Genomic DNA, 57671 nt, shown 5'->3' with positions numbered 1-57671 from the left:
CCGGTGCCGACATCGAGTACCTCGGCATTGCGGCTTGAGAGTTTATAGCGGGCGCCTTCTACATCGTTGCCGATAAGGGCCGGCTCTTCTTGTAATTCAAAGCGGTTAACCAGCTCCTTGCTTTCACCTGGGGCAAATTCGATATATACGCCGGAAAGCAGGGTGCTAAAACCGCTGACGCCGGTTTCATCGATGCGGGGCTTCACCACCCACATTTTTGCGTCTTCGCTGAGCAAGGAATCATAGTGCTTATCGATTTGGGCGCGCACTATGACATGATCGCGCTCATTGGCCAGGCGAATAGCATCAACCGTGCCTATTTTCACACTTCGTACCTTGATCTCCGTTTTACCGGCGATGATACCCTCGGCCTGAGCCATTTTAATATAGATGGTCTGCCCTTTATCTAATTGATATTCGAGCAGCATCCATGCACCGACAAACAGCGCCAGCAAGGGGATCAACCAAATGGGTGAAATTCTCGCTGCGGCTTGTATGTATGCAGGTTTAGTCATTAACCACTTCCTTTACCTGTTCAGGGGGATCCCAAATTAATCTTGGGTCGAATGAATGAGCGGCGAGCATTTGACAGATCACCATAGCTCCAAAACACATGGCGCCGAATCCCGGCTCCACAGACATAAGATTGCCCAGCTGCACTAAGGCCACTAACAGGGCGACCACAAAAACATCTATCATCGACCACTTGCCTATAAACTCAGTCACCTGGTACAGGCGGGTATAGGTGCCTGAGCGGCTGCCAACCTGGCGATAGACCAGTACGCACAAGGTGGCCAGCACCATGGCCTTAGCGAAAGGCACCACCACACTGGCTAAAAATATAATGGTCGCTATGGGGTAAGAGCCCACTTCCCATAATAAAATAACACCGCCGATCAGCGTCGATGGCTCCCGAGAGCCCAAACTGGTGGTATACATAATAGGCAAGACATTGGCGGGTATATAGAGCAGCACCGAAGTGATAAGCCAGGCCGCCGCTTTTTGCAGCCCTTTCATATTGCGAAAATGGGTGGCAGTGTGACACCTGGGGCATCGTTTATCTGTGGTTAACTGGTGACAGGTATGGCAGGCGCGTAGTTGCGCATCTATGGCACGAATACCACTGCTGACCGGCACGTCCTGATAGGGGCTGATCTGCTGCCATAAACGCTCATTATTAACCCGGCTTATGGTGGCGATATAACAGATCACAAAACCGGCATAGGCCCAAAAACTTTGCCCGAAGGACACATCGGCCAGGCTCATGATCTTAACCATGCTGATCAACACGCCGACCAGGAAAATCTCCGACATCACCCAGAGCTCCAGCGCCAAAGTGAACTTTAAAACGCGCCGTCCCCACTGTTTAGGCAGGCTGCGCAGTAAGCCCATATGCAAGGGCACCAGCAAGATCAGCATCAGCAGCGGCAGGATAATAATACTGGTATCGATAAACACCCCAAGCAAGGTGCTGTCGTAGTTAAACAGCATGCGTCCGGCATCGGGCAGGGTGATGGTTTGCGTCAGCCCATTGCTGGAAAAAGAAATAAAGGGATAAAACACCGAGCTGAGCAAAAGTATGATGGCGCTCAGGCTGAGGGCGACAACCTGGGTATCGTTATTTTCGGTGCGCAGATTAATTTGGCTGCGACAATGAGGACATTTGGCGACTTGCCTGGCTGCTAAGTCTGGAACTTCAACAATGAAATCACAATGTGAGCAGGCTAGATGCATGATTTCCCGAAAATGATAAATTACCACATATCCGTTAAGAATAGCCGTTTTAGCCGCTTAATCCTAGGGTCTGTTTATCTTTGCGGTTTACTTTATGTTCAATCTAAACGCATTCTGATGAATATAATCACTGATTTATGTGGTCAAATTCATCCATGAAGCTTGGTTACATCGCGCATCCATGCGCTCACCTCGCTAAGCTGCGAAGCATTGCTTCGGTCTTGCTCGCCTATGTTCATAGCGAGTAACACAGAGCAGGATGCGTTTAGATGAACCCGTAGGGCAGCGCTTGTAGCGCATTTCTACTGTGTTGTTACATGTTTATGTAGAATAACTACACCACACATGTGCCGCCTTGTATAAATACACTACAAACTGCTGCAGAAACGAACAACAAAGGTCAACAGACCCTAGTAACTTATTGTTACACAAATGCAGCTAAGTGGTGACTGGCAATGATAAAAATGCTGCTTTCGGGAGACGTTACAGGCAGTAAAGACCGAGGCGAGAGGCCGTCCCAGTTATTGATGACTCGAATGGACGGTCGGTGCCCAGGGCACCGACGGGATAATGATAGGTTTTGCGCTACGCAAACAAGGCAACGGTTTGTTTACTCTGGGCTATCACCTCGCCGCTCTCTGTGTATAAGGTGGCGTCTTCATAGGCATAGCCGTTGTGGGCAGCCGTGGTGGTGATATCTACACCCACCCAGTCGCCGGCATCGAGCTCGGGTAAATGTAAGCACTCCACATGCCAGCTCATGCTGCTGGCCGGAGCGGGCGCCTCAAATGCCTGCAATTGCGACGGCGGCCAGCTGTCAATCAGGGCGATTAAGTGCGTCCAATCGTAATTTTGCGTTTGCTCTTTAAAACGCATCCAGCCACTTAAATCTGTACGGGCGCTGCCGCTGTAGGGCATGCCACCTGCAACTAAATTTAAATCCACATACTGGAAGAAATTGGGCATCATCCCCTGCACAAAGGGTAAGCATTGATCGGCGTTAGGTGCCTGTTTCCCCTGCAATTGGGCGTAGGGTACTTCAACGATGGACGCTCGGTCTTTAGCAAATAAGCCCTGTACAGTTAGGCAGACTTGATCATCTTGGCTGATAGTGGCCGCATATTGACTTGAATTCTTGCCTTCGCGTAGCAAATTAAAGGACAAGGTAAAAGGCTTATCTGGGGCGATGGGACCGACAAATTGGGCGCTAAAGGAGCGTAGGGTGCGCTCGTCATGGCAATGCAGCAACATGGATTGCAGGGCAAAGGCGCAGGAAAGCCCGCCAAAGGCGGTGCGTCCTTGAGTCCATGACTCGGGGAATTGCAGGGTTTGGGTGTCACTTTCACTGACCAAGGCCATAAGCTGATCAAAAGTCATAATCTGATTCCTATTTGTTCATGTCCGACCAGTTTAACGCCTAAACCTTGTTTGTAGAGTGGTCAATTTAAAAAAATTTCAAAAAAACGAATTTTTTTTAGTTATCGCGCTTGAATTAGCAAAACTGACCCCTATTTAGTAAAGCATCAAACAGTTAAACAGATTTTTGAAGTTGGAGAAGATTCATGGGTAAAATTATTGGAATCGACTTAGGTACTACTAACTCTTGTGTGGCAGTACTAGATGGCGACAAGCCACGCGTAATTGAAAACGCCGAGGGCGATCGCACTACCCCTTCAATCATTGCGTTTACCGAAGACGGTGAAACGCTAGTAGGGCAGCCGGCGAAACGTCAGGCGGTAACAAACCCTACAAATACAGTATTTGCGATCAAACGTCTTATCGGTCGTCGCTTTGAAGACGAAGAAGTACAACGCGATATCGGCATCATGCCGTTCAAAATTGTTAAAGCAGACAATGGCGATGCATGGGTAGAAGTGAAGGGCGAAAAACGCGCTGCACCTCAGATTTCAGCCGAAGTACTTAAAAAGATGAAAAAGACCGCCGAGGATTACCTTGGTGAAGAAGTAACGGGTGCGGTAATCACGGTTCCTGCCTACTTCAACGACTCACAGCGTCAAGCGACTAAAGACGCCGGTCGTATTGCTGGTCTTGATGTTAAGCGTATCATCAACGAACCAACGGCGGCGGCACTTGCTTACGGTATGGACCGCAAACAAGGCGACAACGTAGTTGCAGTATATGACTTAGGTGGTGGTACTTTCGATATCTCAATCATCGAGATTGACGAAGTTGAAGGCGAGCACACCTTTGAAGTACTAGCGACCAATGGTGATACACACCTAGGTGGTGAAGACTTCGATAACCGCGTTATCAACTACCTGGTTGACGAGTTCAAAAAAGAGCAAGGTATCGACCTGCGCAACGACCCGCTAGCCATGCAGCGTGTTAAAGAAGCGGCTGAAAAAGCGAAAATTGAGCTTTCAAGTGCACAGCAAACCGAAGTGAACCTGCCGTACGTTACAGCAGACGCTTCAGGTCCTAAGCACATGAACGTGAAACTGACTCGTGCGAAACTTGAGTCACTGGTAGAAGACCTGGTTACTAAGTCTATCGAGCCACTTAAGAAAGCATTGGCCGATGCAGACCTATCTGTAGGTGACGTAAACGACATCATCCTAGTGGGTGGTCAAACACGTATGCCACTGGTACAGAAGACGGTTGCTGAGTTCTTCGGTAAAGAGCCACGTAAAGACGTGAACCCTGACGAAGCGGTTGCTGTAGGTGCTGCGGTACAAGGTGGCGTACTAGCCGGTGACGTTAAAGACGTACTACTACTGGACGTTATCCCACTGTCTCTAGGTATCGAGACCATGGGTCAGGTTATGACTACGCTAATCGAGAAAAACACGACTATTCCAACGAAGAAGTCGCAAACATTCTCGACTGCTGAAGATAACCAAAATGCAGTAACTATCCACGTGTTACAGGGTGAGCGTAAGCGTTCAGCCGACAACAAGTCGCTGGGTCAGTTCAACCTTGAAGGTATTCGTGCGGCGCGCCGTGGTGAGCCACAAATCGAAGTAACTTTCGATGTTGACGCCGATGGTATCCTACACGTGTCTGCAAAAGATAAAGACACAGGTAAAGAGCAGAAGATCACTATCCAGGCTTCTTCAGGTCTAAGCGATGAAGAAGTAGAAAAAATGGTACGTGACGCCGAAGCGAATGCCGAAGCGGATAAGAAGTTCGAAGAGCTTGTAACAGCTCGTAACCAGGCCGATGCCATGGTTCACGGTACGCGCAAGCAAATCGAAGAAGCCGGTGACGCATTACCTGCAGAAGATAAAGAAGCTATCGAAGCGGCAGTAGCCGAGCTAGAAACGGCTATTAAGGGTGAAAGCAAAGAAGAAATCGATGCTAAAACTCAAGCGCTTATCGAGAAGTCACAAAAGCTAATGGAAATCGCACAAGCGAAAGCCCAGCAGCAAGGCGGCGCCGATGCGGGCAGCCAGCAACAAGCTAAGCAAGACGACGACGTTGTTGATGCTGAGTTTGAAGAAGTGAAAGACGACAAGTAATTCACTTGTTGCACACGGGGCGCGCTGGCGGAAATCGCTTGACGCGCCCTTAGTGTATGTAGAATTTTAAAAATAGTGGTAGATATGTCAAAACGCGATTATTACGAGGTGCTGGGTGTAGCCAAAGACGCCAGTGACCGCGACATTAAAAAGGCTTATAAGCGCCTGGCGATGAAATATCACCCGGATCGTACTGCCGGCGACAAGGAACTTGAAAGCAAGTTCAAAGAGGTGAAAGAAGCCTACGAAATTCTTGGCGATGCGCAGAAACGACAAACCTATGATCAGTTTGGTCATGCTGCATTTGAACAAGGCGGTGGCGGTGGTCATGGCGGCTTTGGTGGCGGCGGTGACTTCGGTGATATTTTTGGCGACGTATTCGGCGACATCTTCGGTGGTGGCCGTCGTCAGTCGCGTCAACAACGTGGCGCCGATTTACGTTACAACATGGAACTGAGCTTGGAAGAGGCGGTCCGTGGTAAAGAAGTCGAAATCAAGGTTCCAACCTGGGTAAGCTGTGAGCCTTGTGATGGTTCCGGTGCCAAAGCTGGCTCAACACCAAAAACCTGTCACACCTGTCACGGTGCAGGCCAGGTGCAAATGCGCCAGGGTTTCTTTGCGGTGCAGCAAACCTGTCCAACCTGTCAGGGCACAGGTCAGGTTATCTCCGACCCTTGTAACAGCTGTCATGGCCAAGGCCGCGTAGAAAAGACCAAGACTCTGTCGGTGAAGATCCCGGCGGGTGTTGATACCGGTGACCGTATTCGCCTGGCTGGCGAAGGGGAAGCGGGGGCTCATGGGGCACCAGCGGGTGACCTTTATGTGCAGGTAAATGTGCGTGAGCACCCAATTTTTGTGCGTGATGGCAATAACCTGTATTGCGAAGTGCCAATTGGCTTCACCACGGCGGCTCTAGGCGGCGAGATTGAAGTGCCAACCTTAGACGGTCGCGCTAAACTGAAAATACCAGCCGAGTCGCAAACGGGCAAAATGTTCCGTATGCGTGGCAAAGGCGTGAAGTCGGTTCGCTCAGGCTCAGTGGGGGATCTGATCTGTAAAGTGGTGATTGAAACCCCGGTTAACTTGAACAGCGAACAACGCGAGCTGCTGGAGCAGTTGGAAAAGAGCATGGGCAAAGATAGCTCAAAGTATCGTCCTAAGGAGAAAGGTTTCTTCGATGGCGTGAAAAAGTTCTTTGACGACCTGACCAAGTGAACAGAGTGATAGTTAAAAAGCGCCGAAAGGCGCTTTTTTATGTCCGCGTAAATCGCTTTAGTCCCTGGTGGCTTAATTGCTGGTTTAGTTAAGCAAAATGGCCTGTTCACCGTCCCAACTGCAACGGCGCAGCTCGGCGCTATCGCTGTAGTGAATATCATGGATGGCTGATTTCACCTGAGTTAATTGCTCACAGCGCAGTACACATTGGCGCAGCTGTTGCCAGAAACTGTATTCGGCCTGTACCAAGCAGATCAGCAGCAGGCAGACTAAAACCAGAGTAAATACTCTGAGCCTTTTTAAAAGCATATTCGCCTCCGCACACTAAAATCCGATACTTTAACTCTAGTGTAATAATACCAATTCAGTTAAATAGCTAATCATTCTAGCGAGCTAAATATCATGCTCACTGTGTTGGAATTTTTCCATGTAAAATAATTACATAGAAAAATTCCGCCTTGTTATCATCTCATTTATCCAGCGCTATATCTGATCACATACTCAACAGAATTGGTATAAATGAGCCGGATTCATGCTCAATTCCAGGTCGAGGTTGTGGGCGTTTAGTGCTTATGTTGACATCACTCCACCCGGCAATAATACTCTTTAAATTGCCATTTGCTTGAGCGTACATAGTAGCAATCGCCTTCAAAGGTGAGGATCTGAACGATATCCGCTCTGTGGGGGCGACTAAAATAGGTGGTTCTAATGGTAGTGTCACCGAGGATCTCTACCTTATGGGGAGTAAACTTGAGCTGCTCGGGCATGCGGTTGGCGGGGTAGGTGGTAAAGACATGCTGATGTAGGACATGGACAATATCTGAGTTGATATTATCCCTCAGCATAAGTCGTTCTTCGGCGGGGATCTCATGTTGCGAGAGTAGGCTAGCAAGGGTTTTGTTCTCATCAAGTTGCCAGGCACCCACATAAAAAGGGGTCTGCCCTGCCTGATAAACAAGGTAAGTCAGAAACATTCCTAAACCAAGAGGCACCTTCATAGTTTCCTCTATTCAACCCTTGCGCCCATTGTTGAGCGTCCATATGGTGAATATTCGTTTGGCCACAAACTTCTAACTACTTTGTTCCTTGCCTATCGGCTTTCCCCAGCAGGTATGTAATACCCCTATCGGAACAAGCAATTTGTAACCAAACCCGCTAGATAGATCAGTATAGTGCCTAATTTAAGCTGTGTTACTGAGGTACAAAAATTGATAATTAAGCCTCTGAACTTGGGCGTAATTTTATTAGCGGGTTAGATAAAAGTGGTTTTGCTGGGTTTGTGGGGAGAGCCTGGATCGGGGCTTGAGTTAGATATTAAAAGTTAAAAATGTTTTGGATAAACAAGATATAAGCTGTTTAAGCGTAAGCGGCACTAACCCCAAAGTCGACGACACCGAGCTGCAAGGTAGCGGCAAATAGGCAGGCTAAAAATCCGCCGAATATCTTGCTGCCTTGTTCAAATCCGAATTTACTGTAGCCATAGGCGGGAATGCCGATAAAACCGATTAGGGCACAAAACAAGGGAAAATAACCAAGGTGGGTTATTGCGTTTTCCTTGCCATGAGATTTACACCAGGCAAAACAGCAAAAGGAAATAAACAGGGTATGAGGCAAAAAGGTAATGTTTACCTTGCCGTGGGTAAACAGAAAATAGCTGTCAATAAAGGCCGCAATGATCTAAGAAAACAGCGCTAAGAGAATTATTATATTGGATTTTTCATACTAACTTAAACTGGATTTAAAAGTGTGGGAACCTCGCGCCGCAGGCTCCCAGTGAGGTTTTTATGATTGATGCCTTTGATACACCGCCAAAGGATGGGAGGTACTGAGCGAGACATGCACTTTATCGCCGGGACGTACCATTACCTCATGGCTGACTCGGCTGGTGACCAGGGTATTGCATTGCAGCTCGACGGCGCACAGGCGACTGCCGCCTTCAAAGCGCACCCAGGTTACAGTGCCGTTACTGTTATCGCCATTTTGTGCCAGTAATACGTCATCTGGGCGCAGTAATACATCCACGGCGCCCGAGTCACAATCTATGCCTTGCGCCGGTGCTATACCTATGGCAGTGCTGGCCTGTCCGTGTTGATAGTCGCCGGCAATAAAGCTGGCTTCGCCTAAAAAACGCGCCACAAAGCGATTGCTGGGCAGGCTAAAACAGTGCTCTGGCGTATCGATTTGCTGAATGCTTCCCTCTTTTAGCACTCCAACTCTATCGCCTACCGACAGGGCTTCTTCTTGGTCGTGAGTCACCCAAATGGCCGGAACGCCGGCTGCTTTTAAGGCATTGCGAATATCCCAGCGCAAGGTGTCTTTAAGCGCCGCATCCAGATTCGATAGAGGCTCGTCTAAAAGCACAAAGTCTGGCTGGTGAGCGAGAGTTCTAGCTAATGCCACTCGTTGTTTTTGGCCGCCTGACAGTGTGGCGGGTTTTTTATCGACAAAGGCACCAAGGCCAAGGAGTTCAATCCAGTGCTCCGCTAAGGAGGTATCCTTTAAGCGAAAGCAGATATTTTGCTGTACGGTGAGATGGGGGAACAGGGCAAAGTCTTGAAACACCATGCCGACGCGGCGTTTTTCCGGGGGCACATGTAATTTTGGTGTGGCGCGCCAAGTGCCAAGATTGATTTCTCCGGCGCTGATCGGAATAAGACCGGCAAGCGCCTGTAAAATGGTGCTTTTACCGCAGCCGGTAGGACCAACCAGCATCAGGATCTCGCTCTCACCCAATGAGAGATCTAAGTCGCTTACGACTCGATTACTACCATAATCGATAGCTAACTTACTAACAGATAACATGTATTTTTGATCCTTAATTACTGCGTTTTTCACCGGAAAGCATAATAGCTAAACCACAGGCGGAAATCACCACAAGCAAGAGCCCGGGGATGGCGGCGCGGCCAAAGTAGCCCGCCTCATAAACGCGCCATAAATAGGTTGAGAGGGTCTCAAAACCTGTGGGCCCGAGCAAGAGTGTGGCCTCTAATTCTCGCATTGATTCTAAAAATACCAGGGCTGCACCTGCGACTATACCGCGGGCGGTCAGCGGCAAGGTGATGCGGGTAAAGGCCTCTCGTGGGCTGGCTCCAAGAACGCGCGCCGATTTAACTAAACTGGCGTCCATATGCTCGGTGCTGGTGCGTACCGAGCCCACCGCCAAGGGTAAAAACCGTAGCACATAGGCGATAACCAGCAGGGCCAGAGTTTGATAAAGCATGGGTAGTTGCAGGCCGGCGTAGACGAGCGCGGTGCCCATAACGACACCGGGTATACCAAAGCCGAAATAGGTAATACGCTCCATAATACGACCAGCCTTACCGCTGAGCGCCGCATGAGCCACGGGAATGGCCACAATCACAGCCACCAGTGCGGCTATGCCCGAGGCATAGGCGGAGTGCCAGGCAATAGAGAAGTCGAACTCGGCCAGACCGTCGCGGGCCAACCACAGTGAGAAAATAGCCAAGGGCAGGCCAATTGCTAAGAGCAGTACTGGGGCGAAGGTGGCGAACAGGGCCGCAACTTGCCAGGGCTTAGGGAATAAGATCAAGGGTCGACCATGGCGCTCGGTGGCGGTTTTGATTTGCGATTCCAAAAACAGCAAAAAGCCAACGATGCACATCAACTGCAACGACAGCATGGCGGCGCGGTTTAAACCAAAGGCGTTGTATTCCACATAGATCACCCGGGTAAAGGTATCCAGGCGCATCATCGCCGGGGTGCCGAAATCGGACAGGGTATACAAGGCCACCAACAAGGCACCGGCGGCAATACCGTTTACCACCCGGGGTAAAATCACCTTAAACACACTCATGGTCATGGACATGCCCAGGGTTCTTGCTGCATTGACCATGCTGGCATCGAGACTCAGCAGCGAAGAGCGGGTGGTCAGCATCACAAAGGGAAAAGTGTACAGGGTCATAACAATGGCGGCGCCGCTGAGGCCGTACATGGGCGGCGTGACTATGCCAAACAGCTGGTTGATCTCGCCCCCAGGGCCAAAGGCTGCATACAGGGTAAAAGCGCCGATATAACTGGGGATGGCCAAAGGCGCGGCAAACACCACTAGCCACATCTTCTTTAGCGGTACATGCACATAGGCGCTGATAAAGGCCAGGGGCACGCCGATAAGGATCGAGCCCAACACGGTGAGTACCATCAGCGACAGGGTATTGCCTAGTATGGCGAGGTTATGGCTGTCGAATACATTGCTGGCATCACTGGCGAGAGTGAGCAGCACATACACAGGTGTTAGGGCCACAAGCGCTGCAAGCAGCGCCATGGGATAGGAAGCAGGCAGGCGCATTAGAGCACACCGTTGTTACGCATTAAATCCAAGGTCGGGCGCAAGTCTGCCAATTGCGTTAAGTCTATTTTAGGCGGCGAAATGCTGGCTATGGAAGGCAGGCCTTCAGGCTGTTTAATGCCTTCTATAAGCGGGATTTCATAGGCCTCACGGGCCAGATAACCTTGTACCTCAGCGCTTAATAGATAACGCATAAAGTTGGTTGCCAGCGGGTCTTTATTCAGCGCTAAAATACCTGAGGCATTAACCAGACAACCGGCATCATTTTGGGTAAAAGCAAGATCTAACTTGGCTTCGGGTTTACCCGCTTTCAGACGCAAACTGTAGTAGTGATTGGCAAAGCCTATGTCAACTTCACCGCGCTCTACGGCCATCACTACGCCTAGTTCACCGGCATAGGATTTGGCTTTCTTTTTCACCTTTTTCAGCCACTTGGCGGTTTTATCATCGCCTTCAAGTAAGCGCATGGCGGTGATAAAGGACTGGAACGAGGCATAGGCCGGAGCCCAGCCAATGCTCAGGTCGCTATCGGCGATAGCCATAATGCTGTCGGGGATCTGCTCCTTAGTTAGGCGCTCTGTGTTATAGGGCAGGGTGCGTATGCGGCCGGTGACCGGCGCCCAGCCCGAGTAGCGAAACTGAGGTTGCAGTTGTGCCGATAAGTCAGCAGGCAGCGGCTGTGCCAGCCCAGCGTCTGTCACCAAGCCTATGGCGCCGGAGTCCACCGCCCAGAATAAATCGGCGCGGCGTACACCCATTTTCGCTTCCGCGACTATGGTGTTGGCCAGAGCAGCAGTAGGGCCGCGACGAATACCCAGTTCTAAATTCGGGTTCTTATCTTGAATGGCTTGCAGGACATTTTCATACAGACCGCCTTCGCCGCGACCTAGATACAAGGTCAACTTACCTTCGAGGGCGGGAAGGGAGTCTACCGACACTGGGTTGGCGGCGGTTGCGGCCCATGTCCGTGATAGAGGCAGCGGCAAGGTGCTGGCTACCCCAAAGGCGGCCAGACCCTGAATAAAGGTTCTGCGTTTCACTTAGAACACGTCCTTACGGGCTTTTTCAGCCTTTTCAATCAGCTTTTTGGCACGATCCAGCTTGCCTTGCATGGCAACAACCACAGCACGTACGTCATCGACGCTCTTGTTATCGGCGATTGCCTTTGGCAAGGTGACATTAAAGTCTTTTTCCAACTCTTCAACCAGGTTGGCATCTTGCTCAATTAAAGTGCCTTCAACGCCTTCGAACAGGTGCAGGTAAGTGTCATGAACTATTTGCGTGGCTTCCTCACCTAGGCGCTCAGCGTACTTGGCAACGACACGGTCAAGCTTGTGGTTGATTTCGTCCATGGTAGCGCTTTGCGTCATGGTTTCTGTGGCCGTGGCCTTAACGCTTTGCAGCAGGCCTTTTTGTTGGAATTGCGCCGCCAGTTTAACTGCGCCCAAGCCTTGCCATAGAGCCGCATTGAGGGCTTGTTGTTGCTTGCGTACTTCGGCCGCTGGCGCTTTGTTGTCTATGGCCATCTTGATGCCATAAAGGCCTTGCCAAATAGAAGCATAAACGGGCACATAGTTAGTTTCTATGGCGCTGTGGAATTTAACCGCTTCCCAGTATTCGACCAGATCGTCGCTGTTTACCGCTTTGGCGCCCTTGGCTTCATAGTCGCCGACCATTGTATCAACCTTGCCAATTATCCATTGTACTTCTTCGGAATAGTCTTTTAGGTTTTCCTGTAAATGATTGACGTGCTCACCGATTGGGCCGTTGGCAAAGGCAGGCTGAAAGCTAAATGCAGAGGCGAATAACAGGCTCACGCCCAAGGTTTTGGCTGATTTAAACAATGAGTTCATAGCGTGGGGATCCAAGTCTAAATGATATTTATTATCATATCTGCGCAACTCGTTTAAATCAATACATTAAATTGTCCTGTTGCGTTACTTTTTGTGCGGCTATCTGTGCCGATATGCTTACGGATTAATATTAGCCTGTGGAGCATAGACAAGAGCCGGCGGCAAACAGTATGCTGTTGATGATAAAGACTTATTACAAAGGATTGGCTATGACTCCTGCGGTAACCTTTTTAACCAAGCATAAGGTGGCATTTGAGCTTATCAGTTTTGAGCATGACACCCAGGTTGATAATTATGGTCAGGAAGTGATAGATAAACTGGCCTTAGACGCCGCCTGTGTATTTAAAACCCTGGTGCTGGAAACTGCAGAGCAAGGGTTTGTGGTCGCCATTACCCCAGTGAGCCAACAGGTTAATACTAAATCCTTGGCTAAACTGGCGGGCAGTAAAAAAGTGGCCATGGCCGCGGGGGCCGATGTGGAGCGGGTAACCGGCTATGTGCTCGGCGGTGTGAGCCCCTTTGCGCAAAAGAAACGGTTGCCCGTGTATGTGCATCAAAGCGCCTTGGCGCAGGAAAGAATTTATGTCAGTGCCGGCAAGCGCGGTGTTGAGCTGGCCTTGGCACCAAAGGATTTAATCACCCTTTTAAATGCCCGCTGCGGAGAGTTTTAGCCGCAGCTGTTTTTTTTGCTTCCATTTTAATGTTATCAGCCACTTTTTGGCCTGTTTATTCATTAGGGTCTGTTGACCTTTGTTGTTTGTTTCTGCAGCAGTTTGTAGTGTCTTTGTACAAGGCGGCACATGTGTGGTGTATTCTACATAAACATGTAACAACACAGTAGAAATGCGCTACAAACGCTGCCCTACGGGTTCACCTAAACGCATCCTGTTCTGTGTTGCTCGCCATGAACATAGGCGAGCAAGACCGAAGCAATGCTTCGCAGCTAAGCGAGGTGAGTGCATGGATGCACGATGTAACCAAGCTTCATGGATGAATTATGCCTTATAGGTTAGTGCTAAATTCACCAGAATGCGTTTAGATTGAACATAAAGTAAACCGCAAAGATAAACAGACCCTAGTCATTTAAGTGATAATTCACTCTAGAGCTATATCAAGAAGTGTTATTTTCATCCGTTTCGGTACAAAACACAGCTTTAAGCGCCATTTTTTACCCTAAGCGCCAAATTATTTTTTGTGTGCAACTGTACGCTCAAATCGCGGTAATTCAGGCGTTTGGGGTGAGTGAGGCAAATAAAGTTTAAAATTTCTGTTAAAAAACTGGTTGGACCAATTGATCTAAGCCGATTTTTATGACGTAATAAGGGAAATTAACTGGTCAGATGAGTTGGTTATGAGCTTACGTACAAAATTAAAAAAAATCCTTCCGAGTATTTCTATCACAGAGCAAGAGGCGCTGGATGCCGGTGATGTCTGGTTAGAAGGTTCTATCTACCGCGGCAAACCGGATTTCGCAGCGCTGCGCGATGTGCCAGCGGCAACCTTGAGCCAAGAAGAGCAAGCCTTCCTTGATGGCCCTGTGGCCGAGCTGTTGGAAATGATCGACGAGTCCGAAATTCAATCGGGCACGCATCTGCCAGAGCATATTCTTGAGTTTTTGAAAAAAGAACGTTTCTTCTCGCTGATTATTCCGAAGAAATTCGGCGGTCTTGAGTTTAGCCCTTATGCTAACTCGACCATAGTGGCCACCATCTCTACTAAGTCATCGGCGGTTGCTGTAACCGTGATGGTGCCAAACTCTTTGGGCCCGGGTGAGTTATTACTGCACTTTGGTACCGAAGAGCAACAAAATCATTATCTGCCGCGCCTGGCCAACGGCCGCGATATTCCTTGTTTCGCCCTGACCAGCCCGGAAGCGGGTTCGGATGCCGGTGGTATTCCGGATATCGGCGTGGTTAAAGAAGGCGAATACCAAGGCGAGAAAGTACTTGGCCTGGAAGTAACCTGGGACAAGCGTTATATCACCCTGGCACCTATCGCCACCGTATTGGGCTTGGCCTTTAAGGTGCAAGACCCAGATCACCTGTTGGGTGATAAAGAAGACTTAGGCATTACCTGTGCACTTATTCCAAATACCCACCCAGGTGTGGAGCTGGGTAATCGCCACGACCCTATGGGCGTGCGTTTTTACAATGGTACGACGCGCGGTGAAAAAGTCTTTATTCCTATGGACTTTATTATCGGCGGACAAAAGAACATCGGCCGCGGTTGGCAGATGCTGGTGAGCTGTTTAGGTGCCGGCCGTGGTATTTCATTGCCAGCTTTAGGTGTGTCGGTATCTCAGGTGTCCTTTAAGGGCGCCGCTGAGTATGCTGCCGTGCGTGAACAGTTTGGTTTGGCTATAGGTCAGTTCGAAGGTATTCAGGAAAAGCTGGCCGATATCGCCGGTAAAACCTACCTGCAAGAAGCCATGCGCGTGCTCACCACAGAAGGTCTGGGCATGGGTCTGAAGCCTTCGGTAGTAACCGCCATTGCCAAGTACCATATGACCGAAATCGGCCGTGACGTGCTGAACTCGGCCATGGATATTCAAGCCGGTAAAGCCATTCAGCGCGGCCCGCAAAACACCTTGGCCAGCGGCTTTGTCGCTCAGCCCATCGCCATTACGGTAGAAGGGGCGAACATCCTGACGCGTAACCTGATGATCTTTGGTCAAGGCGTGATGCGCTGTCATCCATACTTGCAAAGCATGGTGGAGTCTATTCACTCGCAAGAAAAAGATGCCGATGCCACCTTTAATCGCATTTTGCGTAAAACCGTGGGCTACAGCACCGGCAATGCGCTGCGTGCCTTTAAACATGGTTTACTGCCTTTTACCGCGCCAAGCGCATCGTCTTTGCCTGAAGTACGCGAGTATGAAAAGGCGGTTCACAAGTTGTCGTCACGCCTAGCCGTGTATGCGGATTTCTCCTTGTTGGTTTTGGGCGGAAAATTAAAGCAGGCGGAAATGTTGTCGGCGCGACTGGGCGATGTGATGAGCTATATGTATGCGGCCATGGCCTCGATTAAATACTATGAGCAAAAGGTCAGCAGCGCAGATCGCGCGCAAGCGGCGCCATACTTCCACTATGCGACCCGCTGGGCACTGCAACAAGCGGAGCAGGCATTGCATGCCTTCTTGGATAACTTCCCAGCATCGGGCACGCGCAAATTTATGCGCTTCCTAACCTGGCAGTACGGCTACAAGATGCCAACCATAAGTGATGATTTGGTTCGCGAACTGGCCCATCAGGCGCAACTGGATACGGCCATTAAAGCCCAGCTGACACATCTGGTGAAACCAACGCCGGGGGATGGTCACGATATCAACGAGCAGGCCTATAAAGCCAAGCTGGCAAACCTTGAAAGCCTAGCCAAGGTGCGCAAGGCTATTAAGTCGAAGCAGATTCGCTCAGGCGTGCGCTTTGCCGAGACGCTGGATAATGCTCTGACGGCCGGTGTGATCGATGCCAATGAGTATGCGTCTTTGGTTGATTATAACCGCAAGCGTGAGCTGGCTATTCGCGTCGATGAATTTGATTACGATATGAACCTGCTGCGCCCGGACGGCACCCGTGCCGACGGCCAGGACGTGAGCCTGCGCAGCGCCAGCTAATTATTCCTTGTCACATTTGCATTACCACCAAGCCCTTACCTCTGCGTAAGGGCTTTTTTATTGGGTGATCTTAAGGCGGCCTCTGTTCGTAATGAAAGACGGAGGAAATGTATGCTCACTTTATTTTATGACGGCCACTGTCCGATGTGTGCCGCCGAGATCAGAAAATTAAAAGGGTACGCTAACGAGGGTGTTCTTGTACTTATCGATATAAATAACGCTGAAGACTTGTCATATTTCCCCATGATTGACTATCACGCCGCCTTAAAGACCTTGCATGCCCTTGATGACAAAGGGCAGATCTTACTGGGTTTGGATGCCAATGTCGCCGCGTGGCGGGCGGTTGGCAAGTATCCTTGGTTAAGGGTGTTGCGCTGGCCGTTGATCCGTTTTGTCGCAGACTGCTGTTATCGCATTTTTGCTAATAATCGTCATCGAATAACGGGTTGGCTATCGGCAAGCCCATGCAAAGGGCAGTGCGCAATCGGTGAGCGACATGAGTAGGGCCCTGATTATAGGCGCTTCGAGTGCCATCGCACGAGCTCTTATCGATGAGTTGGAGTCACACGGGACGCAGGTGCACAGCGTGAGCAGAGCTAGGCTCGCGCGTGAGCGACACAGTTGTTTGAATTACGGTGAGCAGGCGATTGCCAACTGGTGTCTTGATGCCCAGCAACAGGGGTTGGCCTTTGAACACATTTATATTTGCAACGGTATGCTGCACGCAGAGGAGCTGCAGCCCGAAAAATCGCTTACTGCATTTTCGGAGTCGGCCTTTTTCGAGGTGATGCAGTGCAACACGGTAGTCCCTATGTGGTGGCTGTCGAACCTGAGCAAGATTTTGGCGCCCGAAGCGCAATGCGTGGTCACCATTATAAGTGCCCGCGTGGGCAGCATCACAGATAACCGCCTGGGGGGCTGGTATAGCTACCGCGCCTCAAAGGCGGCCTTGAATATGCTTACCAAAACCGCCGCTATTGAAATCCGGCGCACGCACAAGCAAAGCAAATTTTTGTTGTTTCATCCCGGTACCACGGACAGTGCGCTGTCTAAGCCTTTTCAAAAAAATGTGCCTGCGGGCAAGTTGTTTACCCCTCATTTTGTCGCCCAGCGTTTACGGGAGCTCAGCACAGATTATACCTTTCTTCCGCCCTGCGGCTTCTATGACTGGAATAGACAACCCATTGAATTTTAAAGTTTATAGAGAGGATAATAATGCAATTTAGTAAAGATGACCTCGGGGCAATGCCCTCACGATATAGAGCGCACTTTGTAAACAGCCTGTCGGGGTATAAAAGTGCAAACCTGGTGGGCACCACAGATGGTAAGGGCAACCATAACTTAGCCATTGTCAGCTCTGTGGTACACCTGGGGGCGCATCCTCCTTTGGTTGCCATGATCATGCGCCCGGATGTGGTGGAGCGCCATACCCTCAGTAATATAAGAGCCACGGGTTGGTATACCATTAACCAAGTGAACAGTGGTTTTTGGCAGGCCGCGCATCAGACTTCGGCCAAGTACGCCGTGCATGAAAGTGAATTTGATGCGGTGGGTTTGGAGCCTCAATTTATCGGTGAGTGTCCCGCTCCTTTCGTCAGCCAAAGCCTGTTGAAATATTCGGTCAAATTGGTTGCTGAGCAGGTCATAGAACAAAATGGCACCCTGATCTTGATTGGCGCAATCGAACAGGGGGAGGTCAGTGACAACGCCTTGTGCAGCGATGGCCATATCGATCTTAACAGCATAGATACGGTGGCGATAACGGGATTAGACGGGTACCATGTTGGCAGCCGCCTTGGCCGCCTCAGTTACGCACAACCTCATGTATGGCCAAGCGCCCTGGATGACTAGGGTCTGTTGACCTTTGTTGTTTGTTTCTGCAGCAGTTTGTAGCGCATTTATACAAGGCGGCACATGTGTGGTGTAGTTATTCTACATAAACATGTAACAACACAGTAGAAATGCGCTACAAGCGCTGCCCTACGGGTTCATCTAAACGCATCCTGCTCTGTGTTGCTCGCTATGAACATAGAATGACTATGCATCATAACGAGCGTCGTGATCAGAATGCGTTTAGATTGAACATAAAGTAAACCGCAAAGATAAACAGACCCTAGTGTAAAGGGGATTGACAGCGCCCTTGTGTCGAGACTGTGCTGAGGTACAATGGCGGCAGTTTGAATTAAGAGGTTTCTCCCATGCGTTTAGTCTTATCCCTGTTTCTTGGTGTTTTTATTGGTCTGGCGTCAATGCAGACAACGGCTCAGCAGAGCGTCGATCTTGAAGCCGTGATGAAGAAAATGGGCCACAGCTTTAAAAAAGCGGTTAAAGCTGAGGATAAAGGGCAAATGTTACTTGCCTTAGACGAGCTAGAGACCTTGGTAGAGCAAGCCAAGCAGGCCCGCTTTAATAAGAAGCCGGAACAGTCACAGCAAGGGTTGGACAAGGTACTGGAGCAAATCTCTCTGGTTCGCACCTTGGCGCAAAATAACGAGTTAGCTCAAGCGAGAGTGGCTCTGAAAAGCATTGACTCACTACGCAAAGAGTACCACGAGCTCCATGAGCCGCCTGGCTTTTGGCAATTATTGTTTGGTCAATAATATCTAGTTTTTCAGTGGTTGCGGTGTTAGTCGCCGCCGCCACAGCCTCCACCGCAGCTTGAGTCACCACCGACACTATCGTTCGAGCTCGACGTTGAACCGCTGTCACCTGCACATCCCGATGAACAACCTATATGGGCGGCGCAATAGCCATCACCATACATAGGCGACTTTTTATTCTTGCAATCTAAGGCGTAGACAAAGCCGTCTTCAATTTTTAGCTGACTATCAATTGCGAACAGCAGGGGCAGCTGAGTGGGAGCAGCCGCGGGCAGCTTGCTTTTGGCACAGGCCAGACGCCAGGCGCGTTTGATGCCATCTTGGGCGACCACCTTGGTTCTCATGGCCTCGCTCGGCGTATGGTGCAAAAATCGCCCGAGTGCCTTTTTACAAAATTGCTGATAGTTGCGGGTAAAGAGAATAAATTCGTGCCAAGCCACATCGACCACCTGTGAGGGCATGGCCACCATTTTATTACCGGCCTGATGACAGATATAAAAGTAATCCCGTAACCCCTGAAGTACCAGTGCCACATCCTTGTCATTGAGGTGAGGGTAAGCACTTTTTACTTTGGCGGCAATCGCCGGCGCAAACTGGTATTGCTCTATATACACAAGTTGCGCTTGTTTTTTACGGCGCTGGTATAAATAGACACCCATCCCTAAAATGATGAGCGCTGCGATGGGTGTCATTATCATTTTGCTTTGCCTTTTGGTTTGTTCTTGTTCTTATTAGCTATCTATGGCTTGTATCTTTAGGTAAGTTGTTTTTGGTTAACAGCCTTTTTGTAAACACAGGGCCAGGTTCTGCAGGGTAAAGGGCCAGGGCTCTTGGTGTAAGCTGCTAAAGCGCTTAAAGTTAATATCGCCTAGGGTGCGCTCTTGTATGGCCTTAATCAGTATTTGATATTGCTCGGCATCTGGCTCAAATATGGCCAGATTACTGTTCGAAACAAAAGCATTGCCCTGAATATGGCTATCGTGCAACATGATCAAGGCCGCAGCCCCCAATAAAATATGGCCACCGACGGAAACTTCAAGGTGTTCATCTGTGTCCATCTTATCCCAGTTAATACCGCCGACGACCGGTAACTGCGCCGAGTTTACACTCGTAGCAGCTCTAAGTGCGCCTCCTGCAATGGGGTCGTTGGCCGCCCAAATCATATTGATATTCTTGATATGACTAAGCACGCGAATGCTTTTGCGATAGCCTTGCTCTGCAGACCAATTAGCCACTTCATGGTATACCAGGTCTACTTCCGGGTGCTGGCGTAAAAACAATTCCAGACCACGCTGGCGGCTGAGCGCCGAATCCGTAGTGTGATCCCCATACAGTGCCAGCATATTGAGTTTGGCATCTTCACCAAAACGTTCAATGGCGCGCTCAAACAGACCGCGGGCCAGCTTATAACCAGCCTCGAAATGATTGGGAAGAATATAGCCGAGTAGCCAATCTGGTTTAGTGGTGAGAATGTGCTCCTGCGGAGCATTATAAATAAATAACAGTGGCTTATCTAATTTGGCATCGGCCTTGATCAGTTTGGTTATGGCTTTTTTCTCGTCAACCACTATTACATAGTCGGTATTGCTTCTGAGCGCGTCGTTCAGTTGTGACTTCATCAAGATATGATTGCGGTTTGCGTAGGTGACCGACAGTTGAATATCGAGATCCTCGGCCACAGCTTCCATCGCCAAGGCCACGTTACGCCAAAACAGCCCGGTCGAATTATCGAACTGGTGACCGGGGTTCACAAAGCGTACCTTAAGCGGCTGAGCATCGGGAACGGCTTGAGCTCCTGCACTGGTAAACAGCAAGCTGAGGGTGAACGAAACGAGTAAAAAGCGGAAAATCGTCATTATTTCAACATATAACTGATATAGACCCTAGTGTATGTGGCGTGCGTGCATCAGTAAAGGAAGGGTCGACAATTTCCGCTTTAGTTTAGCGTTTTAGTGATAAATCATACTTGAGCACTAAGGCATCCAGGTATTTGGCGCGCAGCGAATGCTTGTACTCATGGCCGGGCGGTTCAATAATCGCTTTGGAAAATTGTTTCATAATTGGATGTAATTGCTGCCTTTGCTCGGCACTTAAGGCGGTGACCGTCATTCCCTCGGTGAGCGTGTCTATACTGTAGCGCAATGCATCCATATGAATAATTTCTTCAATCTGCCCTTGTCGGGTTTGGGTACCGAATTGGCCGCTTAAAAATTGCTGCCACAGGTGGGTGAGGCGTTCGTCAATATCCTCCAGGTAGTCGTCAACCAGGTAGAGCCCCTCGTTTTGCAAAGAGTGAAGCGCTTGCATCGCCCGCTGGGCAAAGAGGTTAAAGGCAACACTGGCCGACTCTATCTTTGCCTTGGCAATTTGTCGCCCCCAATCTTGCATGGCGATAGGGTAGTACAGCCAAAATACCTGACAGTCATAAATCCCCTGTACCGAGTGGCATTGAATGGTGTTTTCCAAGCTATAGCTGGCTTGAGGAAAAATGCACAGATGTTGCCAGTGCTCAAGTTGCTCACAGTCGACACCCAGGTGTTGGCAAAGCTGATCTTCCCGGTAGAAAAATTGTTCCAAATAATCCAAAAGATGCATAGGTAAATCGATAACTGTATGTTTATACAGTTATCTTGATTCAAACCCGATTAAGTTGCAAGCCTTAAAATGGAGAAATTAGTACGCAATGATGTCGTACCTCTCGGCATAGGCGTTTGAATATGATTAAATTAGGGTCTGTTGACCTTTGTTGTTTGTTTCTGCAGCAGTTTGTAGTGAATTTATACAAGGCGGCACATGTGTAGTGTAGTATTCTACATAAACATGTAACAACACAGTAGAAATGCGCTACAAGCGCTGCCCTACGGGTTCATCTAAACGCATCCTGCTCTGTGTTGCTCGCTATGAACATAGAATGACTATGCATCATAACGAGCGTCGTGATCAGAATGCGTTTAGATTGAACATAAAGTAAACCGCAAAGATAAACAGACCCTAGTTAAAATAGTTAGTGAGAGAAGCCAATAGTATGGGAATTATGGAGCAATTAAGACAGGCACGAGTGATCACGGCGATAAAAACCCCGTATAACGATGATGGCGAAATTTGCCTGGAAACCTTTGATTCCTTGGTTGAGCGCCAGATTGCCGCTGGTGTTGATGGCATAGTTGTTGGCGGTACCACAGGCGAAGGGCAACTGATGAACTGGGAAGAGCATTTAATGCTGATTGCCCATAGCGTCGCCACCTTTGCCGAACGTATCTTGATTATCGGTAACACTGGCAGCAACAACACCCGTGAAGCTATTAAAGCCACTAAATACGGTTTTGCGACCGGCATGCATGCCGCCTTGCAGATCAATCCTTACTATGGCCGTACCTCTGAGCTGGGCTTACAAGCCCATTTTAATGCCGTACTCGATATCGGTCCTGCTTTTATCTATAACGTTCCTGGACGTACATTTCAGGATCTCACCCCTGAATTTATCGGCTCATTGGCACGGCACAAAAACTTTATCGGTATGAAAGAGTGCCAGGGCAACGAGCGCATTGCCGCCTATGAGCGCCAAGGTATCGCCTGTTGGTCAGGTAATGATGATGAAGCCCATGATGCGGTGCATCAGCACGGTGCTCATGGTGTGATCTCTGTGGCCACTAACCTGATCCCTGAGCTGTTTTGTGACTTGTTGAAATCACCTCAACCTGAGCTCAACGCCGAGCTTACGCCGCTGATGAATTGGCTGTTTTGTGAGCCTAACCCCATTGCCATTAACACGGCTTTGGCGATGACAGGCGCGGTAAAACCCGTACTGCGTTTGCCTTATGTGCCATTAACACAAAAACAACAAGAACAGGGGGTTGCACTGATGGCTAAATTGGACAAAAAACACCTAGTTGGTGAGCAAACAGCGGCCATCATCGCTGAAAATGCGTTTAAATTGTACTAATTAGCCAAGCGGTAACATTTAAAGACTTAACAGCCGGTTAATTGTACCGGCTTTTTTGCTATTTTTTTTTCGATCCATTACTATTTGCGCCTTGTAAAAAAACGGACTTTTGGCGATGAAGTGTGCTGTCGAAAAGTTGGCCGTATATGCGGCGCAGCCAGCCTCAACAGAAAATATTGAGCTCAATAAAATCTTAGATGCATTGGCGTCAGAATTTATTGCGCTTGATGTCAGCTGGGTCAAACCTATTCAGCGCCGCCGTTTAAGCGCTTTTGCCAAGATGATCCTCAGTTGTGCCCATAAGGTAAACCCTGATGCGCAGCCGATGCCGATTATTTTCTCCTCCCGCCATGGCGACCTGCATAAAACTTCGGACTTGTTGGCACAACTACAAGCGCAAGAACCCTTATCACCTACTCAATTTGGCTTATCCGTTCACAATGCCGTAGCCGGACTGCTATCAATTCTGACCAATAACAAGGCGCCGATTGTCGCCTTGGCCGGTGGTAATAACAGCATTAACAGCGCCCTGTGCGAGGCCTATATTCAGCTACAGGAGCCGGAGATAGAAAGGGTTGTGGTGATCCATGCTGATCAAACCTTGCCCGAGTTGTATCAGGAGTTTGCCGATGAGCCGCAAGTGGATCATTGCCTTGCCTTAGTACTGAGCACGAACCCAGAGGTTATAAACCAGAGTACCACCTTGCGCCTAGAACAGAGCGATGGCAAAGCCAAGCCTGGTGTGGTGCCAGCGCTGCGTTTAGCACAGGCCCTGCACGAGCAAGAAAGCATTGAACTTAGTGGCTGGCGGTTACACCATGATTAGCAAGCTCAACTATTGTTGGCGGGTGCTTGGCACCGGTTTTTGTTTTGCCCTCTTTGGTCTCGGTGGTATGATCTTAAGCCTGACCATCTTGCCTTTGCAGCGGTTAATTTACCGGCAAACCGAGGTGCGTCAGCGCAAGGCGCGAAAGCTGGTGCATTACACTTTTCGCTTTTTTGTGGCCGTGATGGATACCTTGGGGGTGATAGGTTTTCACGTTCACAACCGCGATGCTTTTAAAAACTTACGTGGACAATTGATCCTTGCCAATCATCCGAGTTTAATCGATGTGGTGGTGCTAATTGCCTCTGTGCCAAGAGCTGATTGCGTGGTTAAGGCGCATTTGTTTAAAAACCCCTTTATGCGCGGCGTTATTCAAAGCACCGGTTATATCAGCAATGATGATCCCGAAGGCTTGCTGGTGGATTGTTGTCGCTCGCTAGCTGCGGGCAATAATTTGATTATTTTCCCCGAGGGAACACGTTCAGACAAAGGCTCACTGCAAAAATTTAAACGCGGGGCTGCCAATATCGCTTTGCGCTGTGGTTTACCCTCGGCCTCGGTGATCACCTCGGTGCTGATCACCATGAAGCCTAGCACCCTGACCAAGGGCACGCCCTGGTATAAGGTGGCACCGAAGAAAGCGCATTTTTCAATGCATATAGCCGCCGAGCAACCGCAGCCCTGGCAGGGCCATGAGCATGAACCCATGAGCATGCAGTCGCGGGGCTTGACCAAACACTTAGAAACTTATTTTCATAATCAAGTAGCGAATTTATGAGTGATTTAAAACTAGAACTAAAACAACTAATTATTACCAGCTTAGATCTGGAAGACATCGAAGTAGCAGACATAGATGACAGTGAGCCGCTGTTCATTGACGGTCTTGGCCTAGATAGTATCGATGCACTGGAATTGGGTCTGGCTATTAAAAAGGCATTCGATGTAAAAATCGACGCTAACTCAGAACAAACGAAGGCTCACTTTGCATCTATCAATGCATTGGCCGAGTTTATTGAACAATCGCGCAACAACGCTTAATAGTGGAATAGAAGATGAAAACTGCTGCTGAAATTTATGACGTATTACGTGGCATTTTAGAGAATGACTTTGAAATTGACGCCGACGACATCAGTATGGAAGCCAACCTTTACGAAGAGCTGGACTTAGACAGTATCGACGCCGTTGATTTGGTTGTGAAACTAAGAGAAATCACCGGCAAGAAAATCGAGCCGGAAGCCTTTAAACAGGTGCGTACCGTAGCGGACGTAGTAAAAGAAGTAGAACAACTCGTTAATTAATCATGCTCAAAGGCATAGTGAATGCACTGATCTCCTTGTGCCTGCTGGCTTATCCAGTCTTGGTTTACTTGGGGTTAAGCCGGGGGTATGAGCAACAGGTAGCCTGGCTGTTGGCGGCCTTATTAACAGGGCGCGTGCTGTTGGCGCTGCGCCACAAGGCTATTGGCAATTGGCTCTTACCTATCTCTGCCGTTGGCTTGCTCTTGGTATTGATGGCGCTGATGCGTGGCTCATCCCTGTGGCTGCAACTTTATCCGGTTATGGTGAACCTGATTATGGCCATCACCTTTGCCCTGAGTTTGCTGCAAAAGCAGAGCATGGTGGAGCGTTTTGCCCGCTTGCAGGAGCCACAGCTCAGTGAGCAAGGCGTTCGCTATACCCGCAAGGTGACCATGATCTGGTGCGCGTTTTTTGTGCTCAATGGTATCGCCGCCACCTACACGGTGTGGCTTGGTGATGTGGCTTTGTGGACCTGGTATAACGGCTTTATTGCCTATGTGCTTATCGGTCTTTTGGCCGCCAGCGAATGGACCTATCGGCTGTGGTTAAAAAGGCAGGGCAAGCTTGTATAACTTAAAACATCTGCTCAGTGAGCACATGGCCAGCCGTGACGGCTGTGCTTTTAGCAGCGCCCAATTTCTGGCTTTAGTCGAGGGTTTTTATCGCCGTTATGCGTCCCTTGAAGCCGGCTCCTCGGTGTTGTTATATCACAGTGATAGCATAGAGTTTGCCGCGCGTTTGCTGGCGTTGGCGCAATTACCGGTGGATATTATTTTACCGCCTAACAACCAACCCCAGACTTTGTGCGACCTGCAAGCGAGCACCCACTTGTATGCAGGAGATCTACAAGGAAATTGCCCACCGGCTTTTACCTCTGTGGACGCTTTAAGCCCAGATCTTGCCTTAGCCGATGATTTACATTGGCCGGGTATGATCAGAGATGCTGGTAGATTGGTGTTTTTCACCTCGGGCTCCAGTGGTCCCGCCAAGGCCATATATAAATCTTGGGATGCCATTAACCTTGAGCTGCAGACCCTAGAGCAGTCTTTCAAAGGTACCGAGCAGCAGTCGCTGTCATTTATTGCCATGGTCTCGCACCAGCATATTTATGGGCTGTTATTTAAACTGCTGTGGCCAATGCGTTACGGTCACTTTTTTGAAGCCAGTAGTTACCAATACCCGGAGCATTTAGCCAAGCGACTTAGTGAAAACCAGCGTTGGCTGGTGGTGGCCTCGCCAGCCCAGCTATCCCGGCTTGTGGATGACAATGTTCTGGTGGCGAAGCGTGCACAGATAGAGCGCATATTTTCCTCCGGTGGACCCTTGGCGGACGCCGATGCCATTACCTTGGCCGAGCAGTTTCGCCAAGGCGTAGTGCAGGTTTATGGCAGCACCGAAACCGGCGGCATAGGCTATCGCAGTGTGCTTTCGACGGCGGCAACGCCTTGGCAGCCTTTTGCTGGCATCAGCCTAAGGACAGACGAGGGCCGCTTGGTGCTGCAATCCCCCTTGATTGACGAGCCAATCCGGCTGTTGGATGACAAGGGCCAGGTCTTAGATGATGGCCGTTTCTTATTACTTGGGCGCGCCGACAGAACCGTGAAGGTCGCGGAAAAGCGGGTCGATCTGGTTGGTATGGAAGCGCGCTTACGCCAGCATCCCCTAGTGCGCGCCTGTGCGCTTCTGCAACTGCCAACGGGGCGTTTAGGTGCCCTGGTGGCGCTAAGCACTGACGCCAAGGAGCAAGTGCCCTCGAAGGAAGTCACTGTGCAATTAAAGGTCTGGCTGGGGCAGGAGTTTGAAGCCGTGTGTGTGCCGCGTAAATGGCGTTATTTTGAGCAGCTGCCGTACAACAGTCAGGGCAAGCTGATTTATTCGCAATTGGAGCAATATTTTGTCTGATCTAGTGATAACCGAGCCGCAAGTCCGCGCCATTGAACAAACGGACGACCAGGTTGCGCTGACCTTATACTTACAACCCGAGCTTGATTATTTTCGTGGTCACTTTCCCGGTGCGCCTATCCTTGCCGGCGTTGTCCAGCTTGATTGGGCGGTGCAGTATGCCCGCCAACATCTGGGCATGGAAGGGGAGATAGCCGATATCGAGGTATTGAAATTTCAGGTGGTGATGACTCCTGGGCTGGAAGTGACCCTGCATTTGGCGAAGAAAAATAACGAAAAGGCACTTTTTAGTTATCATTCCGAAAAAGGCCAGCATGCCAGTGGCCGCCTGGTGTTTGTGAGTTAAGCCATGAACCTGTGTATCGTCATCCCCAACTACAACCATACCCATGCTATTGACCAGGTGCTGGCCCAATTGTATGGCGCCGGTTACAAGATAGTCATGGTCGATGATGGCAGTAACGCCGAAGCGCAACGCTATTTTGATGAGTTGGCACCTCGCTATCCGCAGCTCACGTTGCTGCGTCACCAGGTTAACCAAGGCAAGGGGGGGGCGGTGCAAACCGGTCTGCGCTGGGCATATGAAAACGGTTACAGCCATGCCCTGCAGGTTGATGCCGATGGCCAACACTGTCTCGCGGACATCGACCGCCTGGTGGAATGTTCCCGGGAAAATCCAGAGGCCATTATCAGTGGTCGCCCCGTGTATGACGAGTCGGTGCCCAAACACAGATATTTGAGTCGCTATATCACCCATGTATGGGTCTGGATAGAAACCCTGAGTCTGTCTATTAAAGACTCCATGTGCGGCTTTCGCGTTTACCCCTTGGCGCCTTGTATGGCGCTTTTTGAGCGCTGTGAGCTGGGTAAGCGCATGGACTTTGATATTGAAATCATGGTGCGCATGTATTGGCGCGGTACGCCTTCGCGTTTTGTCGACACCCAAGTGATTTACCCCGAAGACGGGGTGTCGCATTTTCAGCCCCTGGCCGATAATATCAAGATCAGCTGGCTGCACACCCGGTTGTTTTTCGGCATGTTGGTGCGCCTGCCCAAATTGCTGTGGCGTAAGCTCAGTGGTCAAAGGTAAGCGGCGCGATATGAGCGAGCAACATTGGTCAAAAACCCAAGAGCGCGGCAGCTACATAGGTATGCAGTTTTTACTTGGCGTTTATAAGCTCTTTGGCCGCAGAGTGCTTTGGCTGTTTATGTTTGTGGTGGTGTTTTATTTTTATGTCAGCGGCAGAAAAGCACGCTATGCGTCCCTTGATTACTGGCGCCGTTTGCATAAGTTTGACTCCAGTCAACCTAAGCCTGGTTTTGGCACCGGGTTAAAACATTTTTGTACCTTTGCCGACAGCGCCTTTGATAAGATTGATGCCTGGCTTGGGCGTATTACCCCAGCGCAATTGCATTATCAGAATCAGCATGTGTTCGATGACTTGGTGGCCCGCCGCCAGGGCGCCATTTTTATCGGCTCGCACTTGGGTAACCTGGAAGTATGCCGGGCCTTGGGCATGCGTCATCAAAACTGTGTGATCAATGTACTGGTGTTTACCGAGCATGCGGTGGAGTTTAATCGCACCTTACAGCGCATTAACCCCAATGTCAGCGTCAACCTTATTCAGGTCAGCGATATGGGCCCGGATCTGGCGATTTTACTTAAAAGCAAGGTCGAGCAGGGTGAGTTTGTGGTGATTGTGGGCGATCGCACCAGCACCAGTGCGGTTGGGCGGGTGCACTATGCGTCCTTCCTTGGTGAGCCGGCGCCTTTTGCGCAGGGGCCTTTTATTCTTGCGGCGCTGCTGGAATGCCCAATATACTGGTTATTTTGTACCCGACGCGGTGATGGCTTTGATGTGCAGTTTAGTCATTATAGCGATGCCTTGTCTTTGCCGCGTAAAACTCGGCAGCAGGCCTTGGCTCAGGTCATTGATGATTATGCCCAAGAGTTACAGCGCGTGGCGCTGCAATATCCCTATCAATGGTTTAATTTTTACGATTTTTGGCAGCGCGATGAAGACAGCGTGCGCCACAAGGAGAAGTAGTTCGTGTCTAGTAATCAATCCATCGAGTTTGGCGCCCAGCCGCTGCGCATAGAAGATATCGTTGCCTTTGCCCGCTTTGATGCGGTCGCGCACATTAGTAATGACGAGGCCTTGGTGCGTAAAATTGATACGGCGGTGGCCTTTTTAGATGGACTGCTTGAAAAAGAAGGGGTGATCTACGGTGTTACCACAGGCTACGGCGACTCGGTAACCGTGGGTATTCCTCTTGAGCTGGTACAAGAGCTGCCTTTGCACCTCACTCGTTTTCATGGCTGTGGCATGGGCGCGCATTTTTCCCACGCCGAGTCGCGCGCCATTTTAGCAACTCGATTGACCTCGCTGACTCAGGGCTACTCTGGGGTAAGCTGGGAGCTATTACACCTGCTGCGCGATATGCTCAACCATAAAATCCTGCCGCTTATTCCACAAGAGGGCTCGGTGGGCGCCAGTGGCGACCTGACACCGCTTTCTTATGTGGCCGGTGCCTTAGTAGGCGAGCGCGATGTGTATTTTCAAGGCGAAGTGATGGCTGCCAAGGATGCCTTTGCCAAGGTGGGGCTGAAGCCCATCGCCTTGCGCCCTAAAGAAGGCCTGGCCATTATGAATGGCACCGCGGTGATGACAGCCATTGCCTGTCTGGCCTTTGATCGCGCCAATTACCTGCATAAGCTGGCAACCCGTATCACCGCCTTAAGCTCATTGGCGCTTAAGGGCAACAGCCATCATTTCGATGAAATCTTATTCTCGGTGAAGCCACACAGCGGTCAGCAGCAGGTAGCTGCCTGGATCCGTGATGACCTGAATCACCACAGTCATCCACGCAACGCCGAACGTTTGCAGGACCGTTATTCGATTCGCTGCGCGCCCCATGTCATTGGTGTGTTAGCGGACTCCTTGCCTTGGTTGCGTCAGTTTATCGAAAACGAGCTGAATTCAGCTAACGATAACCCTATTATTGATGGCGAGGGCGAGCATGTTTTGCATGGTGGTCACTTCTATGGCGGTCATATCGCCATGGCCATGGACAGCATGAAAACCGCGGTGGCGAATCTGGCCGACCTGGCCGACAGACAAATCGCCTCCTTGGTGGACACCAAGTACAACAATGGCCTGCCAAGCAACCTGAGCGATGCCCATGACGAGCGCAAGTACATCAACCACGGCTTTAAAGCTGTGCAGATCGGTGCTTCCTCCTTTACCGCCGAAGCCTTGAAATTGACCATGCCTGCTAGCGTGTTTTCGCGCTCCACCGAATGTCATAACCAGGATAAGGTGAGCATGGGCACAATAGCTGCTCGCGATTGTATGCGGGTGCTGCAACTCACCGAGCAAGTGCTGGCCTGTACCCTGTTGGCGGCGGTACAAGGGCTGCGTATTCGCATTAATCGTGGTGAGGTGGATGAGCAAGGTTTAAGCACAAATATTCGCACCATGTATAGCGATGTTTGTCGCTATTTTGATAACCTGACTGAGGACAGACCACTGGAGCAGACACTGCGCACCACGGTGGATTACATAGTGCAGCAACGTTGGGACCTATATGAATAATAAAAATGCCTTGCTGGTTAGCTCAGTTGAAATAGAGATCCCCTTTCACGATTGCGATCCCATGAATATAGTCTGGCATGGTAACTATGCCCGCTACCTTGAAGTGGCGCGTTGTGAGTTGCTGCGCAAATTCGATTATGACTATTTGCAAATGCGTGAGTCGGGTTATGCCTGGCCCATAGTCGATATGCGCATAAAATACATAGACTCGGCGCGGTTCACCCAGCGTATACGTGTCGAGGCTTACCTTAAAGAATACGAACAACGCTTAAAAATCGACTATGTGATCTTCGACGTCGCCACCAATAAGCGTCTAACTAAGGCCTATACGGTGCAAGTAGCGGTTGAGGAACAAAGTGGTGAAATGCAATATGTGTCGCCGCCGATTTTAATGCAGAAACTGGCCAAGGTACTGTAATGAAAACGCTTTTAGTCAGTCTATGGCTTACGCTTATGTTTGTGACAAGCGCAGCTGCAAATGAGCCTAAGGTTCAAAGCGAACAGGGCACTTTTAGCCAGGCAAAAACCTTCGCCGGTTTTAACCAACCCTTTATCAGCCAGGGTGAATTTACTTTAAGTGATGAGCAGCTGTTATGGCATACCCTGACACCCATAGATTCATTGCTGAAAATTGATGGCGATGGTGTGTTTGAGCGCCAAGCGGATGGCCAATTTCGCCGTCAAGGCCAGAGCGGACCTTACAGCAGTTTGCTGCAAGCCTTATTAGCCCAAGATAAGACACAGTTGGCGCAGTTCTTTACCAGTAGCGAGGCCGAGTCACCGGCCTCCCTGCTAGAGAAAGAATATTCGTGTCAGCAACTTACCCCCATCACGCAAGAGCTGCAAAGCCTGTTTAGTCACTTTATCAGTTGCTTGGACAGCCAAGCGCAGGTGCGTTTTATTGGCTTGTACGAGCACAGTGGCACGGCCACTGAAATCAGCCTAACCCCTGAGCCCGGTGTAAGCCAAGACTAGTTATGAAACATTGGGTTAGCCGCGCCTTGGTTCTTACTTTAATGCCTCTGCTGCTGGTAGCAGGCATCGCCTTGCTGTGGCAGCTCAAACCCATTGCTATTAAAAGCGATATGCTGGCCTTGTTGACGCCGGTTTCAGATGAGCAAAGCGGTGACAAGCAGGCGCAAGATAAGGCTCAGGGCTTTTACCTGGCCCAGCAGAAGTTGCTCGGCGAGCAGCAACAGCGCCTGGTGTTTTCGCTGCAAGGTGCCAACAGTGAGCAAGCTTATCTAGAGTTGGCTCAAGGTTTGGCGCGCGCAGGCCTGAAAGTGCAAGAGCAGCAGCCGCAGCTAACGCAAATTATCGACTTTTATGCGCCTTATCGCGGTGCTCTGATGAGCCCTGAATATGCTCAGGCCATTGCCGACCCGGCGAAATTTAATCACTACTTTCAGCGCCAATTGGCACAAACTGCCTCGCCCTGGTTAAGCCAGAGCCTAAGCCGGGATATGTCCTTGGCCACTTACAGCTTTGTCAGTACCCTCAGTGGCGAGCAAGCGATGACCCTGGTGGATGGTAAATTACAAGGCCGGGATGAGCAGGGTGAGCCGGTGTGGATTTTGCTCGCGCAAACCCATGAAAGTGTAAGCAGCATCAGTGCTACCGAGCGCACCGCCGCGGCCATAGATGAGCTTTTAAACCAGTTGCAACTAAGCTACCCCCAGGTGCAAGTGCGTCATTCTGGCTTACTGTTTCATAATGCCGAAAATGCCAGCCAAGCCAAATGGGAAATGAACCGCTTTGGTATTGCCAGTATTGTCTTGTTGTCTCTTTTTGTGTTTTTGTCCTTGCGCGGCGTGTGGCCCTTGTGGGTGAGTATGCTGACGGTGAGTACCGCCATACTCAGTGGTCTTTTGGCGCTGTTATTGCTGCGCCAGGAGATACATCTACTGACCTTGGTGTTTGCCACCACCTTGATTGGGGTCGCCATAGATTATGCGTTTCATGCCTTGGCGGATAAAGCGGCGCAGCAAGGCCGATATTCTCACGCTCTTAAACGCGGCCTGCTGTTGGCGCTGTGTTCAACCGCTATCGGCTATTTGTGTTTTCTTAGCGCGCCCTTGGTCTTGCTCCAAGATGTGGCCATCTTTGTGGTCGCCGGTTTAATAGGTGCCTGGGTGTTTACCCGCTTTTGTCTGGCTCCTGTGGCCATGACCTTGAGTTTGCGTGCTTCTGTAGTATCGAGTGCTGAGCTTGGCCTTAAGTGGCAAAGCCAGGCTAGACGCCACAATGGTAAGGTTTATCTTCTTTTGGCGCTGCTTTGCGTGCTGTTGAGCTGGTGGCGTATGCCTGCCAGTAATGACTCCATCGCCAGTTTTAATGCCAGCAGCGCTGATTTGATGGACATCCAAGCTAAGCATCAGATGTATTTACAAGGTTCCGAGCCGGTGCAGCGCTTGATCCTTAAGGGCGAAGATGTGCAGCAGCTGCTTAGGCGCGAAGAGCAAGTTAGTGCCTGGCTGCAAGAGCAAGGTGGCCGTGTTCAGGGCCTTAGCCGCGCCTTGCCGAGCCTGGCGCGTCAGCAAGAGAACGTAGCGGCCTATAATAAGGCGGTGGCAAGCGGTGTATTTACGTCATTGCAGGCCTTTAGCGGCCAAGTAACTGCGCCGACGAGCGCAGTATTATTGGATTATGATGCCTTTATCAGTAGCCCACTTAGTGATGCCTTTAGCGATGTGGTGCAACTCGATGGCGCGGTTTATTCCCTGCTTAATGTCAGCGCCGTCAGTGCAGTGCAGTTGCAAACCTTAGGCGCCCAGGATGATTATGTGGCGATTGTCGATGTGCCGGGGCAGCTCAGTGCCATGTTGGCGCATTTTCATCGTGGTATTCACTTCGCCTTATTATTGGCGACAGTGGCCATTGCGCTGATTTTTGTATTTAGCTTTGGCTGGCGCCCTGGCCTAAAAATGGCGGCCTGGCTGGGGTTGGCTATGGCGCTTATCGTCAGTATTATTGCTCAGTTCAGCACCATATCCGTGTTTCATACCCTGGGGTTAATTTTGGTGTTGGCGCTGGCGGTGGATTACTTTATTTTCTATCGTCAGGGCGGCCACAGTGCCCATACCCTGGTGGCAATCAGCTTGTCGGCGCTGTCGTCGCTGGCGGTTTTTGCCATGTTGATTTTTTCCAAAACGCCTGCAATAAGCCAATTTGGTGGTGCCGTATTACTGGGATTGCTGGTGGTTTACTTTTTGGCACCTTTAAGTATCGAGAATAACAATGACGAATAATGATTATACAGCGGATGTAGTAGTGATCGGTGCGGGCCCATCAGGTGCCCTGGCAAGTGCCTTGTTGCAGCAATTAGGTTGGCAGGTAAAGGTCTTAGAAGGACAGCATTTTCCGCGATTTTCCATAGGCGAGAGCCTGTTACCCCAGTGTATGCACTTTCTCGCCGAGGCCGGCATGGACAAGGTAGTGGACGAGCATGCTGAAGCTTTGGCATTTCAGTTTAAAAATGGCGCCGCCTTTCACTATCGTGGCATAGACACTGAAATCGATTTTACCGATAAATTTAGCCCAGGTCGCGGCACCACTTATCAGATTAAGCGCGCTAACTTCGATAAGCTGCTTGCCGATGCTGCCGCCGCCAAGGGCGTGGATATTAGCTACGGCCACAGAGTACAGGCGATAGTCGAGCAAGAGGATGGCATGCTGCTGACGGTGAGTCAGGGCGAGGAGCTATACCAGTTGCGTAGTCGCTTTGTGCTTGATGCCAGTGGTTTTGGCCGAGTACTGCCTCGTTTATTGGATTTAGATAAGCCCTCCAGTTTACCGTCGCGCAGTGCTTATTTCTGCCATGTTAAAGACGGCATTACTGCCAGTCGTTTTGACCGCAATAAAATTCTGATCAGCGTGCATCCCGAGCACAGGGATATCTGGTATTGGTTGATCCCCTTTGCCGATGGTACTGCAAGCCTGGGCGTGGTGGGCGAGCCTCATCATTTTGATACTTCCATCAGCAATGAGGATAATCTTTGGGCCAAGGTGAAGGCCGAGCCAAATCTGGCTGACCTGCTGGCTGATGCGCAAGCCGTTAACCCAGTGCAAACCCTGGGCGGCTATTCCGCCGATGTATCCAGCCTGTACGGCAAGCATTATGCTTTGCTGGGCAATGCCGGCGAGTTTTTAGACCCTGTTTTTTCATCTGGAGTAACCATAGCGCTTAAGTCTGCTTCCTTGGTTGCGCCCGTGGTAGATGCGCATTTGCGCGGTGAGCAGGCGGACTTTGAAGGCGAGTTTTCTACCCCGCTTAAACGTGGAGTTGGGTGCTTTAAAACCTTCGTTAATGCCTGGTATGACACCCGTTTTCAGGACGTGATTTTTTATCCAGATCAAAGCGATGAAGTGCGTCGTATGATCAGCGCTATCCTTGCTGGTTATGCCTGGGATACAAACAACCCTTATGTGCTGCAAAGCGAGCGCCGACTGGATGTATTGGCGCAATTGTGCTTGATGGAGCCTTGTTAATGCGTTGGCTGGTTTTGCTGCTGTTGTTGGCGCTTAGCGGTTGCGCCAGTTACAACAAGACGGAGCAAGGAGCGCCACAGAGCCTGGTGTCCTTCAGTGCCGAGGTCGGTTTAGCTCTGAGCGCGCCGCCAGTTGAGCTGCTAAATAGCCAGTGGCAAAAGCGTATGTATGTTACCAAGGCACAAACCCAGCAGGCTCTGCTGAGTCAATTGGCCATCAATGGCGAAGGCGAGCTGCGTTTGGCCTTGATGAGCGCCGCCGGTTTACCCGTTTTTACTCTTAGCTACAAGGCCGAGCAAGGCGTGACGGCCCAGCGCTTTATTGCCGCTGAGGATTTGGACCCAAGTTATATCCTGGCCGACATTCAACTGGTGCATTGGCCTGTGGCCCAATTAAATAAGCATTTAAAAGGGGCGCACTTGATTGAATATCGCCAAGACGGCGAGCTTATCCGCGAGCTGCGCCAAAATGACACCAGCTTGCTGGAGATACGTTATGGCGCTGAGGTCATTATCTTGAACAATAAGATTCATCACTACGAGATCCGCTTTGAAGAGGTGAAGCCATGAGTGCATGGTTAAATGATTTAGGCATTGTCAGTGCTCTAGGCACGGATAAGGCGCAGCATTTACAGGCGCTGTATGGCCTTGAAACAACGCCGCTCACCCAGGGCTGTGGCCTGCATTACGGTGAAAAAGAAGGTGAGCAAGAAGCAGAACAGCTAGACCCTTATATGGGCCTGGTGCAGGCAATTCCTTTAACTGCTAAACAGCGCAATAATCGCCTTATAGACCTAGCCTTGCAACAACTAACGCCGACGCTGGCGCGTATGCAAGAACGTTATAGCCCGGCGCGTATCGCCGTGGTTGTCGGTACCAGCACCGCGGATATTTACGACGGTGAGCGGGCCCGTAAACATAAAGCACAAAGCGGCAGCTGGCCTGAGGATTATCATTATCATCAGCAGGCTCTTGATGCACCCGCCGCCTATATCAAGGAAAAACTTGGTTTAGAGGGCATAGCCTACAGTATTTCCACCGCCTGCAGCTCCAGCGCCAAGGCGTTGAGCAGTGCCAAGGGGTTATTGGCCGCTGGTTTGGCCGATGCGGTGATCTGCGGTGGCGCCGACAGCTTGTGTCAGCTGACCATTAATGGCTTTAGCGCCCTGGCGTCGACCAGCAGCGGCCTGTGCCAGCCTTTTGGTGCTGAGCGTGATGGCATTAATATAGGCGAGGGAGCAGCGCTCTTTGTGATGAGTCGCGAGCGCGATTTGGGCGAGAGTTCTTGTGCCCTTTTGGGCAGTGGTGCCAGTTCGGATGCCCACCATATGTCAGCGCCAGAGCCCAGCGGCAGTGGTGCTATTGCCGCCATGCGTCAGGCTTTGGCACAAGCCAAGCTAAGCCCAGCCGAGATAGATTATATTAATGCCCATGGTACGGCGACGCCGAAAAATGATGAAATGGAAGCCAAGGCCATCGCCGAGCTGTTTACTGATGTTGTGCCTGTGAGCTCGACCAAGCATTTAACCGGGCACACCTTGGGCGCTGCTGGCGCTATAGAAGCGGGTTTGTGCTGGCTGCTAATCGAACAACAGCGTTTAGGGGCGCAGGTGCCGTCATCGGTAACACCTTTACCTTGGCACACTGGCTATGCGCTGGATGCCGATTTGGCGCCCATTCAAGTATTACAACAACCAATAATGAAAATTCCAACTATCTGTATGAGTAATTCCTTTGCCTTTGGTGGCAATAATGCCAGTTTAATTATCGGAGCAGTCGATGCGTGATATTGCCATGACAGAGCTTATCGCTCATCGCCCCCCCATGGTGTTAATAGACTCGCTCGTCGCGTTTGACGATGACAGTGCCCATTGTCAGGTGCACATAAGCGAAAATAGCCCTTTTTATGATGCCCAGCTGGGTTCAGTGCCCAGTTATATCGGCAGCGAATATATGGCGCAGGCCATTGCCGCCTATGCCGGTGCCCACGACCTGGAGCAAAGTCGGGATATTAAAATCGGTTTTCTTCTTGGCAGCCGTAAAATTCGCTGCCATAAACCGCGCTTTGACAAGGGCATGCTGTTGGATATTCTGGTTGAACAGGTGATCCAGGACGAGTCCGGCTTAAGTGTGTTCAGTTGCCGCATTGAGCATCAGGGCGACTGCCTGGCCGAGGCCAAAATTAATGTTTTCCAACCCGCGGATCCGATGAAATTTATTAAGGAAAATCAATGAACAGACGTATTTTAGTCACAGGCTCAAGCCGTGGGATAGGTAAGGCCGTGGCGCTGAAACTGGCAGAGCAAGGTTTTGATATTACGCTGCATTGCCGCTCGCAGCTGGCCTTGGCCGAGCAGGTAGCCGAGCAAATTAAGGCCTTAGGCCGAGCCGTTAATATTCTTGTTTTTGATGTCACCGACCGAGCCCAGGCCAAGCAAGAGCTGGAAGCGGATATCGCTGCCAATGGCGCCTATTATGGTGTGGTATGTAATGCCGGCGTTACCCGAGACACCGCCTTTCCGGCGATGACGGACGAGGAATGGGATACTGTGATAAGCACAGGCCTTGATGGTTTTTATAATGTGGTACGCCCTGTGGTGATGCCCATGGTCAGTGCCCGCAAGGGTGGGCGCATTATTACCCTGGCTTCCGTGTCGGGCATTGCCGGAAACCGTGGTCAGGTGAACTACAGTGCCGCCAAGGCGGGTATTATAGGTGCTACTAAGGCGTTATCGCTGGAGCTGGCCAAGCGAAAAATCACGGTAAACTGTGTGGCGCCTGGTTTGATTGAAACCGAGATGACCGCCGAGCTTGATACCAAGATGCTGCTTGAGCATGTGCCGATGCGACGCATGGGCAGTGTTGATGAAGTGGCCGCAACCGTGGCCTTTTTGGCCTCGGATCAGGCGGGTTACATTACCCGTCAGGTTATTTCCGTCAATGGTGGATTAGTATAATGAAACGTGTGGTGATTACGGGCATGTCTTGTATTACGGCCTTGGGCGATGATTGGTCGAGCTTTCGTGCTGCCTTGGAGCGTGGTGAAAACGCCGTGCAAACCATGGAGCAATGGGGTGAGATCAGCGATCTTAATACCAAGCTGGCGGCGCCTGTGACTCATTTTGAGCGCCCGAGCCATTATAAACGCAAAATGGTGCGCTCCATGGGCCGTGTGGCACTTATGGCCACTGTGGCCACCGAGCGCGCCTTGCAACAGGCCGAGCTGTTGGATCATCCGGCACTCACCAATGGCGATACAGGCATTGCCTATGGCTCCTCTACCGGCTCAACGCCACCGCTTATCGCCTTTGCCGACATGATGAAGTCGGGGCAAATGAGCGGCGTGACCGCCACCAGCTATATTCAGATGATGGCGCATACGGCGCCGGTGAATATTGGCGTATTTTTCGGTCTTAAGGGCCGAGTGATCACCACCAGCTCCGCCTGTACCTCTGGCTCTCAAGGCATAGGCTATGCCTATGAAGCCATCAAGTACGGCCGTCAAAAACTGATGGTGGCCGGCGGTGCTGAAGAGCTGTGCGTTACCGAGGCGGCGGTGTTCGACACCTTGTACGCCACCAGTTGCAACAACGATAACCCTAAGGCCACACCACGTCCTTTTGACAGTAAACGGGACGGCTTGGTGATAGGTGAGGGTGCCGGGACTCTTATCTTAGAAGAATACGAGCACGCCAAGGCGCGCGGTGCCACCATATTGGCGGAAATCGTCGGCTTTGGCTGTAACTCCGATGGTCAGCATGTCACTCAGCCTACCAGTGAGACCATGCAGGTGGCCATTGAAATGGCGCTGCAAGACGCCGAGCTTAGTGCCGCGGACATAGGTTATGTTAACGCTCATGGCACCTCCACGGATCGCGGTGATATCGCCGAATCCCATGCAACTTTTAATGCCCTGGGCACCAAACCCATCAGCTCATTAAAGAGCTACCTGGGTCATACCTTGGGAGCTTGTGGGGCGATTGAGGCCTGGGCGAGCATTGAAATGATGCGCGATGGCTGGTTTGCACCTACCATCAACCTGGACTCGGTAGACGAGCAATGCGCGCCACTTGACTACTTAACACAAGGTAAAGAGCTAGATTGTGATTACGTGATGAGTAATAACTTTGCCTTCGGTGGTATTAATACTTCTTTGATCTTTAAGCGAGTTTAAGCCATGCACAAGGGATTGATGGTCTATGTGCTGCTCTTGCTTTGCTCGCTGAACCCCGCGTTTGCCGAGGGGGTTAATGAGGGCAATGTCACAAATACCGCCGACAAGGAAGTGAAAAACACACTTAAGAGCAAGCGCGAGCTGGAACTGGGTGTGGGAACTTTCACCACTTCCTTACCTCATTATCTTGGCTCCAGTGAGCATAACAACTACACCTTGCCCCTGCCTTATGTGCGCTATAGCAGCGAGCGCATGAGTGTTGACCGCAACAGTGCGGTGGGCTATTTGTGGCAAAGCGATAACTGGCACCTGGATGTGTCGGCTACAGCCAGTTTGGCGGTGGATAGCAAGGACAATCAAGCGCGCTCGGGAATGGACGACTTGGATTGGGTATTTGAATTGGGTCCAGCTTTGGATTATTATTTCGCCGGCCAACCTCGTAGTGATAACTATCTGAAAACTGGTTTGTTTGTGCGTAAAGCCTTGGCCACCGATTTTACCTCCCTTGATGATATCGGCTTTCGTATGGGCCCGTATATGCAATGGCAGCACTTGCTGTGGCAAGAAGCTGAGCAGACGGTGAGCATGACCGCCCGCGGCGCTGTTAACTTTGCCAGCAGCCAGTATGTCGATTATTTTTACGGCGTAGATGAGCACCAAAGCACGGTGCAGCGCCAAGCATATAAGCCGCAATCCGGCTACAGCGGCAGCGAGTTGTCAGTGGGCGTAAACTACGACAGCAAACGCTGGTGGTTTGGTGGTTTTGTAAAGTATTACCGCATCAAGGATGCGGTGTGGCGCGACAGCCCCTTGGTTGAGCGACATCATAATCTTGCCTTTGGCATCGGCCTGGCATGGAAGTTTTATAATAGAGAAGGAAATTAATAATGAAAAAATCTGTATTTTTAGCACTGGGCTTGGCATTGACGGCCAATACGGCCATGGCTCGTGACGATATCGGTCAATACAATATTGCCGAGTTGCTGGAAACCAGCAAGGCCAAAGATGTGCTGATTGATGTACCGCTGTATTTCGGTAACCAGGCTTACGGTGATGTGCAGGAAACTTACGGTGAAGTGATGACTAACCAAAAGACCAATGCATTTAATAAGTCTGATAAGGAAGCCTGCCAATGGGTGATGCTTAGCGCCCTTAAGGCCTTGCAGGAGCGCGCCAAGCGTGAGGGCATGAATGCCGTGGTTAATATTCAGTCTTACTATAAAAAGCGTGAATTTGTTAGTGACACCGAATTTGAATGTGGCGCTGGTTTCTTAATGGCGGGTGTGGCTTTAAAAGGCACATTGGTTAAACGTTAAGTAGTTAGCGCTAAGCGCTTGTAATACGTATTCTTATTGCCCGACTACTGGTGAAAAAAGTAGCTTTTTCGTTTACCTTTGTTAACATAAGGTGAATTTTACATAAGCAAATGAAAGTAGTACGAATAAGGACGTTTATGGCGCATTTTCCTGTTATCGCATGTGCGGTTGTTGCTCTTAGCAGTGCAGCGGCTCATGCGTATCCTCCAGCACAACATTATGCCTTGGTTCAGGCCCAAGACGAGATACAGCTCGACGGCCAGTTAAAGGAAGATGTGTGGCAACGCGCCACGAAAATTGACGTTAATATCCAAAACGAACCGCTTGAACGCGCGCCTTCCCCGGTGCAAACCACCGCCTATCTGTACGAAGACGGTCGCTTTTTGTATCTTGGCATGGATGCCAAAGACCCGAACCCTGGCGCCATTCGTGGAGCCCTGCGTGACAGAGACGAATTATGGCAGGACGATAATGTCGGTATTATCATTGACAGCCTTAATGATGAACGCAATGCTTTTGAGTTTTTCGTAAACGCCTACGGCGCCCAAGGGGATATACTCGCCACCGATTTTGATACCTGGGTAGAAAACGCCAGTTGGGACGCCACCTGGTATAGCGGCGCGCACATTTATGAAGGCGGTTACAGTGTGGAGATGAAGATCCCGCTGACCGTGTTGAACCTGCCTCAAACGGATGAGGAAATCACCTGGGGCATTTCCATCGCCCGCAACTATCCTCGCGATGTGTTGTATCGCATCTCCAATGTTGGTTTTGATCTGGATATTAAGTGCAGTTTTTGCCAGTTTGACAAGCTCACCGGATTGGCCCAGCGCCATGAGCAGCGCGACTTGTCCTTTACTCCTTATGTCAGCGCCAAACGCAGCGATAGCAAGGAAGTGGTTCCAGGCGAGTGGCAAAATGGCGATACCGACGTAGAGGTCGGCGCCGATCTGCGCTGGCGGGTTAACGATGAGACCTTGCTTAATGCCACCATTAACCCGGACTTTTCTCAGGTAGAAGCCGATTCGGTACAACTGGACGTAAACACTAACTATTCCTTGTACTATGCGGAAAAGCGGCCGTTTTTTCTCGATGGTTCATCCTTCTTTCGCACCAATCAGTTAGAGCTCTTATACAGCCGCACCATAGCCGAGCCGAATTATGGCATTAAGTTAAGCGGTAAAAATGGTGTTCATACCTATGCCGGTTTAGTCACAGACGACAACAATGCCTCTGTGCTGCTGCCGGGCAACCAAGGCTCTTCTTTGGCTCAGCTAGAGGATGATGTTACCAATGCGGTGGCCCGTTACCGTTATGACTTGGGGCAGCGCAGTGGCCTTGGGGTGATGTTTACTCATCGTCAAGGTGGTGACTATCATAATACGGTTGCTGCCCTTGACGGCACCTATGGACTTAATGGCAGTGACGCCATTAATTACGCCATTGCTTATGCGGATACCGAAAACAGCGCTCAGTTTGCCAACGAATGGCAGCTTGATGAGCAGCAATCCGGTACTGCCTTAAGCCTGGCGCTGCAACGTAACAAACGTGACTATGAACTGCGCGCCCAATACGAGCAGATCAGCGAAGACTTTCGCGCCGACTTAGGTTATCAGCCTAAGGCTGACTATCGCGAGCTGGAGCTTGGCGGCGGCCAAATTTGGTATGGGCAGGAGCAGGACTGGCTGAGCAAATGGGGCTATGATCTTCAGTGGCAAAAATCCTATGACTTCGATGGTGAGTTGTTAGAGCAGCAGTACGAGGGTTATGTCTATGGCGAGGGCCCTTGGGTGTCGAGCTATGAACTCGGCATGGTGCACAGTGAAGAGCTGTATGATGATGAGTATTTTTTGCAGAATAAGGGCTATGTGATCTTCTCCATGCGCCCCTTGCAGAACTTAACCTATCAATTTTATGGCGATTATGGCTCGCGCATCGACTACAGCAATGTTCGCCTAGGCAAGGGTAGCGATATTGAAAATACCCTGACATGGGACGTTAACCAGCATTTACAACTGCAAGCCAGCTATAACTACAGCACCTTAGAGGTGGAAAGTGAGCGAGTGTTTAGCGCCGAGCAATGGGATCTGCGCCTGTACTATAAGTTTAATATCCGCAGCATGTTGAAATTGATCTGGCAGCACGAAGATATAGACCGCAACCAACAGGCTTATTTATACCGTCAGGTGCATAAACGTAATCGTAATTTTGGCTCGCAACTGGTGTATTCCTATACCATCAATCCGCAGTCGGTGTTTTATTTAGGCTACTCCGACAGTGGTTATCAGAACGATGATCTCGACAGCTTAACCCGCAACGAGCGTACCTTCTTTACCAAGCTCAGTTATGCGTGGCAATTGTAGGCTCTTTGTCGCTTAGGCTGAAATGAATATCGTCGCCACGCTTGTTGGCGACCTCATTCATACGGGTCAGCATGCGATTTATACGCTCGCGCTCATAGGGGTTGTCAATACAGTGCTCGGCGTCATAGACGGTGGCCTGCACATAACGATACAGCGCCTGGGTATATTCTCGGTTGTGCTCACAAACAAACAGAATATTCTTTAACGCCTCAATCAGGTTGACCAACACTGTGGTGTCATTACAGCCATAGTGGCGGATGGGGTCGAAATTCTCTTCCAGCAGGGATGCCAAACTGGGCTCATAAAACCACAGCAAAGGCGATTGTTGCTCTTCGGTATTAAGCAGGGTGTAATTATGATCCGCCACATGCAGGCGGGCAATGGTCAGTATGCTGAGCATATCAATGGCTTTGACCGCTGTACCTGGGTCGTTAATGCCCGGACTGAGCGCCTTAATCGCAATTTCGGCAATTTGCCTCAGGCCATAACTGTAATGATCGCCAATATATTCCTCGATATAAAATACGCTGCATTTATGAATTTGCTCGCACAGCTCTTCATCTGCGCTAATATCTCTGTCCAGCGCCAGATAGGGAAAGCCTTCAACACAGAAAAAACCCGGCTCTACTTCCGTTACCATATGCAGCTCATGTTGTGCTAACAGCTTACTCAGTTGCTGGGTATGCACACCCTTAAAGTAGCCAGCGCGAGGGCTTTTGAGTCGATACCAATCACAATAATTCGGCACTGCGGCGGCAATTCTCGGGTCTTGATAGGCAATCAAGTTTTGCAATTGCTTATTGGTTTGCGCAAACAGGGTATTGAGTACGCTGTCGACCTGGATGGAGCGTGAAATGGAATGGATAAAGAATACAAAGAGCACCAGATTGTAAATACCTATGGCCAAAGCGAAAAAGGTGCCTAAAGCCGGAGTTTGCAAGGTCTCCCCCTCGGTGTGGATATTCATCAGGGTAAGCAGGGTAAAGACGATGCTGCCGAGATACATGCCAAGCACATACTGGTGCGCCTTGATGGAGATAAGCCCGGGCAACACCCGTGGCGACAAGGTAGCGGAGGCATTATTGAGAACCACCATAACCATGGAAAAGCTAAACACGGTGAGCGAGATCAGGCCGCCGGCGAGGATACTGAGCAGGGTCTTGGCGGTATCAACATCGGTAACAAAGAGCACCGGCCAGGCCTGTTTTATGCGCATTACCCAGCTTTGGAATTCTATATTGGCCAGTACCATGGCGAACAACATGAAGAGGGTAATAATAATCGCCGGGTAGAAGCCAATGCTGCTGACAATGGCGCGGTATTGATCTGCTATTTTGCGGGGCGTGCGCATAAATACCTCATTATTCTGTGTTGCTGTTGTCAGCAAAATATTCATTAAAATAGAGCACTATGCTGCCCCTTCCAGGGCGCTGTCACTACCTAGGTCGTGGATAGAGATAGCCAGGGTCAACCGGCCCATATGAGCAGTATTAATACGCGCTTCAATACCGGTCTGATTTTCCCCAGGCCGTATCAAGGCTGGCAAAGCAGGGTTATGAAGACGAAAATACGCACAAGTTATCTTAATAACTAATTGAATAGTAACACTATAGCAGCTAACAAAAAGCCGGCAACTTAGGCCGGCTCTTATCATTAAGGTTGGTAGTAAATGGGTGAACCCGGGCCTACCGGCATACCCAGTACAAATACCCAAAGGTAGAATAAACACACCCAACCAACGAAGAAGATCATGCTGTACGGCAACATGGTCGCGACCAAGGTGCCTATGCCCATATCCTTCTTGTATTTACAGGCCACAGCGAGTATCAGGCCGAAATAACTCATCATAGGGGTGATCAGGTTAGTTACCGAGTCACCGATACGATAAGCCGCCTGAATGGTCTCTGGCGCATAGCCAATTAGCATCAGCATGGGCACAAAAATAGGTGCGGTGACCGCCCACTGTGCCGATGAAGAGCCCAGGCTAAGGTTAACCAGCGCACACATCAGGATAAAGAACACAAATACTTCAGGGCCGGTTAGATTCAGGGCCTGCAGCAGAGCGGCGCCGTTAACGGCTAATATGGTGCCAAGGTTGGTCCATTTAAAGAAGGCAACAAATTGAGCGGCGAAGAACACCAGCACAATATACATGCCCATAGAGCCCATGCTCTTGCTCATGGCATCAATAACATCGCGGTCATTCTTCATGGTGCCGACCACACGGCCATAGACAAAGCCTGGAATGGCGAAGGTGATAAAGATGATCACCACTATGCCTTTTAAGAAGGGCGAGCCCTTAATTTCGCCGGTAACCTGGTGGCGTAAAATGCCGTCGTCCGGAATTACGGTAAAGGCCAGTAAAACACCTAAGGCTAGGAAGGTTAGACCCGCCCATTTTAGGCCACTCTTTTCGCGTTGGCTCAGGTGTTCAATTTTGTTCTCGCCCAGGTCGATACTGGCTTCGCTTGGGTCGTATTTGCCCAAACGCGGCTCAACAATTTTCTCGGTCACCCAGGTGCCCAGGATAGCGATTAGGAATACGGACACGAACATAAAGTAGTAGTTGGCTTCGGCGCCGACCTGATAATCCGGGTCGATCATTTGTGCCGCTGGAGTGGTAATACCGGCTAATAATGGGTCAATCGTACCCAGTAACAGGTTAGCGCTGTAACCGCCAGATACACCAGCAAAAGCAGCGGCCAAACCGGCTAAGGGGTGACGGCCAAGACTGTGGAAAATCATCGCCGCCAGTGGAATAAGGACCACGTAGCCAAGCTCGGAAGCGGTATTAGAAAGAATAGCGGCAAACACTACCATAAAGGTAACCAGGCGTTTTGAAGCGCCCATTACCATGCCACGCATGGCTGCAGAGAGCATACCTGAGTGCTCGGCAACACTTACGCCAAGCAGGGCAACCAGTACGGTACCTAAAGGGGCAAAGCCGGTAAAGTTGGTCACCAGGCCTTCGAAAATACGTCTTAGGCCTTCGGCACTCATCAGGCTTACAACTTCGATAATGCCGTCGGGATCACGGCCTTTGGCGCCTTCTGGGCGAGGGTCTATGGCGCTAAGTCCGGCCCAGTCGGCGATGCCGCTGATCACCACTATGGCAACACAGAAAAGTGCAAATAATGTAATGGGGTGTGGAAGCAGGTTACCGAGAAACTCAACGGTCGCTAGAAAACGATTAAACCAGCCTTTTGGTTGTTCTTGTTGTTCGGGTACGGCGGAGGATACTGCCTTGGTCATACCTTTATTATCCCTTGGTGTCACAAATTCGGACAAAGATACCATTAATGGACCTTAGGATCATGGTGTTTCGGCAAACTCGCGCCTATAAGCGGTGAATAGCGGGGAAAATCAGCATGACGAACTATGCTGGCTTAAGGCTCTTTACCTATGCTCAATAGCTTGTTCATAAAGTCAGATTTGTTCTTCTCACTTTGATAATCAAGGTGATAGGTGTTATGAAAGCCAAAGCGTAAAAGTACGCCGCTGCCTTGCAGGTACAAGGTATAGCCATCAAGATCGGAATAAGCGTACAGGCCTTGGTAAAACTTGCCTTGCTCGGTTTGTTCACCATCTTGTTGAATGCGCTCATAGGCACGAAGCAGGGTTTTACTGTCGATTTCGTTTTTCATAAGCTAGCTTAGTTTTGACCTAGGGTTAGTTATAATTTTTGGGCAAGTGGCGAAAAAGTAAAGGGTTAGCACAAAAATAGGAGTAAACAGGTGCAAGTTCAAGTATTGGGAAGCAGCTCAGGAACACCGACCAAAAGCCGAAATGTGTCTGGCTATGCGGTGTTTCGTGACGATCAAAAGCCCTGGTATCTTATCGATTGTGGCGAGGCAACCCAGCACCAAATATTAAAAACCAAGCTGGCGTTATATCACCTTGAGGCTGTGTTTATCACTCATAAGCATGGCGATCATTGCTATGGCTTGCCGGGTTTAATCGCTTCAGCGGGTTTATCGGGACGTACTCAGACACTGCGCATAGTGGCGCCAAAAGAGGTGCTGGAGTTTGTCCGTGCCGCCATGGCGATGAGTGAATGGACCTTGCCCTTTAGTCTTGAACTCTTAGACTTTGACGTACTGAGTGCGCAAACCTTTAGCTGGGTTAAGGTGCAAAGCTGCCCGCTGCAACACAGGGTGCCAAGCCAGGGCTTTAAATTTATCGAGATGCAAATAGCGCGCAAGCTGGATATTGACCGCTTGAGGGCAGAGCAAATAGCCAGCGGCCCCCATTACAACCTTCTGCAACGTGGCGAGGATGTGAGCTATAACGGCATTCTGTTGCGCGCCGATGACTATACCCATTTAGCCTGGCAGCCCAGAGTGCTTGTTATCTGTGGCGACAATGAGACGCCCAGTTGTTTAGACCCAGTGATTGCCGGTGTGCATTTGTTGGTTCATGAAGCCACCTTTGTTGCTGCAGACTTAAAAAAGGTGGGTGCGCACACAGGGCACAGTGATGTGCAGCGCATTAGTGCCTATGCGCAAAAGCAGGCAGTACCGGCACTGTTACTGAGTCACTTTAGTGCCCGCTATGGCCCAGGAGAGGGCATGTTGGCGATAGCCGATGAGGCCAAAGGCCAGTATTGCGGGCGCTTGTTTTTGGCAACCGATGGCATGATAGTCGCGGTGGATAAAAACACTCAAGTGAGCCTAGTGCAAAGTGGTTTTAACAAGGAATAACCTAGGGTCTGTTGACCTTTGTTGTTCGTTTCTGCAGCAGTTTGTAGTGTATTTATACAAGGCGGTACATGTGTGGTGTAGTTATTCTACATAAACATGTAACAACACAGTAGAAATGCGCTACAAGCGCTGCCCTGCGGGTTCATCTAAACGCATCCTGCTCTGTGTTGCTCGCTATGTACATAGAATGACTATGCATCATAACGAGCGTCGTGATCAGAATGCGTTTAGATTGAACATAAAGTAAACCGCAAAGATAAACAGACCCTAGTATGAGCTCACTAACTTTGTCTTTTGCTGAATTTCAGGAAGTCGTCATTGTGAAATAGTGCATATACTCGAAAAAGGCTTTGCCATTATATAGTTAGCTGTATTTTATGGGCTTTTGAGAGAGTAATAATTGAATTGCTTAAAAAGTATACAAATTCAGTAATAAAGCATAGAAATACAATCGGTTGAAAATTGCACATTTTCATTTTTGTACGGTGCTTTGGTGCTGGAAAAAGCATGGATATTGGTTTGACCTGTTTCGATATAGAGTAAAAAATCTAGCTAAAACACCTGTTCAGTTGGCATTAATTGATATTTTTATCTAAAAAGATCCTTTTATCCGCATTTTTATCCTGAACGCCTTGTTCAGTTAAAAATTTGTTCGTTTCTTGTCCGTTGATTTATAAAAAGTTTCAAAAATAGCTCAAAAAAAGATCGATTTTATCATTGAGAATCCTTAAATCACCTTGCTAGAATGCCGCTTCGTTTGGGCCCCAATGGTCCAATATTTAATATTCGAAAGCACTCTCGAAACGGCAAACATTAGGAAACTAATGTACGCAAAATCACAGGCCCTAACTGATTTAGGCAGTGGGCAGCTGGATTACCGAAGGAGGCGCGTTGATAGAGCTCGGTTATTGACTTGGTCATAAAACTGGGAGCTTTCGAAGTGATGTACAAACTTTGAGAGGTTCTAGTAGTGACTATAACGAAAGGCGTCGTAACGCCTAATAAACTTTCTTCTTCCGTTTTAAAAGCCTGTGGCCTCGGACTTTTGGCAACTACTTTGGGCTTTACCTCAATGAACTTGTACGCTGCAAACGGTAACGGCGTGCAAAGTGCGATGCAGCATGACCATCAAGGCCGTGGTCATGGTCAAATGTTTAAGCAAAATAAAGCTGACATTCAAGCTAAGAAAAACCAATTAGAGCAACAAACCCTGGCGCTTGCAGCTACTATGGGTGAGCTGCGCCGTGCTAATAAAGGCGCCGGCAAGGGTGGCAAAAATAAATTTGATTCTGCCTTTGAGCAACAGCTTCAAGAACTCGTTACAGAGCGTCAGGCCAGCCAATATGCCTTATTACAACTTGATGCCAATGCCGCTGTGCGCACCGTGATGCCAAACGCCAAGCGCGCCGGCATGCCTGCCCATATTGAAGCCAAACTAGCGCAACAAGCGGAACTGGTTGGTGAGCTTGAATTGGTATATGAAGACTCAGAACAAGCTGGTCAAACACGTCTAAGTTACTATCTAACAAGCGCTAATAACAAGGTTCAGCTTTTTGTGCCTGATAGTATCGACACTGAACTTTTGCAATCTGGTATCCAGGTGCGCGTTAAGGGTTGGCAGTTTGACAATGGTGAGCAGGAAAATGTGCAAACCGCTTTGGTTCTTGGCCAAGAGCAGGCGAGTTTAGAAGTGTTGGCTGCTGGCGGCGATGTTACCAGTACCTCTACTTCAACTCAGGCCGCACTTACCGCCACTATGGGTGAGCAAAAAGTGCTGGTTTTAATGCTGAACTTCCAAGATAACCCAGTAAAGCCTTGGACCACACAAGAAGTTGAAGACATGGTGTTTGGCCGTGTTAACGACTATTACAAAGAAGCCTCATACGGGCAAACCTGGCTAAGCGGTGATGTGCGCGGCTATTACACCATGCCTATCGACACCACCTGTGATTATTTTGGCATGGATAAGTATGCCCAGCAGGTGGCCGAAGACAAGGGTATCGATTTGAGCCAGTACGAGCGCCTGGTCTATATGCTACCTAAAAATGACAGCTGCGGATGGCGTGGGCAAGGCACAGTCGGTGGTTCGCCTTCGCGTGCATGGATCAATGGTGAACTGAATCTGATGACCATAGGCCACGAGTTAGGCCATAATCTGGGTCTTAAGCATGCTAAAGAATTAAGTTGTGGCAGCGGGTACATTAGCGAATCTTGTAACGTTGTTACCTATGGCGACACCCTTGATGTGATGGGTAAATCCGAAGGCCACTTTAATGTGTTTAACAAAGAGCGATTAGGTTGGCTAACGGCTGAGCGCGGTGAAATCATTACCGCCGATACTGATGGCAGCTATCAGCTTGAGCCCTATGAACAAGCCTCAAGTGGTCAGGCCAAGGGTCTGAAGGTGCGTCGTGGTACCGATGCTGCCACCGGGCAGCCGCTGTGGTATTACCTTGAGTATCGTCAAGGTACAGGCTTCGATAGTTTTCTAGCGGGCAAGCCTGTCACCGAAGGGGTATTGGTGCATTTGAACAAAGCGGAATCCGATCTTAACAGCAGCCTGTTGTTGGACATGACGCCGAAAAGCTTATTGTTTGACTTGGAAGATGCCGCCTTGGTTGCTGGCAAAAGCTATAACGATGCCGAGGCCGGTGTCACCATTACCACAAAGTGGGCGGATAGCTCGGGTGTAGGTGTAAATATCAGCTACTCTGGTCAGCAAAGCTGTACTGCGGCGCAGCCAAGCATTGCGCTGGTATCAAACAGCAGTGTATGGGCCGAGGCCGGTGAAACCGTCTCCTATCGTGCGACTTTAACCAATAACGACAGTGCCGAGTGTGGCATCAGCAACTACAGGGTGTCTGCGCAAGTCGCATCGGGTTGGAATAGCACGCAGCAAACCGTAAGCCTGGCGCCGGGTCAAAGCACCACGGTAAGCTTAAACGTTACTTCAAGCACCACCGCCACAGAGGGTTTTTACGATGTAACTCTTAATGGCGTAAATACAGGCGACAGCCGCTATCAAGCCAGTACCAAGGCTTCTTATGTGGTTGAAGCGCCAGTGGCCGCCTGTATATCGGCAAATCCACAATGGACCTTGCAAAACATCAGCTCAACTCAGGTAGCGGCGGGCACAACGGTGACTTATCAAGGCACACTGATCAATAAGGATACGGATAGCTGCGCGGCTTCAACCTTTGATGTGAAGGCAAGCCTTCCTGCAGGCTGGAAAGCAACTAGCTCAAGTGCAACTCTGGCGCCGGGTCAATCACAAACCTTAAACGTTAGTGTTACTTCGGCGGCGGATGCCAATGCCGGTGTGTATGACTTTAGCCTGGTTGCCGTCAATCGCAATAACGGCGGTTACCAAAGCTCGGCCAGCGCCACTTATCAAGTAGCAGCGCCGGTAGCCAGTTGTAAATTAGCGGCACCAAAACTTGTTGTAGCTAATGCACAAGGTGCTGAAGTTGATGCCGGTACAGTGCAGCGCTATAACGTGGAAATCACTAACCAGAACCAAGACTGCGGCGATGCCACCTATAACTTGAGCATTGCCACACCAAGCAGTTGGAGTGCTAGCAATAATAATGTGACTTTAGCCAGCGGTGCCACAACGACTGTGAGTGTCAGTGTAATGTCTGCGACCAGCGCCAGTGCGGGCAGCTATAACCTGACCTTAACGGCCAAGGATGTAGCCAATACTGCCTACAGCAGCACCAGTACTTTGGTTTACCGCGTGGCCGAGCAGCAGAACAATGCCCCGGTTGCCTATAGCGATAATGTGAGCATGACCTCTAAAGAGGCTATTTATATCAATGTGCTTGGTAACGACAAAGATATCGACGGCGACAAGCTTGTAGTTAAGAGCGCGACCCAAGGTGCCAAGGGCAGCGTGCAGGTAATGAGCGATGGCCGTATCAAATACACGCCGGCGAAGAGCTTTAAAAACGGCGATAGCTTTAGCTACACCATTAGCGACGGTCAACTGCAGGCAACGGCGACTGTGAATGTCACCTTGGCAGGTGGTAGCACTGGCGGAGGTGGCAATAAGGGTAAGGGTAAGTGGTAAATCTAACTCACCAGCCAAAAACATGAAAAAGCCGGGGCATTTGCCCCGGACTTTTATTGGCGTTGAAAATAAACGCCCTGATGTTCCTCCATTAAGGGTTTTCGGCTGCTTGAACGGTCAACACCACATTATTACCCGATGTCTGACCGAGCGTGTCGGTGACTTGAACGAAGATTTCGTTCAATGCAGCGTTAATCGGATCTGTGTTCTCTAGACCTGGAGCCCACTCTATGGTGAAGGCACAGGCATAGCTTTCGTTGCCAGAACCGGCATACTCAAGCAGTTGATTTAGGTTACAAGCTGGATAGGACTCGTTGTTAAAATCACCACCTTCGTTAAGCAGTTTAAAGTTTGCACCAAGTTGCTCGGTAAATACTGATGCATCCTCTACGGTCAAGGTAGTTAGGTTAACATTGCGAATACCCGTGTTGGTTAGTTCAATTACAATCAGTGAACTGGTTGCAAAGGCCATATCCGCAGCCGGATCCGCAGGGGTAAAGTTAACGGTTTCACTATCCATTGCTTCTACAGGTTGACCGTCGTCATCTTCACCTGTAATGGTGGCCGTATTAGTATGAGGCGTACTTGGCGTACCTTGGATGCCTCTGATGATAGTACAGCTGGCGCTTTCACCTGGGTCTAAATCAAAGCCATTGAGAGGGACAGGCGTAATAGGTTGGAAACCAACTGTGCCGTTAGTATCGTCGCCGTCATTGTACATATTCACCGAACAGTCACCGGTGATATCGCCGAACCTAGTATCCGTTAGGCTCATAAATTCAACGGTATCAACCCCGGCGGCGTCAACGCCGAACTCAAAGGTGTAATCAACATCGCGTTCTGCGGTGGGATCGTCGCCGGTTTCCAACACTTCGTCGGGGTTGGCGGTTTTCACTAAATAAATATCCGAAGGAATATCAGTGATCATCACGGTGGCCTCACCTGAGTTCTGAGCTTCATCGCCTTCATCGTCTATTGCTTTTGCAGTGGCCACATTGACGTGCGAACCTGCACCCGCAGCCGAGATAAACTCGACAAAGCTACATTCATAAGCAAGAGTATTCTCAATCTCCACAAAGAGTGCACAACTGCCTTTGCCGCCCAGAGGCCCGAACATATCGTCTTCGAGGTAGGTTAGGGTAACCGGTGAATCCCAGTCATCCGAGGTGTTTTCTACCCTAATGGTATAAGTAACATTTGCACCAGACTCAGGCACGGTATCAGGGCTGGCTGTTTTAGTAACCTCGATGCTTGGCGGTAGGTTGGTGACATTCACCCGTTTGACATCACTACAGTCTTGACCATCAGAGTCGCTGATTGTGGCTGGACATTGATCGTCGCTGACCGGATCGTCTTTTTCATCCCAAAGCAGCACTCTAACCACGTCATCATAGAGTTCAGGGCTTTGATCATCGGGCAAATCACGGTCAACTATATGTACGGTAAATTGACAGCTATAGGTATCGCTTGGTGCAATTTTACCGCCATCCGCTGGTTGCTCACAGTTACTGCTAGTTAGATACACGCCATCGGCACTACCGGCCGCGCCGGTTGCACCCCAAAGGTCGAGTGTGGTTTCATAACTGCCGTTAGCGCCTTCATCAACCAGATCTTCTAGGGACTGGATATAGATCGAGCTGTTGGCGTTGGAGTTGGTGAAGCTAAGTTCAAAGGTATATGTACCACCTGGCTCTGTATGGGTACTGGAGCTTAATAGTGTTTTGTTTATGACGACCGGATCCGGTTTGATAAAGATATCAATATCGAAGGAATCACAGCGGCATTTAGACGGTGTGCCGGGTGCGGCAGGGTTGGCTTCGGAGCAGTCATCACCGTCTTTGTTATGCCAGGCCATACAGTAGTCGAATTCGGCCTTGCCGGAATTGTCCTCATCGCGACAATACATGGTGATGATTTCACCCCCATAAACGTGGGTATCACTATAACCTCGGGCCTTACTGATATCGGCACACTGGTCTTGGCCTTCTTCAAGATCGACCCCTGGGCCGTTAGTTTCACCGATTAGGATAGAACAGGTGTTATCCGTGTTAAACTCTTGAGCGCTCCAGTCGCCTTCGGGCAAATAAACGGAATAGTCATAGCGTTCGTTGGCCGTGGTGGTAATGGTCACATCGGCTTTAAACTCGAATAGTTCGCCTATGGTACATTCAACACGGGGACCATCGTCGGGATCAACGTTTTGGATGTTGTCAACTTTACTGACCCTTACGTCATTGGCGGTACAGTTTAGGTTAAAGCCCGCCTGCTCGGCCATACAAGCCTCTTCCATTTGCTGCGGGAAGAAAGAGGCGTGTGCGGGTGTGGTGCTAATGCCATAAAGGCTAGCGGTGCTTATCAGGGCGACACCCATGGCTCTGACAAGCTGCTTACAGTTAAATCGTTTCATAATCATGACCTCAGTCAATCGTTAATATTAATAAAACGTATGTAAGTGCGGCACTTTTAACAGCGGAATAAGGCTGGATTTCTAAAAAGTGTCTACTTGGCTGTTTACTGCGTGTTTCGGCGTTTTTGCCGTGTCTAGCTACTGCCCATGGCGCCCATATCTTAGCGGTGCACATAGCGCAGAATCCTATCTAGTAGCGTTATAGAGCATGCTTTGTGCCAGTGTGCTACCTGTTTGTTTTTAAAGGCTTTTCATCTTATTTTCGGGTGTTTCTTCGGGATGGGTATTGCGCAGGTGTAACACTTTGCTTAAAAAACCACCTTTAAAAGTCTCACAAAATAAAATTAATACATTAAATATCAATTAGTTAAGATTTATTTTCCCTTGTTCAACAGCTGGTGAACAGTTATGAACACTTTTTAGCAAAGTGAGGGACTTATTTGCTGGGATTTAGTAATGAGATTTAAAGTTGTGCGCCAAGGCTTAAGTTTATGCGGCGCAGAAAGAATAAGGAGGGTTATGCGGGTGTGCTTATTGGCCAAGTAAGGTAAGGCCGGGTAAGGAAAGCGGGGCAAAGGAAGGCTAGGCAAGGTAAAGTAAAAAAATAGCGCGGCGCAGGCTGGCCGGGCCACGCTATCTGGGATGGTAAATGTTATTCGCCGGTTTTCTCGGTTGGCGCGCTAGCCAGTTCGTTCAGTACCGCGGCAAAGGTTTCATAGCTTTGGGCCCCGACCAGTAAAGTTGGGTTAACTAGGTGACCGTCTTCAACCCTGCCTACCAAAAAGCTGGGTGTACCGCGAATACCCAAAGATGAGCCATAACTCATATCCTGCTCTACCTTGGCCAGTACCGTTTCATCCTCAAGGCATTTAGCAAACTTGTCCATATCCAGCTCGAGTTGTTCTGCACTGCTTTGGTATAACTCGTCGCCCAGTTGACGCATATTTTTGAACAACTGCTCGCGCATGGGCCAATAGGCGCCTTGTTGCAAGCTACAGTTGGCGGCTACCGCCGCGCCTTTTGCTTGTTTGTGGAAGCCAAGAGGGAAGTCGCGAGCAATATATTTTACCTTGCCGCTGTCAATAAAGTTGGTTTTAAGTTTGCTGAAGGTGGTGTCTACATATCGTTTGCAGTAGGGGCATTGATAATCCGAGAATTCAACAATGGCTAAGCCTGCGCTCGCATCACCGAGTTTTGCTAATGCCTCATCGCTAGCAAAGTTTTCTTGTGTTGTCAGGGTCTTGTGCTTTGGTCGTTGCGAGGCGGTGGCTATATTGTGGATTTCACTGACCTGAGTGCCTATGGTATCGAGTTGTTGTTTTAACTCACTTACTTCTTGTTTTAGTGCGCTAAGCTCCTGCTCAACTTTACTCTCTTTGTTGCTTTGTGCTTCTGCTTCACAGCTATTGAGTAAGAATAGGGCAATTATTAAAACTATATACTTGGGTATAAATGTTGACATTGTGTGGTCCTCTGGATTGCAACTTGGGTTTAGTTACAGCTTTATTTTGCACTTCTTAATTAAGCGATAAAAAGTCGTTCGCGAAATATTCAGCTCTCTTGCCGCCGCCGAAATGTTGTAGCCATTATTTCTAATGGCGGCCAGTATTAGTTCTGTATCTATCTCGGATCTATGTTTCACTAAATCTATAACATCTGAGCTTGAATCAGTTTTTTTTGGCAGGCTTATACCCAGGTCTTGCTCGGTGATAATATCGCTTTCGCACATGATAATGGCACGTTGGATGCGGTTTTTGAGCTCCCTGATATTGCCAGGCCAAGAGTAGGCCTCCATCGCTTCTAGTGCCTGATCACTAAAGCTGAATTGATGATTCGGAGGAGTCAGCTTTGTGAGGCAGTCGTTGGCAAGCAGGGGAATATCATTTATGTGATTTCTAAGACTTGGTATCTCTAACTGAATAATATTAATACGATAATATAAATCTTCTCTAAAAAGGCCTTCTTCGATGGCATTTTCTAAATTTACATGGGTGGCAAAAATAATACGACAATCCACCTCGGTCGTTTGATTGCCACCTATGCGCTCAATATAATTCTCCTCAAGGAAATGCAGTAAATTTATCTGTAATTCCAATGATAAATCGCCTATTTCATCGAGAAACAGGGTGCCTTTATGAGCCCGCTCGATGCGACCTATATATTGCTTATTGGCGCCGGTGAACGCGCCTTTTTCATGGCCAAAAAGCTCAGAGTGAATCAGGGTGGGCGGCAGTGCACCACAGTTTACCGTGATAAAGGGGCCATTGCGGCGTGGCGACAAGGAATGTATATATTGGGCGCACAAGCCCTTACCTGTGCCGGTTTCACCGCCGATTAATATGGTTTCATCGGTACAGGCAACCTTATCCAGAGTCTCTTTTAATTGCTGCATTTCTTTGGACTCACCAAAGCAGATGCTGTTGGCTTTGCTCGCTGCCGTACCTAGCTTTGAGCGCAATTTAAGTTGCGCCATGCCATAAATATGACCCAAGGTGTGATCCAGTCGTGCCCAGTCTACAGGGAGGTGATGATAATCAAGAAAGTAGTCGGTAAAGCAATAACTGATATTGTCGAGCAGATTATCGCCGTCGCGAAATAGTGCCAGCCACAGCAGTGAGTCCTGACTTGCAGAGAGTTGTTTTACGGCTTTAAGCACTGCCTGCTGGTGGCTATGCCCAACCAAGGCGATAGCAACATAACAGCTGTGCTGCTCGAGAATTTTATAGGCACAATCTAGGCTGTTGGCATGGATAAAATGCCAGTTGGGTAGGTTCGTCCGTGAGTCATTTAAACATGTTTCATCGGTAAAATTTAATACCAATACATCACGCTCCATGTGGGTCGTTGTTGTATTGCGCTTACTCACACTAAACCCTTAGCTATGAGACCATGCCATTGCGAGGTGATTAGCTTAAAGTCTAGAATAGCTGGGACTATTCGCAAGCCAGCTTTGGCGGGCGTTAGCGGATTTTTTGTTTCAAAAATAGGTATTTAAGTTAATGCTTTCTCCTTAGGCTTTGTTTATATTGAATTACTGAGGAACTACACCTAAGAGAAGGTGAGCATATTTACACCAGGAGCTGTAATACTGTGTAACAATTATCCATCTTTGCTCATAAAAAAAGCCCCCAATGGGGCTTTCTGACATTCTCTACATCACAGTTATCGAAGACACCCACTCTTATTCTTTACATTTTGAGATCGAGTTATCGAGGACACCCACTCTTATCCTTCATATGCTGAGATGGGTGTCTTGGTAATTTCTTCTTCAAATTCTGAGGCGAATTATCGAGGACACCCACTCTAACCCTTCATATTCTGAGATGGGTGTCTTGGTAATTTTTATTCAGAATTATCGAGGACACCCACTCTAACCCTTCATATTCTGAGATGGGTGTCTTGGTAATTTAAGATGGGTGTCTTGGTAATTTTCCTGCGATGAAGCAAAAAAAAGCCCCTAATGGGGCTTTCTGTCATGCTCTATATCACAGCATAAATTAACGAGCGTTGGTGCTCTCAAAGATCTTGTCCGCAGAAGCAGCAACAAAACCCGTGTAGATTTCACCGTTTGGCTGCAGGTAGCGCAAAGCAAACTCGTAGAAGCAGCTTGGTACCGCGAACTCACCATCGCTGAATTTTACTCTTGCGTCATCGGCCAAAGTCGATGATTGCTCAAGTAGCACTTCCGGAGAGCCTTTGATCTCGCCACCTGAGGTGTTAAGCGCAAAGCCAGCATCTTTTAGTTTCTGGTTTACCTGTTCAATGGTGTCGAACTGAGCCAGGTGATTAA

Annotated in this window: 53 protein-coding genes and 1 riboswitch (1 of these 54 running past the window's edge); of the genes, 33 read left to right on the top strand and 20 right to left on the bottom strand. The window is 49.6% G+C overall.

Annotation, left to right across the window (positions count from 1 at the left end):
* From pqiB to WCN91_RS10830, 3 genes are all read right to left on the bottom strand, one after another.
* Window positions 1-515, bottom strand: partial view of an intermembrane transport protein PqiB gene (gene pqiB, locus WCN91_RS10840; protein ID WP_342678953.1) — the 5' end (the start) only. It extends 1144 nt beyond the left edge of the window; only the first 515 of its 1659 coding nucleotides appear in the window; the start codon lies at window positions 513-515; its stop codon lies beyond the left edge, outside the window.
* On the bottom strand, window positions 508-1734 hold the full coding sequence (locus WCN91_RS10835; protein WP_342678951.1) for a PqiA/YebS family transporter subunit: 1227 nt from the start codon (window positions 1732-1734) through the stop codon (window positions 508-510). Before WCN91_RS10835 ends, pqiB begins: the two co-directional genes overlap by 8 nt.
* 585 nt (window positions 1735-2319) lie before the next feature.
* On the bottom strand, window positions 2320-3111 hold the full coding sequence (locus WCN91_RS10830; RefSeq protein ID WP_342678949.1) for an acyl-CoA thioesterase: 792 nt from the start codon (window positions 3109-3111) through the stop codon (window positions 2320-2322).
* Window positions 3112-3296: 185 nt separating this feature from the next.
* On the opposite strand from WCN91_RS10830, the gene dnaK reads away from it, so the two are divergent.
* Window positions 3297-5213, top strand: coding sequence for a molecular chaperone DnaK (gene dnaK / locus WCN91_RS10825; RefSeq protein ID WP_342678947.1), 1917 nt, complete (start codon window positions 3297-3299; stop codon window positions 5211-5213).
* Between the two features lie 84 nt (window positions 5214-5297).
* Window positions 5298-6428 (top strand): molecular chaperone DnaJ, encoded by a 1131-nt coding sequence (gene dnaJ, locus WCN91_RS10820; protein WP_342678945.1) that lies wholly within the window; start codon window positions 5298-5300, stop codon window positions 6426-6428.
* 84 nt (window positions 6429-6512) lie between these two features.
* Here dnaJ and WCN91_RS10815 read toward each other — a convergent pair whose 3' ends face one another.
* The 7 genes from WCN91_RS10815 to WCN91_RS10785 all read right to left on the bottom strand — a co-directional run bounded on the left by WCN91_RS10815 (window position 6513) and on the right by WCN91_RS10785 (window position 12587).
* Window positions 6513-6737: a hypothetical protein gene (locus WCN91_RS10815; protein ID WP_342678943.1), complete on the bottom strand. Its 225-nt coding sequence runs from the start codon at window positions 6735-6737 to the stop codon at window positions 6513-6515.
* 272 nt (window positions 6738-7009) lie between these two features.
* Entirely contained in the window at window positions 7010-7426 is a 417-nt protein-coding gene (locus WCN91_RS10810) for a hypothetical protein (RefSeq protein ID WP_342678941.1), read from the bottom strand.
* A gap of 358 nt (window positions 7427-7784) precedes the next feature.
* On the bottom strand, window positions 7785-8042 hold the full coding sequence (locus tag WCN91_RS10805) for a hypothetical protein (RefSeq protein ID WP_342678939.1): 258 nt from the start codon (window positions 8040-8042) through the stop codon (window positions 7785-7787).
* Between the two features lie 168 nt (window positions 8043-8210).
* Window positions 8211-9230 (bottom strand): ABC transporter ATP-binding protein, encoded by a 1020-nt coding sequence (locus WCN91_RS10800; RefSeq protein WP_342678937.1) that lies wholly within the window; start codon window positions 9228-9230, stop codon window positions 8211-8213.
* Window positions 9231-9243: 13 nt separating this feature from the next.
* Window positions 9244-10734, bottom strand: a complete 1491-nt coding sequence (locus tag WCN91_RS10795; RefSeq protein ID WP_342678935.1) for an ABC transporter permease — start codon at window positions 10732-10734, stop codon at window positions 9244-9246.
* On the bottom strand, window positions 10734-11774 hold the full coding sequence (locus WCN91_RS10790) for a substrate-binding domain-containing protein (RefSeq protein ID WP_342678933.1): 1041 nt from the start codon (window positions 11772-11774) through the stop codon (window positions 10734-10736). The genes WCN91_RS10795 and WCN91_RS10790 overlap by 1 nt, the downstream gene beginning before the upstream one ends.
* The gene (locus WCN91_RS10785) at window positions 11775-12587 is read right to left on the bottom strand and encodes a hypothetical protein (RefSeq protein WP_342678931.1); all 813 of its coding nucleotides are present in this window, start codon (window positions 12585-12587) and stop codon (window positions 11775-11777) included. It lies immediately after the preceding gene.
* Window positions 12588-12796: 209 nt separating this feature from the next.
* On the opposite strand from WCN91_RS10785, the gene ybaK reads away from it, so the two are divergent.
* From ybaK to WCN91_RS10755, 6 genes are all read left to right on the top strand, one after another.
* Window positions 12797-13258 carry a Cys-tRNA(Pro) deacylase gene (gene ybaK, locus WCN91_RS10780; protein WP_342678929.1) on the top strand — a complete coding sequence of 154 codons (462 nt, stop codon included), beginning with the start codon at window positions 12797-12799 and terminating at the stop codon, window positions 13256-13258.
* 680 nt (window positions 13259-13938) lie between these two features.
* Window positions 13939-16200 carry an acyl-CoA dehydrogenase gene (locus WCN91_RS10775; RefSeq protein WP_342678927.1) on the top strand — a complete coding sequence of 754 codons (2262 nt, stop codon included), beginning with the start codon at window positions 13939-13941 and terminating at the stop codon, window positions 16198-16200.
* Window positions 16201-16311: 111 nt separating this feature from the next.
* A complete protein-coding gene (locus WCN91_RS10770; RefSeq protein ID WP_342678924.1) occupies window positions 16312-16704 on the top strand; it encodes a thiol-disulfide oxidoreductase DCC family protein in 393 nt (130 codons plus the stop codon).
* The gene (locus WCN91_RS10765) at window positions 16697-17395 is read left to right on the top strand and encodes an SDR family NAD(P)-dependent oxidoreductase (RefSeq protein ID WP_342678922.1); all 699 of its coding nucleotides are present in this window, start codon (window positions 16697-16699) and stop codon (window positions 17393-17395) included. The genes WCN91_RS10770 and WCN91_RS10765 overlap by 8 nt, the downstream gene beginning before the upstream one ends.
* A 20-nt stretch (window positions 17396-17415) precedes the next feature.
* Window positions 17416-18051 (top strand): flavin reductase family protein, encoded by a 636-nt coding sequence (locus WCN91_RS10760; protein WP_342678920.1) that lies wholly within the window; start codon window positions 17416-17418, stop codon window positions 18049-18051.
* A 347-nt stretch (window positions 18052-18398) separates the two neighbouring features.
* Window positions 18399-18800, top strand: a complete 402-nt coding sequence (locus WCN91_RS10755) for a cytochrome b562 (protein ID WP_342678918.1) — start codon at window positions 18399-18401, stop codon at window positions 18798-18800.
* A 26-nt stretch (window positions 18801-18826) separates the two neighbouring features.
* On the opposite strand, the gene WCN91_RS10750 is transcribed toward WCN91_RS10755, so the two are convergent.
* The 3 genes from WCN91_RS10750 to WCN91_RS10740 form a co-directional block, all read right to left on the bottom strand.
* Entirely contained in the window at window positions 18827-19498 is a 672-nt protein-coding gene (locus tag WCN91_RS10750) for a glycine-rich domain-containing protein (RefSeq protein WP_342678916.1), read from the bottom strand.
* A 75-nt stretch (window positions 19499-19573) separates the two neighbouring features.
* A complete protein-coding gene (locus WCN91_RS10745; protein ID WP_342678914.1) occupies window positions 19574-20656 on the bottom strand; it encodes a substrate-binding domain-containing protein in 1083 nt (360 codons plus the stop codon).
* 85 nt (window positions 20657-20741) lie between these two features.
* A complete protein-coding gene (locus tag WCN91_RS10740) occupies window positions 20742-21395 on the bottom strand; it encodes a DUF6058 family natural product biosynthesis protein (protein WP_342678912.1) in 654 nt (217 codons plus the stop codon).
* A 430-nt stretch (window positions 21396-21825) separates the two neighbouring features.
* On the opposite strand from WCN91_RS10740, the gene dapA reads away from it, so the two are divergent.
* The 23 genes from dapA to WCN91_RS10625 all read left to right on the top strand — a co-directional run bounded on the left by dapA (window position 21826) and on the right by WCN91_RS10625 (window position 42705).
* Entirely contained in the window at window positions 21826-22743 is a 918-nt protein-coding gene (gene dapA, locus WCN91_RS10735) for a 4-hydroxy-tetrahydrodipicolinate synthase (protein WP_342678910.1), read from the top strand.
* A gap of 115 nt (window positions 22744-22858) precedes the next feature.
* The gene (locus tag WCN91_RS10730) at window positions 22859-23569 is read left to right on the top strand and encodes a beta-ketoacyl synthase chain length factor (RefSeq protein ID WP_342678909.1); all 711 of its coding nucleotides are present in this window, start codon (window positions 22859-22861) and stop codon (window positions 23567-23569) included.
* Window positions 23562-24347, top strand: coding sequence for a lysophospholipid acyltransferase family protein (locus WCN91_RS10725; protein ID WP_342678908.1), 786 nt, complete (start codon window positions 23562-23564; stop codon window positions 24345-24347). Before WCN91_RS10730 ends, WCN91_RS10725 begins: the two co-directional genes overlap by 8 nt.
* Complete coding sequence (locus WCN91_RS10720) at window positions 24344-24607, top strand: phosphopantetheine-binding protein (protein ID WP_105189045.1); 264 nt, start codon at window positions 24344-24346, stop codon at window positions 24605-24607. Before WCN91_RS10725 ends, WCN91_RS10720 begins: the two co-directional genes overlap by 4 nt.
* 14 nt (window positions 24608-24621) lie before the next feature.
* Complete coding sequence (locus WCN91_RS10715) at window positions 24622-24867, top strand: acyl carrier protein (RefSeq protein ID WP_342678905.1); 246 nt, start codon at window positions 24622-24624, stop codon at window positions 24865-24867.
* Between the two features lie 2 nt (window positions 24868-24869).
* Entirely contained in the window at window positions 24870-25439 is a 570-nt protein-coding gene (locus tag WCN91_RS10710) for a COG4648 family protein (RefSeq protein WP_342678904.1), read from the top strand.
* Window positions 25432-26769, top strand: coding sequence for an AMP-binding protein (locus WCN91_RS10705; RefSeq protein ID WP_342678903.1), 1338 nt, complete (start codon window positions 25432-25434; stop codon window positions 26767-26769). Before WCN91_RS10710 ends, WCN91_RS10705 begins: the two co-directional genes overlap by 8 nt.
* Window positions 26762-27115, top strand: a complete 354-nt coding sequence (locus WCN91_RS10700; RefSeq protein WP_342678902.1) for an ApeI family dehydratase — start codon at window positions 26762-26764, stop codon at window positions 27113-27115. The genes WCN91_RS10705 and WCN91_RS10700 overlap by 8 nt, the downstream gene beginning before the upstream one ends.
* A 3-nt stretch (window positions 27116-27118) precedes the next feature.
* A complete protein-coding gene (locus tag WCN91_RS10695) occupies window positions 27119-27859 on the top strand; it encodes a glycosyltransferase family 2 protein (protein ID WP_342678900.1) in 741 nt (246 codons plus the stop codon).
* 10 nt (window positions 27860-27869) lie between these two features.
* On the top strand, window positions 27870-28817 hold the full coding sequence (locus tag WCN91_RS10690; protein ID WP_342678898.1) for a lysophospholipid acyltransferase family protein: 948 nt from the start codon (window positions 27870-27872) through the stop codon (window positions 28815-28817).
* Window positions 28818-28820: 3 nt separating this feature from the next.
* A complete protein-coding gene (locus WCN91_RS10685) occupies window positions 28821-30365 on the top strand; it encodes an HAL/PAL/TAL family ammonia-lyase (RefSeq protein WP_342678896.1) in 1545 nt (514 codons plus the stop codon).
* A complete protein-coding gene (locus WCN91_RS10680; RefSeq protein ID WP_342678894.1) occupies window positions 30358-30783 on the top strand; it encodes an acyl-CoA thioesterase in 426 nt (141 codons plus the stop codon). The genes WCN91_RS10685 and WCN91_RS10680 overlap by 8 nt, the downstream gene beginning before the upstream one ends.
* The gene (locus WCN91_RS10675) at window positions 30783-31340 is read left to right on the top strand and encodes a LolA family protein (RefSeq protein WP_342678892.1); all 558 of its coding nucleotides are present in this window, start codon (window positions 30783-30785) and stop codon (window positions 31338-31340) included. Before WCN91_RS10680 ends, WCN91_RS10675 begins: the two co-directional genes overlap by 1 nt.
* Before the next feature lie 2 nt (window positions 31341-31342).
* Window positions 31343-33613 (top strand): MMPL family transporter, encoded by a 2271-nt coding sequence (locus tag WCN91_RS10670; RefSeq protein ID WP_342678890.1) that lies wholly within the window; start codon window positions 31343-31345, stop codon window positions 33611-33613.
* Entirely contained in the window at window positions 33603-34853 is a 1251-nt protein-coding gene (locus WCN91_RS10665) for an NAD(P)/FAD-dependent oxidoreductase (protein ID WP_342678888.1), read from the top strand. The genes WCN91_RS10670 and WCN91_RS10665 overlap by 11 nt, the downstream gene beginning before the upstream one ends.
* Complete coding sequence (locus tag WCN91_RS10660) at window positions 34853-35422, top strand: DUF3261 domain-containing protein (protein ID WP_342678886.1); 570 nt, start codon at window positions 34853-34855, stop codon at window positions 35420-35422. Before WCN91_RS10665 ends, WCN91_RS10660 begins: the two co-directional genes overlap by 1 nt.
* On the top strand, window positions 35419-36639 hold the full coding sequence (locus tag WCN91_RS10655) for a beta-ketoacyl-ACP synthase (protein ID WP_342678884.1): 1221 nt from the start codon (window positions 35419-35421) through the stop codon (window positions 36637-36639). Before WCN91_RS10660 ends, WCN91_RS10655 begins: the two co-directional genes overlap by 4 nt.
* Window positions 36632-37087 carry a hotdog family protein gene (locus WCN91_RS10650; protein ID WP_342678882.1) on the top strand — a complete coding sequence of 152 codons (456 nt, stop codon included), beginning with the start codon at window positions 36632-36634 and terminating at the stop codon, window positions 37085-37087. The genes WCN91_RS10655 and WCN91_RS10650 overlap by 8 nt, the downstream gene beginning before the upstream one ends.
* Window positions 37084-37809, top strand: a complete 726-nt coding sequence (locus tag WCN91_RS10645) for a 3-ketoacyl-ACP reductase FabG2 (protein WP_342678880.1) — start codon at window positions 37084-37086, stop codon at window positions 37807-37809. Before WCN91_RS10650 ends, WCN91_RS10645 begins: the two co-directional genes overlap by 4 nt.
* Window positions 37809-39026 (top strand): beta-ketoacyl-ACP synthase, encoded by a 1218-nt coding sequence (locus WCN91_RS10640; protein WP_342678877.1) that lies wholly within the window; start codon window positions 37809-37811, stop codon window positions 39024-39026. The genes WCN91_RS10645 and WCN91_RS10640 overlap by 1 nt, the downstream gene beginning before the upstream one ends.
* Before the next feature lie 3 nt (window positions 39027-39029).
* The gene (locus tag WCN91_RS10635; RefSeq protein WP_342678875.1) at window positions 39030-39911 is read left to right on the top strand and encodes a MipA/OmpV family protein; all 882 of its coding nucleotides are present in this window, start codon (window positions 39030-39032) and stop codon (window positions 39909-39911) included.
* A 2-nt stretch (window positions 39912-39913) separates the two neighbouring features.
* The gene (locus WCN91_RS10630; RefSeq protein WP_342678873.1) at window positions 39914-40342 is read left to right on the top strand and encodes an excinuclease ABC subunit A; all 429 of its coding nucleotides are present in this window, start codon (window positions 39914-39916) and stop codon (window positions 40340-40342) included.
* Between the two features lie 137 nt (window positions 40343-40479).
* On the top strand, window positions 40480-42705 hold the full coding sequence (locus tag WCN91_RS10625) for a carbohydrate binding family 9 domain-containing protein (protein WP_342678871.1): 2226 nt from the start codon (window positions 40480-40482) through the stop codon (window positions 42703-42705).
* On the opposite strand, the gene WCN91_RS10620 is transcribed toward WCN91_RS10625, so the two are convergent.
* The 3 genes from WCN91_RS10620 to WCN91_RS10610 form a co-directional block, all read right to left on the bottom strand.
* Window positions 42683-44056 carry a DUF2254 domain-containing protein gene (locus tag WCN91_RS10620; protein ID WP_342678869.1) on the bottom strand — a complete coding sequence of 458 codons (1374 nt, stop codon included), beginning with the start codon at window positions 44054-44056 and terminating at the stop codon, window positions 42683-42685. The genes WCN91_RS10625 and WCN91_RS10620 overlap by 23 nt on opposite strands.
* 302 nt (window positions 44057-44358) lie before the next feature.
* Entirely contained in the window at window positions 44359-45957 is a 1599-nt protein-coding gene (locus tag WCN91_RS10615; RefSeq protein WP_342678867.1) for an AbgT family transporter, read from the bottom strand.
* A 134-nt stretch (window positions 45958-46091) separates the two neighbouring features.
* Window positions 46092-46349 carry a DUF3081 domain-containing protein gene (locus tag WCN91_RS10610; protein WP_342678865.1) on the bottom strand — a complete coding sequence of 86 codons (258 nt, stop codon included), beginning with the start codon at window positions 46347-46349 and terminating at the stop codon, window positions 46092-46094.
* Window positions 46350-46439: 90 nt separating this feature from the next.
* Between WCN91_RS10610 and WCN91_RS10605 the strand changes: the two genes are divergently transcribed.
* Both WCN91_RS10605 and WCN91_RS10600 read left to right on the top strand, forming a co-directional pair.
* A complete protein-coding gene (locus WCN91_RS10605; protein WP_342678863.1) occupies window positions 46440-47405 on the top strand; it encodes a ribonuclease Z in 966 nt (321 codons plus the stop codon).
* A 795-nt stretch (window positions 47406-48200) separates the two neighbouring features.
* Window positions 48201-48287: riboswitch (cyclic di-GMP riboswitch) on the top strand.
* An 88-nt stretch (window positions 48288-48375) separates the two neighbouring features.
* Window positions 48376-51474 (top strand): Ig-like domain-containing protein, encoded by a 3099-nt coding sequence (locus tag WCN91_RS10600; RefSeq protein WP_342678861.1) that lies wholly within the window; start codon window positions 48376-48378, stop codon window positions 51472-51474.
* Window positions 51475-51565: 91 nt separating this feature from the next.
* Here WCN91_RS10600 and WCN91_RS10595 read toward each other — a convergent pair whose 3' ends face one another.
* The 4 genes from WCN91_RS10595 to WCN91_RS10580 form a co-directional block, all read right to left on the bottom strand.
* On the bottom strand, window positions 51566-53881 hold the full coding sequence (locus WCN91_RS10595) for a COG1361 family protein (protein WP_342678859.1): 2316 nt from the start codon (window positions 53879-53881) through the stop codon (window positions 51566-51568).
* A 652-nt stretch (window positions 53882-54533) separates the two neighbouring features.
* A complete protein-coding gene (locus tag WCN91_RS10590; RefSeq protein WP_342678857.1) occupies window positions 54534-55343 on the bottom strand; it encodes a DsbA family protein in 810 nt (269 codons plus the stop codon).
* 33 nt (window positions 55344-55376) lie between these two features.
* Window positions 55377-56747 (bottom strand): sigma-54 dependent transcriptional regulator, encoded by a 1371-nt coding sequence (locus WCN91_RS10585; RefSeq protein WP_342678855.1) that lies wholly within the window; start codon window positions 56745-56747, stop codon window positions 55377-55379.
* 631 nt (window positions 56748-57378) lie between these two features.
* On the bottom strand, window positions 57379-57671 hold a 293-nt coding region (locus tag WCN91_RS10580; RefSeq protein WP_342678853.1), incomplete at its 5' end, for a 2-oxoadipate dioxygenase/decarboxylase family protein.

Origin of the sequence: Pseudoalteromonas qingdaonensis (genome assembly GCF_038739665.1) — a bacterium.
In the GTDB taxonomy this organism is placed as follows: domain Bacteria; phylum Pseudomonadota; class Gammaproteobacteria; order Enterobacterales; family Alteromonadaceae; genus Pseudoalteromonas; species Pseudoalteromonas qingdaonensis.
This window is presented reverse-complemented; position numbering and strand designations above follow the sequence as displayed.

Bases quoted from the DNA above. Each gene is read 5' to 3' on its own strand.
- WCN91_RS10835 (WP_342678951.1), bottom strand. From the start codon at position 1,734: ATGCATCTAGCCTGCTCACATTGTGATTTCATTGTTGAAGTTCCAGAC.
- WCN91_RS10830 (WP_342678949.1), bottom strand. From the start codon at position 3,111: ATGACTTTTGATCAGCTTATGGCCTTGGTCAGTGAAAGTGACACCCAA.
- dnaK (WP_342678947.1), top strand. From the start codon at position 3,297: ATGGGTAAAATTATTGGAATCGACTTAGGTACTACTAACTCTTGTGTG.
- dnaJ (WP_342678945.1), top strand. From the start codon at position 5,298: ATGTCAAAACGCGATTATTACGAGGTGCTGGGTGTAGCCAAAGACGCC.
- WCN91_RS10815 (WP_342678943.1), bottom strand. From the start codon at position 6,737: ATGCTTTTAAAAAGGCTCAGAGTATTTACTCTGGTTTTAGTCTGCCTG.
- WCN91_RS10810 (WP_342678941.1), bottom strand. From the start codon at position 7,426: ATGAAGGTGCCTCTTGGTTTAGGAATGTTTCTGACTTACCTTGTTTAT.
- WCN91_RS10800 (WP_342678937.1), bottom strand. From the start codon at position 9,230: ATGTTATCTGTTAGTAAGTTAGCTATCGATTATGGTAGTAATCGAGTC.
- WCN91_RS10795 (WP_342678935.1), bottom strand. From the start codon at position 10,734: ATGCGCCTGCCTGCTTCCTATCCCATGGCGCTGCTTGCAGCGCTTGTG.
- WCN91_RS10785 (WP_342678931.1), bottom strand. From the start codon at position 12,587: ATGAACTCATTGTTTAAATCAGCCAAAACCTTGGGCGTGAGCCTGTTA.
- ybaK (WP_342678929.1), top strand. From the start codon at position 12,797: ATGACTCCTGCGGTAACCTTTTTAACCAAGCATAAGGTGGCATTTGAG.
- WCN91_RS10775 (WP_342678927.1), top strand. From the start codon at position 13,939: ATGAGCTTACGTACAAAATTAAAAAAAATCCTTCCGAGTATTTCTATC.
- WCN91_RS10770 (WP_342678924.1), top strand. From the start codon at position 16,312: ATGCTCACTTTATTTTATGACGGCCACTGTCCGATGTGTGCCGCCGAG.
- WCN91_RS10765 (WP_342678922.1), top strand. From the start codon at position 16,697: ATGAGTAGGGCCCTGATTATAGGCGCTTCGAGTGCCATCGCACGAGCT.
- WCN91_RS10760 (WP_342678920.1), top strand. From the start codon at position 17,416: ATGCAATTTAGTAAAGATGACCTCGGGGCAATGCCCTCACGATATAGA.
- WCN91_RS10755 (WP_342678918.1), top strand. From the start codon at position 18,399: ATGCGTTTAGTCTTATCCCTGTTTCTTGGTGTTTTTATTGGTCTGGCG.
- WCN91_RS10750 (WP_342678916.1), bottom strand. From the start codon at position 19,498: ATGATAATGACACCCATCGCAGCGCTCATCATTTTAGGGATGGGTGTC.
- WCN91_RS10745 (WP_342678914.1), bottom strand. From the start codon at position 20,656: ATGACGATTTTCCGCTTTTTACTCGTTTCGTTCACCCTCAGCTTGCTG.
- WCN91_RS10740 (WP_342678912.1), bottom strand. From the start codon at position 21,395: ATGCATCTTTTGGATTATTTGGAACAATTTTTCTACCGGGAAGATCAG.
- dapA (WP_342678910.1), top strand. From the start codon at position 21,826: ATGGGAATTATGGAGCAATTAAGACAGGCACGAGTGATCACGGCGATA.
- WCN91_RS10730 (WP_342678909.1), top strand. From the start codon at position 22,859: ATGAAGTGTGCTGTCGAAAAGTTGGCCGTATATGCGGCGCAGCCAGCC.
- WCN91_RS10725 (WP_342678908.1), top strand. From the start codon at position 23,562: ATGATTAGCAAGCTCAACTATTGTTGGCGGGTGCTTGGCACCGGTTTT.
- WCN91_RS10720 (WP_105189045.1), top strand. From the start codon at position 24,344: ATGAGTGATTTAAAACTAGAACTAAAACAACTAATTATTACCAGCTTA.
- WCN91_RS10715 (WP_342678905.1), top strand. From the start codon at position 24,622: ATGAAAACTGCTGCTGAAATTTATGACGTATTACGTGGCATTTTAGAG.
- WCN91_RS10710 (WP_342678904.1), top strand. From the start codon at position 24,870: ATGCTCAAAGGCATAGTGAATGCACTGATCTCCTTGTGCCTGCTGGCT.
- WCN91_RS10695 (WP_342678900.1), top strand. From the start codon at position 27,119: ATGAACCTGTGTATCGTCATCCCCAACTACAACCATACCCATGCTATT.
- WCN91_RS10690 (WP_342678898.1), top strand. From the start codon at position 27,870: ATGAGCGAGCAACATTGGTCAAAAACCCAAGAGCGCGGCAGCTACATA.
- WCN91_RS10680 (WP_342678894.1), top strand. From the start codon at position 30,358: ATGAATAATAAAAATGCCTTGCTGGTTAGCTCAGTTGAAATAGAGATC.
- WCN91_RS10675 (WP_342678892.1), top strand. From the start codon at position 30,783: ATGAAAACGCTTTTAGTCAGTCTATGGCTTACGCTTATGTTTGTGACA.
- WCN91_RS10670 (WP_342678890.1), top strand. From the start codon at position 31,343: ATGAAACATTGGGTTAGCCGCGCCTTGGTTCTTACTTTAATGCCTCTG.
- WCN91_RS10665 (WP_342678888.1), top strand. From the start codon at position 33,603: ATGACGAATAATGATTATACAGCGGATGTAGTAGTGATCGGTGCGGGC.
- WCN91_RS10660 (WP_342678886.1), top strand. From the start codon at position 34,853: ATGCGTTGGCTGGTTTTGCTGCTGTTGTTGGCGCTTAGCGGTTGCGCC.
- WCN91_RS10655 (WP_342678884.1), top strand. From the start codon at position 35,419: ATGAGTGCATGGTTAAATGATTTAGGCATTGTCAGTGCTCTAGGCACG.
- WCN91_RS10650 (WP_342678882.1), top strand. From the start codon at position 36,632: ATGCGTGATATTGCCATGACAGAGCTTATCGCTCATCGCCCCCCCATG.
- WCN91_RS10645 (WP_342678880.1), top strand. From the start codon at position 37,084: ATGAACAGACGTATTTTAGTCACAGGCTCAAGCCGTGGGATAGGTAAG.
- WCN91_RS10640 (WP_342678877.1), top strand. From the start codon at position 37,809: ATGAAACGTGTGGTGATTACGGGCATGTCTTGTATTACGGCCTTGGGC.
- WCN91_RS10635 (WP_342678875.1), top strand. From the start codon at position 39,030: ATGCACAAGGGATTGATGGTCTATGTGCTGCTCTTGCTTTGCTCGCTG.
- WCN91_RS10630 (WP_342678873.1), top strand. From the start codon at position 39,914: ATGAAAAAATCTGTATTTTTAGCACTGGGCTTGGCATTGACGGCCAAT.
- WCN91_RS10625 (WP_342678871.1), top strand. From the start codon at position 40,480: ATGGCGCATTTTCCTGTTATCGCATGTGCGGTTGTTGCTCTTAGCAGT.
- WCN91_RS10620 (WP_342678869.1), bottom strand. From the start codon at position 44,056: ATGCGCACGCCCCGCAAAATAGCAGATCAATACCGCGCCATTGTCAGC.
- WCN91_RS10615 (WP_342678867.1), bottom strand. From the start codon at position 45,957: ATGACCAAGGCAGTATCCTCCGCCGTACCCGAACAACAAGAACAACCA.
- WCN91_RS10610 (WP_342678865.1), bottom strand. From the start codon at position 46,349: ATGAAAAACGAAATCGACAGTAAAACCCTGCTTCGTGCCTATGAGCGC.
- WCN91_RS10595 (WP_342678859.1), bottom strand. From the start codon at position 53,881: ATGAAACGATTTAACTGTAAGCAGCTTGTCAGAGCCATGGGTGTCGCC.
- WCN91_RS10590 (WP_342678857.1), bottom strand. From the start codon at position 55,343: ATGTCAACATTTATACCCAAGTATATAGTTTTAATAATTGCCCTATTC.